Annotated in this window: 58 protein-coding genes and 2 tRNA genes (1 of these 60 only partly in view); 25 read left to right on the top strand and 35 right to left on the bottom strand. The window is 63.2% G+C overall.

Annotation, left to right across the window (positions count from 1 at the left end):
- On the bottom strand, positions 1-1,594 hold the 5' portion of the coding sequence (fadD1, locus tag APH25_RS05635) for a long-chain-fatty-acid--CoA ligase FadD1 (protein ID WP_060481360.1). 104 nt of this gene lie to the left of the window's left edge; the window shows 1,594 of its 1,698 coding nt (coding positions 1-1,594); it begins with the start codon at positions 1,592-1,594; its stop codon lies off the left edge, out of view.
- 285 nt (positions 1,595-1,879) lie between these two features.
- Positions 1,880-3,568, bottom strand: coding sequence for a long-chain-fatty-acid--CoA ligase FadD2 (gene fadD2, locus APH25_RS05630; RefSeq protein ID WP_060481359.1), 1,689 nt, complete (start codon positions 3,566-3,568; stop codon positions 1,880-1,882).
- Positions 3,569-3,860: 292 nt separating this feature from the next.
- Here fadD2 and APH25_RS05625 point away from each other — a divergent pair, with 292 nt between their 5' ends.
- Entirely contained in the window at positions 3,861-4,331 is a 471-nt protein-coding gene (locus APH25_RS05625) for a MaoC family dehydratase (protein WP_028635442.1), read from the top strand.
- A gap of 51 nt (positions 4,332-4,382) precedes the next feature.
- Here APH25_RS05625 and APH25_RS05620 read toward each other — a convergent pair whose 3' ends face one another.
- Positions 4,383-5,024, bottom strand: coding sequence for a LysE family translocator (locus APH25_RS05620; RefSeq protein WP_060481358.1), 642 nt, complete (start codon positions 5,022-5,024; stop codon positions 4,383-4,385).
- A gap of 129 nt (positions 5,025-5,153) precedes the next feature.
- Complete coding sequence (locus APH25_RS05615) at positions 5,154-5,411, bottom strand: DUF2790 domain-containing protein (RefSeq protein WP_028635440.1); 258 nt, start codon at positions 5,409-5,411, stop codon at positions 5,154-5,156.
- A gap of 247 nt (positions 5,412-5,658) precedes the next feature.
- Here APH25_RS05615 and APH25_RS05610 point away from each other — a divergent pair, with 247 nt between their 5' ends.
- Complete coding sequence (locus tag APH25_RS05610) at positions 5,659-6,108, top strand: GNAT family N-acetyltransferase (RefSeq protein WP_256217483.1); 450 nt, start codon at positions 5,659-5,661, stop codon at positions 6,106-6,108.
- Here APH25_RS05610 and APH25_RS05605 read toward each other — a convergent pair.
- Entirely contained in the window at positions 6,083-7,042 is a 960-nt protein-coding gene (locus APH25_RS05605; RefSeq protein ID WP_028635439.1) for a YihY/virulence factor BrkB family protein, read from the bottom strand. The two genes, APH25_RS05610 and APH25_RS05605, sit on opposite strands and share 26 nt — an antisense overlap.
- Before the next feature lie 157 nt (positions 7,043-7,199).
- Entirely contained in the window at positions 7,200-7,388 is a 189-nt protein-coding gene (locus tag APH25_RS05600; protein ID WP_060481356.1) for a CsbD family protein, read from the bottom strand.
- A gap of 204 nt (positions 7,389-7,592) precedes the next feature.
- Here APH25_RS05600 and APH25_RS05595 point away from each other — a divergent pair, with 204 nt between their 5' ends.
- On the top strand, positions 7,593-7,973 hold the full coding sequence (locus tag APH25_RS05595; protein WP_060481355.1) for a hypothetical protein: 381 nt from the start codon (positions 7,593-7,595) through the stop codon (positions 7,971-7,973).
- Here the strand turns inward: APH25_RS05595 and APH25_RS05590 are convergent, their stop codons facing one another.
- On the bottom strand, positions 7,974-8,810 hold the full coding sequence (locus APH25_RS05590) for a S1 RNA-binding domain-containing protein (RefSeq protein ID WP_028635436.1): 837 nt from the start codon (positions 8,808-8,810) through the stop codon (positions 7,974-7,976).
- Positions 8,811-8,974: 164 nt separating this feature from the next.
- Here APH25_RS05590 and APH25_RS05585 point away from each other — a divergent pair, with 164 nt between their 5' ends.
- Complete coding sequence (locus APH25_RS05585) at positions 8,975-9,835, top strand: DUF6279 family lipoprotein (RefSeq protein WP_060481354.1); 861 nt, start codon at positions 8,975-8,977, stop codon at positions 9,833-9,835.
- Between the two features lie 14 nt (positions 9,836-9,849).
- On the opposite strand, the gene aceK is transcribed toward APH25_RS05585, so the two are convergent.
- Positions 9,850-11,559 (bottom strand): bifunctional isocitrate dehydrogenase kinase/phosphatase, encoded by a 1,710-nt coding sequence (gene aceK, locus APH25_RS05580; protein WP_060481353.1) that lies wholly within the window; start codon positions 11,557-11,559, stop codon positions 9,850-9,852.
- 168 nt (positions 11,560-11,727) lie between these two features.
- Between aceK and APH25_RS05575 the strand changes: the two genes are divergently transcribed.
- Both APH25_RS05575 and APH25_RS05570 read left to right on the top strand, forming a co-directional pair.
- A complete protein-coding gene (locus tag APH25_RS05575; protein ID WP_060481352.1) occupies positions 11,728-12,603 on the top strand; it encodes a DMT family transporter in 876 nt (291 codons plus the stop codon).
- The gene (locus APH25_RS05570) at positions 12,600-13,058 is read left to right on the top strand and encodes a DUF4265 domain-containing protein (RefSeq protein ID WP_028635432.1); all 459 of its coding nucleotides are present in this window, start codon (positions 12,600-12,602) and stop codon (positions 13,056-13,058) included. Before APH25_RS05575 ends, APH25_RS05570 begins: the two co-directional genes overlap by 4 nt.
- Before the next feature lie 48 nt (positions 13,059-13,106).
- Here APH25_RS05570 and APH25_RS05565 read toward each other — a convergent pair whose 3' ends face one another.
- Together APH25_RS05565 and cysK are read right to left on the bottom strand one after the other, a co-directional pair.
- A complete protein-coding gene (locus APH25_RS05565; RefSeq protein ID WP_028635431.1) occupies positions 13,107-14,042 on the bottom strand; it encodes an aspartyl/asparaginyl beta-hydroxylase domain-containing protein in 936 nt (311 codons plus the stop codon).
- Positions 14,043-14,213: 171 nt separating this feature from the next.
- Positions 14,214-15,188: a cysteine synthase A gene (cysK, locus tag APH25_RS05560; RefSeq protein WP_060481351.1), complete on the bottom strand. Its 975-nt coding sequence runs from the start codon at positions 15,186-15,188 to the stop codon at positions 14,214-14,216.
- A 132-nt stretch (positions 15,189-15,320) separates the two neighbouring features.
- On the opposite strand from cysK, the gene APH25_RS05555 reads away from it, so the two are divergent.
- The 3 genes from APH25_RS05555 (at position 15,321) to APH25_RS05545 (ending at position 18,571) form a co-directional block, all read left to right on the top strand.
- Positions 15,321-16,394 carry a DUF748 domain-containing protein gene (locus tag APH25_RS05555; RefSeq protein ID WP_060481350.1) on the top strand — a complete coding sequence of 358 codons (1,074 nt, stop codon included), beginning with the start codon at positions 15,321-15,323 and terminating at the stop codon, positions 16,392-16,394.
- A 140-nt stretch (positions 16,395-16,534) separates the two neighbouring features.
- Entirely contained in the window at positions 16,535-17,380 is an 846-nt protein-coding gene (locus APH25_RS05550; RefSeq protein WP_028635428.1) for a MoxR family ATPase, read from the top strand.
- A 12-nt stretch (positions 17,381-17,392) separates the two neighbouring features.
- Positions 17,393-18,571 carry a VWA domain-containing protein gene (locus APH25_RS05545; RefSeq protein WP_060481349.1) on the top strand — a complete coding sequence of 393 codons (1,179 nt, stop codon included), beginning with the start codon at positions 17,393-17,395 and terminating at the stop codon, positions 18,569-18,571.
- Between the two features lie 164 nt (positions 18,572-18,735).
- Here APH25_RS05545 and APH25_RS05540 read toward each other — a convergent pair whose 3' ends face one another.
- From APH25_RS05540 to APH25_RS05515, 6 genes are read right to left on the bottom strand one after another with little or no spacing between them, the layout of a single operon-like run.
- Positions 18,736-19,653, bottom strand: coding sequence for a biotin-dependent carboxyltransferase family protein (locus tag APH25_RS05540; protein ID WP_060481348.1), 918 nt, complete (start codon positions 19,651-19,653; stop codon positions 18,736-18,738).
- Positions 19,650-20,336 carry a 5-oxoprolinase subunit PxpB gene (gene pxpB / locus APH25_RS05535; RefSeq protein WP_060481347.1) on the bottom strand — a complete coding sequence of 229 codons (687 nt, stop codon included), beginning with the start codon at positions 20,334-20,336 and terminating at the stop codon, positions 19,650-19,652. The genes APH25_RS05540 and pxpB overlap by 4 nt, the downstream gene beginning before the upstream one ends.
- Positions 20,333-21,076 (bottom strand): 5-oxoprolinase subunit PxpA, encoded by a 744-nt coding sequence (locus tag APH25_RS05530; RefSeq protein WP_042141831.1) that lies wholly within the window; start codon positions 21,074-21,076, stop codon positions 20,333-20,335. Before APH25_RS05530 ends, pxpB begins: the two co-directional genes overlap by 4 nt.
- Positions 21,077-21,100: 24 nt before the next feature.
- On the bottom strand, positions 21,101-21,622 hold the full coding sequence (locus APH25_RS05525) for a DUF2937 family protein (protein ID WP_060481346.1): 522 nt from the start codon (positions 21,620-21,622) through the stop codon (positions 21,101-21,103).
- A 9-nt stretch (positions 21,623-21,631) separates the two neighbouring features.
- Entirely contained in the window at positions 21,632-22,405 is a 774-nt protein-coding gene (locus tag APH25_RS05520; protein WP_028635422.1) for a class II glutamine amidotransferase, read from the bottom strand.
- Positions 22,406-22,419: 14 nt separating this feature from the next.
- On the bottom strand, positions 22,420-22,914 hold the full coding sequence (locus APH25_RS05515; RefSeq protein WP_060481345.1) for a hypothetical protein: 495 nt from the start codon (positions 22,912-22,914) through the stop codon (positions 22,420-22,422).
- 91 nt (positions 22,915-23,005) lie between these two features.
- Between APH25_RS05515 and APH25_RS05510 the strand changes: the two genes are divergently transcribed.
- Entirely contained in the window at positions 23,006-25,045 is a 2,040-nt protein-coding gene (locus tag APH25_RS05510; protein WP_060481344.1) for a S9 family peptidase, read from the top strand.
- 22 nt (positions 25,046-25,067) lie between these two features.
- On the opposite strand, the gene APH25_RS05505 is transcribed toward APH25_RS05510, so the two are convergent.
- A complete protein-coding gene (locus tag APH25_RS05505) occupies positions 25,068-25,346 on the bottom strand; it encodes a hypothetical protein (RefSeq protein ID WP_028635419.1) in 279 nt (92 codons plus the stop codon).
- Positions 25,347-25,478: 132 nt separating this feature from the next.
- Here APH25_RS05505 and APH25_RS05500 point away from each other — a divergent pair, with 132 nt between their 5' ends.
- From APH25_RS05500 to APH25_RS05490, 3 genes are all read left to right on the top strand, one after another.
- Positions 25,479-25,847: a YajD family HNH nuclease gene (locus APH25_RS05500; protein WP_028635418.1), complete on the top strand. Its 369-nt coding sequence runs from the start codon at positions 25,479-25,481 to the stop codon at positions 25,845-25,847.
- Positions 25,848-25,913: 66 nt separating this feature from the next.
- On the top strand, positions 25,914-26,384 hold the full coding sequence (locus APH25_RS05495; RefSeq protein ID WP_028635417.1) for an RNA methyltransferase: 471 nt from the start codon (positions 25,914-25,916) through the stop codon (positions 26,382-26,384).
- Positions 26,385-26,479: 95 nt separating this feature from the next.
- Complete coding sequence (locus APH25_RS05490; protein ID WP_028635416.1) at positions 26,480-26,821, top strand: DUF2892 domain-containing protein; 342 nt, start codon at positions 26,480-26,482, stop codon at positions 26,819-26,821.
- Positions 26,822-26,840: 19 nt separating this feature from the next.
- Here APH25_RS05490 and APH25_RS05485 read toward each other — a convergent pair whose 3' ends face one another.
- The 6 genes from APH25_RS05485 to APH25_RS05460 all read right to left on the bottom strand — a co-directional run bounded on the left by APH25_RS05485 (position 26,841) and on the right by APH25_RS05460 (position 32,742).
- Complete coding sequence (locus APH25_RS05485; protein ID WP_060481343.1) at positions 26,841-28,049, bottom strand: hypothetical protein; 1,209 nt, start codon at positions 28,047-28,049, stop codon at positions 26,841-26,843.
- A 39-nt stretch (positions 28,050-28,088) separates the two neighbouring features.
- A complete protein-coding gene (locus APH25_RS05480; RefSeq protein ID WP_060481342.1) occupies positions 28,089-28,538 on the bottom strand; it encodes a YcgN family cysteine cluster protein in 450 nt (149 codons plus the stop codon).
- A gap of 112 nt (positions 28,539-28,650) precedes the next feature.
- Positions 28,651-29,583 carry a D-2-hydroxyacid dehydrogenase gene (locus APH25_RS05475; protein WP_060481341.1) on the bottom strand — a complete coding sequence of 311 codons (933 nt, stop codon included), beginning with the start codon at positions 29,581-29,583 and terminating at the stop codon, positions 28,651-28,653.
- Positions 29,584-29,585: 2 nt separating this feature from the next.
- Complete coding sequence (locus APH25_RS05470) at positions 29,586-29,879, bottom strand: YcgL domain-containing protein (RefSeq protein WP_060481340.1); 294 nt, start codon at positions 29,877-29,879, stop codon at positions 29,586-29,588.
- Positions 29,876-31,009 (bottom strand): ribonuclease D, encoded by a 1,134-nt coding sequence (gene rnd, locus APH25_RS05465; protein WP_060481339.1) that lies wholly within the window; start codon positions 31,007-31,009, stop codon positions 29,876-29,878. Before rnd ends, APH25_RS05470 begins: the two co-directional genes overlap by 4 nt.
- A gap of 89 nt (positions 31,010-31,098) precedes the next feature.
- Positions 31,099-32,742: a phosphoethanolamine transferase gene (locus tag APH25_RS05460; RefSeq protein ID WP_060481338.1), complete on the bottom strand. Its 1,644-nt coding sequence runs from the start codon at positions 32,740-32,742 to the stop codon at positions 31,099-31,101.
- 248 nt (positions 32,743-32,990) lie between these two features.
- Between APH25_RS05460 and APH25_RS05455 the strand changes: the two genes are divergently transcribed.
- Positions 32,991-33,227 (top strand): YdcH family protein, encoded by a 237-nt coding sequence (locus tag APH25_RS05455; protein WP_028635409.1) that lies wholly within the window; start codon positions 32,991-32,993, stop codon positions 33,225-33,227.
- A 67-nt stretch (positions 33,228-33,294) separates the two neighbouring features.
- Here APH25_RS05455 and APH25_RS05450 read toward each other — a convergent pair whose 3' ends face one another.
- On the bottom strand, positions 33,295-33,729 hold the full coding sequence (locus tag APH25_RS05450) for an MAPEG family protein (RefSeq protein WP_060481337.1): 435 nt from the start codon (positions 33,727-33,729) through the stop codon (positions 33,295-33,297).
- A 42-nt stretch (positions 33,730-33,771) separates the two neighbouring features.
- Entirely contained in the window at positions 33,772-34,953 is a 1,182-nt protein-coding gene (locus APH25_RS05445; RefSeq protein WP_060481336.1) for a PLP-dependent aspartate aminotransferase family protein, read from the bottom strand.
- A 92-nt stretch (positions 34,954-35,045) separates the two neighbouring features.
- Between APH25_RS05445 and APH25_RS05440 the strand changes: the two genes are divergently transcribed.
- Positions 35,046-35,507, top strand: coding sequence for an Lrp/AsnC family transcriptional regulator (locus tag APH25_RS05440; protein WP_060481335.1), 462 nt, complete (start codon positions 35,046-35,048; stop codon positions 35,505-35,507).
- A gap of 31 nt (positions 35,508-35,538) precedes the next feature.
- Here the strand turns inward: APH25_RS05440 and APH25_RS05435 are convergent, their stop codons facing one another.
- On the bottom strand, positions 35,539-37,869 hold the full coding sequence (locus APH25_RS05435; protein ID WP_060481334.1) for an FdhF/YdeP family oxidoreductase: 2,331 nt from the start codon (positions 37,867-37,869) through the stop codon (positions 35,539-35,541).
- A gap of 213 nt (positions 37,870-38,082) precedes the next feature.
- Here APH25_RS05435 and moaA point away from each other — a divergent pair, with 213 nt between their 5' ends.
- Complete coding sequence (gene moaA / locus APH25_RS05430; protein WP_082428216.1) at positions 38,083-39,087, top strand: GTP 3',8-cyclase MoaA; 1,005 nt, start codon at positions 38,083-38,085, stop codon at positions 39,085-39,087.
- A gap of 20 nt (positions 39,088-39,107) precedes the next feature.
- Positions 39,108-40,007 (top strand): bestrophin family protein, encoded by a 900-nt coding sequence (locus APH25_RS05425; protein WP_060481333.1) that lies wholly within the window; start codon positions 39,108-39,110, stop codon positions 40,005-40,007.
- Positions 40,008-40,047: 40 nt separating this feature from the next.
- On the opposite strand, the gene moaB is transcribed toward APH25_RS05425, so the two are convergent.
- Entirely contained in the window at positions 40,048-40,587 is a 540-nt protein-coding gene (gene moaB / locus APH25_RS05420; protein ID WP_028635403.1) for a molybdenum cofactor biosynthesis protein B, read from the bottom strand.
- A gap of 140 nt (positions 40,588-40,727) precedes the next feature.
- Between moaB and APH25_RS05415 the strand changes: the two genes are divergently transcribed.
- Positions 40,728-41,615 carry a LysR family transcriptional regulator gene (locus APH25_RS05415; protein ID WP_060481332.1) on the top strand — a complete coding sequence of 296 codons (888 nt, stop codon included), beginning with the start codon at positions 40,728-40,730 and terminating at the stop codon, positions 41,613-41,615.
- Here the strand turns inward: APH25_RS05415 and APH25_RS05410 are convergent.
- Positions 41,603-42,385 carry an AraC family transcriptional regulator gene (locus APH25_RS05410; protein WP_028635401.1) on the bottom strand — a complete coding sequence of 261 codons (783 nt, stop codon included), beginning with the start codon at positions 42,383-42,385 and terminating at the stop codon, positions 41,603-41,605. The genes APH25_RS05415 and APH25_RS05410 overlap by 13 nt on opposite strands.
- Positions 42,386-42,627: 242 nt before the next feature.
- Between APH25_RS05410 and APH25_RS05405 the strand changes: the two genes are divergently transcribed.
- From APH25_RS05405 to APH25_RS05385, 5 genes are read left to right on the top strand one after another with little or no spacing between them, the layout of a single operon-like run.
- A complete protein-coding gene (locus APH25_RS05405) occupies positions 42,628-44,244 on the top strand; it encodes an APC family permease (protein WP_060481331.1) in 1,617 nt (538 codons plus the stop codon).
- Positions 44,245-44,295: 51 nt separating this feature from the next.
- Positions 44,296-45,222, top strand: a complete 927-nt coding sequence (locus tag APH25_RS05400; RefSeq protein ID WP_060481330.1) for a 4-hydroxyproline epimerase — start codon at positions 44,296-44,298, stop codon at positions 45,220-45,222.
- 44 nt (positions 45,223-45,266) lie between these two features.
- Positions 45,267-46,214, top strand: coding sequence for a dihydrodipicolinate synthase family protein (locus APH25_RS05395; RefSeq protein ID WP_060481329.1), 948 nt, complete (start codon positions 45,267-45,269; stop codon positions 46,212-46,214).
- 49 nt (positions 46,215-46,263) lie between these two features.
- Positions 46,264-47,841, top strand: a complete 1,578-nt coding sequence (locus tag APH25_RS05390) for an aldehyde dehydrogenase (NADP(+)) (RefSeq protein ID WP_060481328.1) — start codon at positions 46,264-46,266, stop codon at positions 47,839-47,841.
- Between the two features lie 2 nt (positions 47,842-47,843).
- Positions 47,844-49,091, top strand: coding sequence for an FAD-binding oxidoreductase (locus APH25_RS05385; protein WP_060481327.1), 1,248 nt, complete (start codon positions 47,844-47,846; stop codon positions 49,089-49,091).
- Positions 49,092-49,110: 19 nt separating this feature from the next.
- On the opposite strand, the gene APH25_RS05380 is transcribed toward APH25_RS05385, so the two are convergent.
- The 4 genes from APH25_RS05380 to APH25_RS05365 all read right to left on the bottom strand — a co-directional run bounded on the left by APH25_RS05380 (position 49,111) and on the right by APH25_RS05365 (position 51,444).
- A complete protein-coding gene (locus APH25_RS05380; RefSeq protein ID WP_028635395.1) occupies positions 49,111-49,479 on the bottom strand; it encodes a hypothetical protein in 369 nt (122 codons plus the stop codon).
- The gene (locus APH25_RS05375) at positions 49,476-49,820 is read right to left on the bottom strand and encodes a helix-turn-helix transcriptional regulator (RefSeq protein ID WP_060481326.1); all 345 of its coding nucleotides are present in this window, start codon (positions 49,818-49,820) and stop codon (positions 49,476-49,478) included. Before APH25_RS05375 ends, APH25_RS05380 begins: the two co-directional genes overlap by 4 nt.
- Before the next feature lie 121 nt (positions 49,821-49,941).
- On the bottom strand, positions 49,942-50,382 hold the full coding sequence (locus APH25_RS05370) for a YkvA family protein (protein ID WP_060481325.1): 441 nt from the start codon (positions 50,380-50,382) through the stop codon (positions 49,942-49,944).
- Between the two features lie 297 nt (positions 50,383-50,679).
- Positions 50,680-51,444 (bottom strand): FKBP-type peptidyl-prolyl cis-trans isomerase, encoded by a 765-nt coding sequence (locus APH25_RS05365; protein ID WP_028635392.1) that lies wholly within the window; start codon positions 51,442-51,444, stop codon positions 50,680-50,682.
- A gap of 340 nt (positions 51,445-51,784) precedes the next feature.
- On the opposite strand from APH25_RS05365, the gene APH25_RS05360 reads away from it, so the two are divergent.
- Entirely contained in the window at positions 51,785-53,104 is a 1,320-nt protein-coding gene (locus APH25_RS05360; RefSeq protein WP_245614727.1) for a hypothetical protein, read from the top strand.
- A gap of 60 nt (positions 53,105-53,164) precedes the next feature.
- On the opposite strand, the gene pcaQ is transcribed toward APH25_RS05360, so the two are convergent.
- Complete coding sequence (gene pcaQ, locus APH25_RS05355; protein WP_028635390.1) at positions 53,165-54,097, bottom strand: pca operon transcription factor PcaQ; 933 nt, start codon at positions 54,095-54,097, stop codon at positions 53,165-53,167.
- A gap of 120 nt (positions 54,098-54,217) precedes the next feature.
- Between pcaQ and map the strand changes: the two genes are divergently transcribed.
- Positions 54,218-54,997, top strand: a complete 780-nt coding sequence (map, locus tag APH25_RS05350) for a type I methionyl aminopeptidase (protein ID WP_060481324.1) — start codon at positions 54,218-54,220, stop codon at positions 54,995-54,997.
- Positions 54,998-55,088: 91 nt separating this feature from the next.
- Here the strand turns inward: map and APH25_RS05345 are convergent.
- Together APH25_RS05345 and APH25_RS05340 are read right to left on the bottom strand one after the other, a co-directional pair.
- A tRNA-Asp gene (locus tag APH25_RS05345) sits at positions 55,089-55,165 on the bottom strand.
- A 13-nt stretch (positions 55,166-55,178) separates the two neighbouring features.
- Positions 55,179-55,254 (bottom strand) — tRNA-Val (locus APH25_RS05340).

The following is a 55,254-nucleotide window of genomic DNA, read 5'->3' as shown; positions in this document are numbered from 1 at the left end:
TCTGGCGGGGCACTTTATAGCCGGTGACATTGGCGCGCATGTGCTCCATCACCTGCTCCTTGGTCAGGGTCATGCCCGGCTTGACCACGATGAACATCTTGATCACTTCGCCGGACTTCTCGTCCGGTATACCGATGGCCGCGCACTGGGACACGCCCGGCAACGCCACCAGCACGTCCTCCAGCTCGTTGGGGTAGACGTTGAAACCCGACACCAGAATCATGTCTTTCTTGCGGTCAACGATACGCATGTAGCCGTCTGGCTGGATCAAGGCGATGTCGCCGGTTTTCAGCCAGCCTTCGCTGTCCAGTATTTCGGCAGTGGCGTCTTCGCGCTGCCAGTAGCCCTTCATTACCTGCGGGCCCTTCACACACAACTCCCCCACCTCGCCCAGCGGCAACTCATTGCCCGCGTCGTCGATGATCTTGCACAGGGTGGACGGTACCGGAATGCCAATGGTGCCCACCTGGTTGGCCTGGGCCGGGTTCACCGCCGCCACGGGGCTGGTTTCGGTCATGCCGTACCCCTCGCAAATGGCGCACCCCGTAACGGCCTTCCAGCGCTCGGCCACGCTCAGTTGCAAAGCCATGCCGCCAGACAGGGTAATTTTCAGGGCGGAGAAGTCCAGGTTGCGGAAGGCATCACTGTTGCACAGGGCCACGAACAGGGTATTGAGGCCGACAAAACCGGTGAACTTCCATTTGCCCAGCTCCTTGACCATCGCCGGCAGGTCCCGCGGGTTGCTGATCAGCACGTTGTGGTTGCCGATGAGCATCATGGCCATGCAATGGAAGGTAAAGGCGTAGATGTGGTACAGCGGCAGCGGGGTAATGAGGATTTCGCAGCCTTCATGCAGGTTGGCCCCCATCAGGGCCCTGCACTGCAGCATGTTGGCCACCAGGTTGCGGTGGGTGAGCATCGCACCCTTGGCCACGCCCGTGGTACCGCCGGTGTACTGCAGCACCGCCACGTCATGGGCCTGCGGGTTGGCTTCAACCACCGGCTGGCCCTTGCCCAGGGCGATGGCGTCGTTGAAGCGTACGGCCTGAGGCAGGTGGTAGGCCGGCACCATCTTCTTCACATACTTGATGACGCTGTTGATCAGCAGCCGCTTGATCGGCGGCAGCAGGTCGGCCACCTCGGTGACGATCACGTGCCTGACCTGGGTCTTGGGCACCACCTTCTCGGCCAGGTGGGCCATGTTGGCCAGGCATACCAGCGCCTTGGCACCGGAATCGTTGAACTGGTGTTCCATTTCCCGCGCGGTGTACAGCGGGTTGGTGTTGACCACGATCAGCCCTGCACGCATGGCACCGAACACGGCCACAGGGTACTGGAGCACGTTGGGCAACTGCACGGCGATACGGTCACCGGGCTTGAGGTCGGTATGCTGTTGCAGCCAGGCCGCGAACGCACCTGACAGCGCATACATTTCGCCATAGGTGATCGTCTTGCCCAGGTTGCTGAAGGCCGGTTTGTCGGCGAAGCGCTGGCAGGATTGCTTGAGTACCGCCTGGATGTTGGGGAATTCGTCCGGATCGATATCCGCCGTTATCCCGGCTGGGTACTTATCCTGCCAAAAATGGTCGATCATTCAAGCCCACTCCTTCAGCAACAGCGAAGTTCGATTCGCGCATCGAGGCGCTTATTATTGATATGAGATGACGGCGCGTTGCAAACCGGATCATCTGAAAACGGGGCGAGATTAGCAGCTTTGCCTGGGGTCGACCAGAGGCTACGACAGGCCGAAAGGTCACAAAAATGACTATTTAGCTAATTATGGTCACATCGAGAGCGAGTGACTTAAGACAGCCTTCTGAAACCTGTATGCGGCAGCCTAGAGCATCCAAGCCGCCCTAACCTGCCGCATGCTGGCGGTTCAACCGGCGTCGCGCAGCTCCCGGCGCAAGATCTTGCCAACCGGCGTCATCGGCAGCGCGTCGCGCAGCACAATGTGCTTGGGCACCTTGTAACCGGTGAGGTTGGCCTTGCAGTAGGCCTTCAGCTCATCCACGCTCACGCCACCCTCACGGGGCACCACGAACAGCTTGACCGCCTCCCCGGAGCGCTCGTCGGGCACACCGATGGCCGCGCAGCTGGCAACCTGTGGGTGGGCCATGACCACATCCTCCACCTCGTTGGGGTACACGTTGAAGCCCGAGACGATGATCATGTCCTTCTTGCGGTCGACGATGCGGGTAAAGCCGTCCGGGTCGATCACGGCAATGTCGCCTGTCTTGAACCAGCCATCGGCATCCAGCGCTTGGGCCGTGGCTTCGGGCTGCTGCCAGTAGCCCTTCATTACCTGCGGCCCCTTGATGCACAACTCGCCCCGCTCACCCAGCGGCAGTTCTTTGCCCTCGTCGTCGATGACCTTGAATGCAGTACCTGCCACCGGGATACCCACCGTTCCCAGGCGCGCCAGTTGACCATAAGGGTTGGTACTGGCTACAGGGGAGGTTTCAGTAAGGCCGTAGCCTTCGACGATGCGACACGCGGTCAGTTGCTCCCAGCGCTCGGCCGTGGCCTTGACCAGGGCAGTGCCGCCAGAGTTGGTGACTTTCAGCGCCGAGAAGTCCAGTTGGCGGAACCCGGGGTGGTCCATCAGGGCAACGAACAGGGTGTTGAGGCCCAGCAATGCGGAAAACCGCCACTTGCCCAACTCCTTGATGAAACCGGAAATATCCCGTGGGTTGGTGATGAGTACGTTGTGGTTGCCAGTCACCATCATGCACATGCAGTTCGCGGTGAACGCATAGATGTGGTACAGCGGCAAAGGGGCGATCATCACCTCCTCGCCGTCCTTGAGCAGCTTCTGGCCATCTGACCCATGCTGTGAGAAACACGCCAGTACCTGCAGCATGTTGGCAACCAGGTTGCCGTGGGTGAGCATGGCGCCCTTGGCCAGGCCCGTGGTACCGCCTGTGTACTGCAGCACCGCGATGTCGTCCAGGCCAAGCGGCACAGCCTTCGGTGAACCACCGCGCCCTTGGCGCAGCGCCTGTTTGAATGACAGGGCCTGGGGCAGATGGTAGGCCGGCACCATCTTCTTCACCTTGTCCACCACGGTATTGACCAGCCACCCCTTGGCCGTAGGCAACAGGTCGCCCATCTTCGCCTCGATCAGGTATTCAATACCGGTATCGGGCAACACCGCCTGAACGCGCTGGCCAAACATGTTCAGGTACACCAGCGCGCGGGCACCGCTGTCCTTGAACTGGTGGCGCATCTCCCGTTCGGTGTACAGCGGGTTGGTGTTGACCACGATCAGCCCGGCGCGCAGGGCGCCGAACACGGCGATCGGGTACTGCAACACGTTGGGCATCTGCACAGCGATACGGTCGCCAGGTTTCAGGCGGGTGTGTTGCTGCAGCCAGGTGGCGAATGCCGCCGATAACCGCTCCAGGTCGCCGTAGGTCAACGTCACCCCCAGGTTACTGAAGGCGGGGCGATCGGCAAAGCGCTTGCAGGAGCGCTCGAATACTTCGACCACGGAGCTGTAGGCGTGAAGATCGATGGTGGAGGGCACGCCCGCCGGGCGTTTGTCGTTCCAGAAGTCGGCTTGCATTTATTATTGTTCCTCTGCCGGGACCTGCACTGCGTCCTTTTATCCAGGTGCCCGGGCGCGTAGCGGCCAGGCGTTGATTCGACGTTAGCAGGTAAGCGCAGCGCGGCCCACACGCCTGATGCCGCCATTAACATTGTGAATCTTATTTGTGCCCTTCCTGCAATCTGGCCCGCTGGGCATACACTGTGTTGGGCGCGAATGTGATCCGGTCGCCACCGGCAAGCGTCTCACCCGTCTTGGCCGACGCCCCGTGCGCGACCACCACCGACATGTACTGCTTAAGGAAGCCCCGATGTCCCAGGTCAGCAACACGCCTTACGAAGCCCTAGAAGTCGGCCAGAAGGCCGAATACAAGAAGTCTGTGGAAGAGCGCGATATCCAGCTGTTCGCCGCCATGTCCGGCGACCACAACCCGGTGCACCTGGACGCTGAATTCGCCGCCAAGAGCATGTTCCGCGAGCGCATCGCCCACGGCATGTTCAGCGGCGCACTGATCAGCGCGGCAGTGGCCTGCACCCTGCCCGGCCCTGGCACCATCTACCTGGGGCAGCAGATGAGCTTCCAGAAACCGGTGAAAATCGGCGACACCCTGACCGTGCGCCTGGAGATCCTCGAAAAACTGCCGAAGTTCAAGGTGCGTATCGCCACCAACGTGTTCAACCAGAACGACGAGCTGGTCGTTCAGGGCGAGGCCGAGATCCTGGCGCCGCGCAAGCAACAGACCGTAGAACTGGTATCGCCACCGAATTTCGTTGCCAGCTGAACCTGGCTTGCGGCATGGCCGGGGCTGCCTGCGCAGCCCCTGCAAGCGCGCTTAGGCGGCGCGCCCGAGGATGAATTCCTGGTAACCCGATACGATCACGTACACTGCGAAATAACAGAAGATCAGCGCAGACAGCACATACGACCACGTCAGCAGGCGATCACCCAGCAGGCGCCCGCCGTGGCTGGCAATGCCGCAGATGCCCATGCACCATACCAGCCCGGCCACGAAGAACCCTGACAGAAACAACCCCGCCTCCACCAGGCTGCCGCCGCCAGAGCGGGATATCAGCACGCCCCCTACTGCCGCGAACCACAATATGGCGCTGGGTGAGGACATCGCCAGGAAGATGCCGCGTAAAAACTCGCGCCAACCGGACTCCACGTCCACGTTGGTGCTCGCGTTCATATGCCCGCCGCGCCAGGCGGCCAGCACCATCTTGATGGCAAACCACACCAGCAGCGCCGAACCGCCCAGCCACAAGACCCAGCGCACGGCTTCGAATTGCAGCAACACGGTCATGCCTGCCAACGCGGCGATGGCATACAGCAAATCACCCACACACGTGCCAAGGCCAAGCCAGAACCCTTGCAGAAAGCCACGCTGCATGGCCAGCGTAATCATGGCGATGTTGGCAATACCGATGTCCAGGCACAGGGACAGGCTGAGGAGAAAACCATTGGAGAAAGGCATGTGGGGCTCTGCGAAGGTGTAGATGGGCGGCGTAGAGCCTGCCACGACTGCGCAGTAGCTGGAAAGCGCTAACAGGTGGAGTGGGCACTGCCTCCCCACCCGTTTACGCCGAGGCGGGTATCTGGGCCGTCAGCCCTGCTGGCAGCCCCCGCCCATGGCACGGTATTGAACGGTGTGCACCTGGCCCTGGTGGTCTTCGTAGGTCATGGTGGCAGGCACCACTTCGCACACGTTGGGGATGGTCGACAGGTTGATGACGCGCTTGATGTCGAGGTTCATGGAATAGTCGTACTGCTGCGCCACCGGCTCATTGGAAGCAGGCGCAGAAGGGTCTGCGAGGGCGAACGAGGACATACCGACCAACGCAAGTATCAGGAGTGGTTTCATGTTGAATGCCTTCATGTTTCAAGCTGATCGATTGACTTCTGATGCCGTCGCCGGCCCGGAGAAGTTGCCATCGGGCTACCGATGACACGAAGTACCGATCCCGCTTCTTACTGCAGGGGGGATGAGGAAATTCTACGCCTGCCAGGTAATAGTTGAACCCCGCAGTCGGATATTCACCCTTGCCGTATTTGCAACAATCTGCGACAACGTACGCGCCATCCGTCACCGCCATTTCCAGGAGCGCGCTATTTCACAGCCTCTCGCTTGCACACAGCTTTGCCACACGCAACGCCGGCTTCTCGACCATTTCTACCGCCAGCAGGGCTCACGCATGCGTGCCTCTGGCGAGGGTCAACTGTGGGTGGCGAGGGCGCCAGAGATCGTTGCGGGGCTAAGCCTGTCCTGTATCGAGGGTGGCTGGTGGCTGACTGGCCTGTTCGTGGCGCCACAACGGCGGGGTACGGGGATCGCACGTGCGCTGATGGAAGCAGCATTGTGCCAACCGTATGGTACGGCCTGGCTGTTCTGCCACCCGACACTGCGGCCGTTCTATGCAAATGTTGGCTTTGGGCCCGCCGAGCACCTGCCGGAGGCGCTGGCGAGCCGGCTGCAACGCTACCAGCGCAGCAAGGCGCTGGTAGCGTTGCAACGCCGCCAGTATGGCGACGCTGTCAGCGTGGTTGAGGCTGGGCAGTAGCAGGCTCTGTGGGCGCCGGGTGCTCATGCCCCAGCACTTTCACGTTCTCTTGCGACTTCTCACCGTCGAAGTCCTTCTCCCCAGGGTCCTTGCCCTCGGCAGACATGTGCTCGATTACCGCATTCATTTCAGCGCCAAGCAGCAGCACGGCGGCTGAAATGTAGAAGTAGAGCAGCAGCACGATGATCGCCCCGATGCTCCCGTACATGGCGTTGTAGTCGGCGAACGTTTTCACGTAGTAGGCAAAGCCCAACGAGGCCACGATCCACACCACCACCGCCAGTACCGAGCCTGGGGTAATGAAGCGAAACTTCTGTTTCACATCCGGCATCACGTAGTAGATAAGCGCCACTGCCACCATCAGCAGAATGACGATCACCGGCCAGCGCAGAATGGTCCACAGCGTAACGATGAACTCCTGCATACCGATTTGCGAGGCGATCCACTCCATCACCTGCGGCCCCAGTACCATCAGTGCTGCTGCGGCCAGCAGCATGCCGGCCAGGCCGACGGTATAGAAGATCGACAGCGGGATACGCTTCCATACCGGCCGCCCCTCGGGCACATCATAGGCGGCGTTCATGGCGCTCATCATCAGCCGCACACCGGCCGACGCGGTCCACAAAGCAATCACGATACCCACCGACAGCAAGCCACCCTTGGACTGCTGCAACTGGTCGATCACCGGGTTGACCTGTTCCAGTGCCTGCGGTGGCAGCACCAGCTCGGACTGCAAGCGCAGCCACGAGAAAAAGTCAGGCAGGTGCAGGAAGCCGATGAGGGCGATCAGGAATAGCAGAAAGGGGAATAACGAGAAAAGCGCCTGATAAGCCAGCGCGGAGGCGTAGGTGGACATTTCATCATCAAGGAACTCCTTGACGGTGCGCACCAACACGCGGTGCAGGGGCAGGCCCTGCAGGGCGGAAAAAATCATAGCGTCTCCTTTCGCCGCTCTATCGATGTGACTGTTAAGTCTAATAGACCATGCGCTGAGCGCGCTGCTCCCGGCAGTGTTACAAAAAATGCAAAAAACTCACCCAGCTTGTTGCCGCCCCCTGCGCACCGGCATGAAGGCGGCCAAGCATCGGGCATTACTTGTCGGTTGCTTTTTTAACAGCGTCCTTCACATCGCCTTTGACCTGCTGCGCTTCACCCTTGAGTTCCTGCGCCTTGCCTTCGGCCTTGAGCTTGTCGTTGTCGGTCATCTTGCCGATGCCCTGCTTGACGTTGCCCATCGCTTCGTTGGCCAAGCCTTTCGCTTTATCTCCAGTACCGCTCATGGCAAAACTCCTGTGATGTGACACGCGTATCGTGCCGACAAAAGGTGGACTCGGCCGCTTGCGCAAGAGTTTCAAGAAATTTTGCACACAATGCCAAGCGGTAGGCGTAGCGCACCTGCACTACACCACAGCGCCAAGCCTTGCCGCGCCCGGTGCCACCCCTCACAATGAAGGCTTTCAAGGCTTCAACCCGCAGGAACCTGCATGAAACTCGACAAACCCGCCGCCATCGCGCGGCGCAACGATGCACTGGCCCGGCCTGTGCTGACCAGCGCCAACACCCTGTTCGCCATCCTCGACCACAAGCGCAACCTGTGGGGGTTCGACGTGCCGGTGGCACTGCTGCGCAAGGGCCAGCCAGACTGGGTCAACCTGCTGCTGCACACCCCGGAAAGCGACGAGCTGCAACACCTGAAAGTGCCCGTCAACTTCCTGCGCGCGCATCAGGAGCAGATGGAGGTGCGCAACCCTGGCAAGCGCCGCTCCACCATCAGCCTGGCCCTGAGCGCCGACCGCGATTCACTGCTGCGCGACACCCGCCCAGGCGGCGAGCAGCTGGATTTCCGCAGCTTCGTGCAGGGCTGATCAGGCTTTCTCGATGCGGTCGTCATGGATGACGATACGGCCCTGCTTGAACAGGCCCCCAATGGCTTTCTTGAAGTTGCCCTTGCTGACATTGAACAGCTTGCTGATCAGCGCCGGGTCGCTCTTGTCAGACACGCCCAGCACCCCACCTTCGGCCTCCAGGCGGGCCATGATCTGCGCCTGCAGGTCGTCGGACAGCGCCGCACCCACTGGCTGCAGGCTCAAGGAGATCTTGCCGTCGGCACGTATTTCCTTGATGAAGCCTTTCTCGTGCATGCCAGAGCGCAGGAACTTGAACACCTCATTCTTGTGGATCAGGCCCCAATGGCGGTTGTTGATGATTGCCTTGAACCCCATGGGCGTTTCACCGGCAACCAGCAACTCCACCGGCTGGCCTGGCTTGTAGTCCGCAGGCGCGACGTCCAGGTAGCGGTCCAGGCGTGAGGTGGCGGTGATGCGCCGGGTGCGTTTGTCGAGGTAGACGTGCACCACGCAGTAGTCGCCGATCTTCAGCGGGCGGGCTTCTTCGGAGTACGGCATCAGCAGGTCCTTGGAAAGACCCCAGTCCAGGAAGATACCTGCACCGTTGATGTCCTTGACCTTGAGGCTGGCGAACTCGCCCACCTGCACCTTGGGCTTTTCGGTGGTCGCGATCAGCTGGTCTTCGCTGTCCAGGTAGATAAACACGTTGAGCCAGTCGTCCACCTCGGTTTCTGCGCCTTTCGGGATGTAGCGCCCTGGCAGCAGAATTTCCCCGTCGGCGCCGCCGTCCAGGTACAACCCGAAGTCCACGTGTTTCACAATTTGCAAACTGTTGTAACGCCCAAGCAGAGCCATTTCGGTACATCCTCAAGTCAAGGGGGCTATTTTCCGGATAGACAGCGGGTGGTGTCAAAGCTTCCGGACGGTTACCGGCCTCCCATGCTACAGGCAGATGACCCGGTTGAACCGTCGCCGCCCTGCTGCGTCTACCGATTGGCCGCCACTGCAAGGAACAGCTTATGCCGCTTCGCCTGCTCAAGACCGCGCTTGTCACGCTGGGGGTGGTTCTGGCCCTGGGCGCCTGCAGCCGGATCGACCTGGCCTACCGCAACCTCGACCGCCTGGTGCCGTGGTCGCTGGGCGACTACCTGGACATGAACCGTGACCAGAAGACCCTGCTCGACGATCGGCTCAGGGAGCATCTGGCGTGGCACTGCAAGACCCAGCTGCCTGGCTACCTCGACTGGCTCGACCGGCTGCGCGACATGGTGGCCAACAATCAGGTCACCGACCAGGCCTTGCAGCAGCGTACCCATGAGGCCCGCGAGGCGATTGGCCGGGTGGCAGCCGAAATTACCCCTTCCGCGACTGAACTGCTGCGCGGCATGAGCGATGCGCAAGTGGCGGAAATGCGCGAGGCTTTTCGTGATGACATCGCCGAGCGCCGCAAGGAATACGTAGACACTCCCCTGCCCCAGCAAATTGCCGAGCGGGCCGAACGTATGCAGAAACGCCTGAAGCCCTGGCTGGGTGAACTGAGCCCCGGCCAGAAGCAGCGCGTGGTCGCCTGGTCGCAAGCGCTGGGGGACCAGAACCGCGAATGGATTGCCAACCGCGCCCACTGGCAGCAGCAGCTGCTGTTGGCGGTCGACCAACGCAACGATGCCAGTTTCCCGACCCGTATGGCCACGCTGCTGCAGAGCAAGGAGAGCCTGTGGACGCCTGAATACCGCCAGGCCTTCCAGAACACCGAACAACAGGCCCGCAGCCTATTGGTAGACCTGCTACAGCAGAGCACGCCGCAGCAGCGCCAGGTGCTGCAGGCACGGCTGGCAAAAGTGCGCACCGATTTCAGCACGCTCAAGTGCCTGAAGGACTAAGGGCCAAGCTACGTTCAACGTGCCTTGCGCCGATAGGGGAACACGTCGATCACCTTGCCATCGCGTATCGCCGCCTGCAGGCCTTGCCAATAGCTGGCATCGAACAACTCGCCATGCAGGCGGGTGAACAGGCGCCGCTGGCCCAGGTCGGCAAACAGAAAGGGCGGGAATTCCTCGGGGAACACGTCATGGGGCCCAATGGAGTACCACGGCTCGCCTGACAGCTCGTCTTCCGGGTAACGCGGCGGTGGAATATGGCGGAAGTTGACCTCCGTCAGATAGCTGATCTCGTCGTAGTCGTAGAACACCACCCGGCCATGACGCGTCACACCAAAGTTCTTCAGCAGCATGTCACCGGGGAAGATGTTCGCCGCCGCCAGCTGCTTGATGGCCAGGCCGTAATCCTCCAGTACCTCCAGCACCTGGGCCTCGCTGGCCTGTTCCAGGTACAGGTTCAACGGCGTCATGCGCCGTTCGGTCCAGCAGTGGCGGATCAGCACCGTATCGCCCTCAAGCACCACGGTGGAGGGCGCCACCTCCAGCAACTCGGCCAGGCACTGCGGCGCGAACCTCGCCGCGGGGAAGCGGAAGTCGGCAAAGGCCTGGGTATCGGCCAGGCGCCCTACCCGGTCGATGCTCTTCACCAACCGGTACTTGTCGATCACCGTGGCGCGATCGACGGTTTTTGAGGGCGAGAAACGGTCCTTGATGACTTTGAACACGGTGTTGAAGCCCGGCAGGGTAAACACGCTCATCACCATGCCACGCACCCCAGGTGCCATGACGAAGCGGTCGTCACTGCTGGCCAAGTGGTTGATCAGGGCGCGGTAGAACTCGGACTTGCCCTGCTTGTAGAAACCAATGGAGGTATACAGCTCGGCCACATGCTTGCCCGGCAGAATGCGTTTGAGAAAGCCCACGAATTCACCCGGCACCGGCACATCGGCCATGAAATAGGAGCGGGTGAAGGAGAAGATGATCGAGACTTCAGCCTCGTCGGTGATCAAGGCATCGGCCTCGATGCCCTGCCCCTCCCGGTGCACCAGGGCAATCACCAGCGGCCATTGTTCATCGCCGTTGTATAACCGGCCGACCAGGTAAGCGCCCTTGTTGCGGTACAGCACCGGCACGAACAGCTCCACCGCCAGCGCTGGGTCGCGGCACACCCAATCGGGCAGGCATTCACGAAGCTGCGCTTCCAGCCGCAGCAGGTCGCCGTCGAGGTCGGCGTAAGGGATGTGGAACCAGTAGTCGGCGAAGATGGCCTGCAATAGCCCGGCAAGGGCGCCGTCGGGGCGATAGGTACGGGTTTGTGCGGCGCGCCGGCGCAAGGTTGGGCGTGTGCTGTGGATGAACATGCAACGGTCGCTGATCAGGTCATGGCTGAACAGGCTGCAGAACACCGAGTTGTACCAGGTTTCGGCCAGTTCATCGTCCAGCCGCGGGTCAATCAGCTGGACATAGGCGCTTTTAACCTGCGGCCACTGGGCCACGTCCAGCAGCACCTGCGTGGCAAAGCTCTCGCGCAGCCGCTGGTTGGCCACAGCGACCTGTTCCTCGTAGAGGTTGATGCGCGCAGCGGCCGTGTGCTGGATCTCCTGCCAGCGGGCTTGTTCGAAGCGCTCACGAGCACCTAGGGTGATGCGCTGGAAATGCTCGCGATAGCCGTCGAAGCCGGTGAGCATCAGGCGGGCGATGGCGGCTGCAGGCCAGGAATGGGGCATACCGGGCACCTCGGTGGCGGGTGGAGATACACAGCTTAGCCGCTCGCCCTGGCGTGTGAGGCCCCTGCCTGCAAATGTAGCTGGCCAGGTTACAGCGCAAGAAAGCACAAGAAACCCCCTGCTGCCTCGCGTACACTCGCGCCCCCAGCCACGCCCCCGGAGACTGCCGTGAGCCCCATCGCTCTAGCCCGCCTGCTAACCCTTGCCGCCGTCTGGGGCGCGAGCTTCCTGTTCATGCGTATCATCGCGCCCGAACTGGGCACGGTGCCCACGGCGTTTTTCCGCGTGTCCATCGCCTGCCTGGGGCTGATCGCCATTGTGGCCGCTGCAGGTGTGCGCTGGGATTTCCAAGGCAAACTGGGCGCTTGCCTGGTGCTGGGCATGATCAACTCGGGCATCCCGGCAACCTTCTACTCGGTCGCAGCTCAAGTGCTGCCAGCCGGCTATTCAGCCATTTTCAATGCCACGACACCGTTGATGGGTGTACTGATCGGCGTGCTGTTCTTCAAGGAGCCCATGACCCTCGCCAAGCTGTGCGGCATTTTCCTGGGCCTGTTTGGCGTCGCCATTTTAAGTGGCGCCGGGCCAGTGGCACTGGATGCGGCCCTGCTGCAAGGTGCGCTGGCCTGCCTGGCGGCGACCACCTGCTACGGGTTTGCCGGTTTTCTGGCCCGGCGCTGGGTCGGCGGCCTGGACAGCCGGCTGTCGGCGCTGGGCAGCATGCTCGGCGCCACCTTGCTGCTCAGCCCTGTATTCGCCTGGAGCGCGCTCAGCCAGCCACCTGCCAGTTGGGGCGGCTGGCAGGTGTGGCTGTCGCTGCTGGGCCTGGGGCTACTGTGCACCGCCTTCGCCTATATCCTGTACTTCCGGTTACTGGCGGAAATCGGCCCGGTCAAGGCCAGCACCGTGACCTTCCTGATCCCGGCGTTCGGGGTGCTGTGGGGGGCTTGGCTACTGGATGAGCCGCTGTCCATGGCGCACCTGTACGGCGGCCTGCTGATCGGCGCGGCGCTGTGGCTGGTGCTGCGCCCGGCCCGCCGATGAGCAGCGGCTACCGCAAGGTGCTGTTCCGCCTGGCACAGGACGAGAGCGGCTACCCACCGGCCTCGGTGGAAGGGCTGTGGGCACGGCCAGAACAGGGTGGCTACCGGGTCGACAGCATCCCTTTTCATGTCTATGGCGTCGCACCGGGCGACCTGGTCGCCGCCCGTGAGGAAGGGGCAGATGCCTGGTTCGAGGGCGTCCTGCACAGTGGCGGTAGCTCGGTGTTCCGGGTCATTGTAAGGCCGCCGGAAACCCTGCAGCAGGTGCAGGCCGCACTGGTGGAGTTCGGTTGCGTGTGCGAGGCAGAAAAGGCCGTGAGGATGCTGGCGGTGCACGTGTTGCCGGAGCAGGTGCCCGATACCCTGCTGTACTACCTGGTGACCCAGCGCGAAGCCGGCGTGCTCGATTTCGAAGAAGGCGTACTGCGCCATCGCATCCCTGACGATTTGCGCTAACCGCCGGCCCTGGCCATCAGGTATGGCCAGGGCCGGCTGCGCGAGGGCTTAGAACAACCAGCGGTACAGCAGGTAGGCCACCACCACCGCCAGTACCGGCCGCAGAATGCGGTAGGCCTTGGGGTTGGCGCGTTTGAACTGCTTCACACGGGTGCTGATGCGGTTGCTGAAGCGCTTGCTCCAGGCGTAGGCCTGGTTGATCCCGCCTACGCGCTCTTCATCGGTGTTTTGCGGCGCCGTGGCACGGCCCAGGAAAGCACTGACCTTGCGGTTGATACGCACCATCAGCGGGCTGCTGAGCGGGCGTTCGATGTCGCAGAACAGGATCACCCGGGTGACGTCGGTTTCGTTCTTGACCCAGTGCACGTAGGTTTCATCGAACATGACGTCCTGGCCATCACGCCAGGCATAAGGTTCGCCATCAACGTAGATGCGGCAGGCATCGGAATTGGGCGTGGACAGCCCCAGGTGATAGCGCAGCGAGCCGGCAAACGGGTCGCGGTGCGGGTTGAGGTGGCTGCCACCTGGCAACAGGGCGAACATGGCGCCCTTGACGTTGGGGATGCTGCTGACCAGCTCCACGGTGCGTGGGCACAGGGCCTCGGCCGAAGGCAACGGCTTGTCGTACCACTTCAGGTAGAAGCGCTTCCAGCCCTTCTTGAAGAACGAACCGAAGCCGGCGTCGTTGTCCTTTTCGGCTGCGCGGATGTAACCCTCGTCGAACAGACGCATCGCCTCCTCGCGGATTTCCTGCCAGTTGTCCTTGAGCACGTCCAGTTCCGGGAAGCGCTGGCGGTCCAGGTACGGCTTGGATGGCACACCGGAAAACAGATACATCAGGCTGTTGTAGGGTGCGAACAGCGCTGAATGGTTGACGAACTGGCGCAGCACCGGCAGGCGCGCCTTGCCTCGCAGGTGCACATACAGCACGCTGCCGAAGAACACCAGCAAGACACCCGCCTTGGCTGCAAAGGATAAGGTCATGCATCACTCCTAGGGGAAGGGACCGGCCCGGGCGGCCGCCCTCCTTAAAATCATCCCGCCATCATAAACCGATCCCGCCGAGGTAAAAACAACCTGGGCGGGATCTCACTCATCAAGATTGTGCAATGAAGCGCGCGAGAAAGTGTTGCGCCGGGTCAGCGCCAGGCGGCCTTACTGCTGGTTTTCCTGCTCGCTGAACATATCGCTGAACAGCATGCTGGACAGGTACCGCTCGCCGGAGTCAGGCAGGATCACCACCAGGGTCTTGCCCTGCATTTCGGGTTTTTCCGCCAGGCGCACCGCGGCAGCCATGGCGGCGCCGCAGGAGATACCACACAAAATACCCTCTTCCTGCATCAGACGAATGGCCATGGCCTTGGCTTCCTCGTCAGACACCGTCATCACCTGGTCGACGATGGACAGGTCGAGGTTCTTCGGCACGAAACCTGCGCCGATACCCTGGATCTTGTGCGGCGTTGGGGTCAGCACTTCACCCGCCAGCGTCTGGGTGATCAAGGGTGACGACACGGGCTCGACGGCTACAGAAGTGATGGCCTTGCCCTGGGTGTGCTTGATGTAGCGCGACACACCGGTGATGGTGCCGCCCGTGCCCACGCCGGCGACGATCACATCCACGGCGCCGTCGGTGTCGTTCCAGATTTCCGGGCCGGTGGTCTTTTCATGGATGGCCGGGTTGGCGGGGTTTTCGAACTGCCCTGGCAAGAAGTACTGCGCCGGGTCCGAAGCCACGATTTCGTTGGCTTTTTCGATGGCGCCCTTCATGCCTTTTGCAGGTTCTGTCAGCACCAGCTCCGCGCCCAGCGCCTTGAGCACCTTGCGCCGCTCCAGGCTCATGGACGCGGGCATGGTCAGCATCAGTTTGTAGCCACGGGCGGCGGCGACAAAGGCAAGGCCAATGCCGGTATTGCCGGAGGTGGGTTCGACGATGGTCATGCCGGGCTTGAGCTTGCCGCTGCTTTCAGCGTCCCAGACCATGTTGGCGCCGATGCGGCACTTGACCGAGTAACCCGGGTTGCGCCCTTCGATCTTGGCCAGGATGGTCACGCCACGCGGGGCGATGCGGTTGATCTGCACCAGCGGCGTGTTGCCGATGGAATGGGCGTTGTCTGCGTAGATACGGCTCATGGCAGGGGTCCTTGGCATGAAGAGGCACAGAAAGGCTTCAAGGGTAAGCCGGTGCCGGCAGCCCGTAAAGCCTGTTCGAACTCCCCTGCGCAGGCTGCGGTCAACCGCACATCCCGCCCTGGAGACACTGCCATGAGAGCCCGTTATCGCTGGCCGCTGATCGGCCTTGCCAGCTTCATCGTGCTGCTGGTGGCCCTGCACCTTGCCCTGCCCTATCTGGTGCGCGATTACCTCAACCAGAAACTTGCCGACATGGGCGACTACCGCGGCCAGGTGACCGACGTGGACCTGGCCTGGTGGCGCGGTGCTTACACCATCAACGGGCTGCAGATCGTCAAGACCACCGGCAAGGTGCCGGTGCCGCTGCTAAATGCCCCGGTCATCGACCTGTCGGTAAGCTGGCACGCCCTGTGGTACGACCATGCGGTGGTGGCGGAAGTGGCGTTCGTGCGCCCCGAACTGAACTTCGTCGACGGCGGCAACAAGCAGAACTCCCAGACCGGCCAGGGCACCGACTGGCGCCAGCAGCTGGAAAAGCTGCTGCCGATCACCCTCAACGAAGTACGCATCAACGACGGTGTGCTGACCTTCCGCAATTTCAACTCCAAACCCCCGGTCACCCTCAAGGCCACGAGTCTGCAGGCCAACGTGCGCAACCTCACCAATATTCGCGACGAAGCAGGCCGGCGAGATGCCAGCTTCCAGGCCACGGCGCTGATTGCGGGGGATGCCAAGGTGGAAAGCCGCGCCACGTTCGACCCCTTCAGCGACTTTGACGATTTCGAATTCCGCCTGCGGGCTACCGGCATCGAGCTGCGCAAGCTCAACGACTTCGCCAGTGCCTACGGCAAGTTCGACTTCAAGGCCGGGCGCGGTGACGTGGTGATCGAGGCCCAGGCCACCAACGGCCGGCTGAGCGGGTACATCAAGCCGCTGCTGCGCGATGTGGAGGTGTTCGACTGGCAACAAGACGTGCAGAACAAGGACAAAGGGGTGCTGCGCTCGGTATGGGAAGCGCTGGTCGGTGCCACGCAGACCGTGCTGAAAAACCAACCCAAGAACCAGTTCGCCACCCGCGTGGAGTTGAGCGGCAGCGTGCGTAAACAAGACATAAGCGCGTTCGAGGCGTTTCTGCAGATTCTGCGCAACGGCTTTGTCCAGGCATTCAACGCGCGCTACGAACGTGGCGCTCCGGATACCGACTGAGCGCCCGTGACTGGGCATTCAAGGGCTGAATACCGGGTGTGCATTTGCAGCCGGGTAGCCCCGCGTTATAGTCGAGGGCTAATCAAATATTGGTGTTGCCGGTACCAACACAGGGCCGGCCACCCGCAGAGGACAACCCCATGAAGTTCGAAGGCACCCGCGATTACGTCGCCACTGACGACCTGAAACTGGCCGTGAACGCGGCGATTACCCTCGAACGCCCGCTGCTGGTCAAGGGCGAGCCGGGCACCGGCAAGACCATGCTCGCCGAGCAACTGGCGGCTTCATTCGGTGCGCGCTTGATTACCTGGCACATCAAGTCCACCACCAAGGCCCAACAGGGCCTGTACGAGTATGACGCGGTCAGCCGCCTGCGCGACTCGCAACTGGGCGTGGACAAGGTCCACGATGTGCGCAATTACCTGAAGAAGGGCAAGCTGTGGGAGGCGTTCGAGGCCCAGGAGCGGGTCATTCTGCTGATCGATGAAATCGACAAGGCCGACATCGAGTTCCCCAACGACCTGCTGCAAGAACTCGACAAGATGGAGTTCTACGTCTACGAGACGGATGAGACGATCAAGGCCACGCAGCGGCCGATCATCATCATTACCTCGAACAACGAAAAAGAACTGCCTGACGCCTTTCTGCGTCGCTGCTTCTTCCATTACATCGCCTTCCCCGACCGCAGCACCCTGCAGCAGATCGTCGATGTGCACTACCCCAACATCAGCCAGTCGCTGGTCAGCGAAGCGCTGGATGTGTTCTTCGACGTGCGCAAGGTGCCAGGGCTGAAAAAGAAGCCGTCCACCTCCGAACTGGTAGACTGGCTCAAGCTGCTGATGGCAGACAACATCGGCGAAGCCGTGTTGCGCGAGCGTGACCCCACCAAGGCCATTCCGCCGCTGGCCGGTGCGCTGGTCAAGAACGAGCAGGACGTGCAACTGCTGGAGCGCCTGGCCTTCATGAGCCGGCGCGGCAACCGCTGATGGAGCCGGGCCATGCTGCTCAACCTGTTCAATGAAATGCGCGCGGCCAAGGTGCCCGTGTCGGTACGCGAACTGCTCGACCTGCACCAGGCCCTGCAGCGGCACGTGGTGTTCGCCGACATGGACGAATTCTACTACCTGGCCCGCGCCATTCTGGTGAAGGACGAGCGTCATTTCGACAAGTTCGACCGCGCCTTCGCCGCCTACTTCAACGGCCTTGAGAACCTCGACAGGCACATCGAGGCGCTGATCCCCGAAGATTGGCTGCGCAAGGAATTCGAGCGTTCGCTGAGCGACGAGGAACGCGCGCAAATCCAGTCGTTGGGTGGCCTGGACAAGCTGATCGAAGCGTTCAAGCAGCGCCTTGAAGAGCAAAAGGAGCGCCATGCCGGCGGTAACAAGTGGATCGGCACCGGTGGCACCAGCCCGTTCGGCTCGGGTGGCTACAACCCCGAAGGCATCCGCGTGGGCGATGCCGGCATGCGCCAGGGCAAGGCCGTGAAGGTGTGGGACCAGCGCGAGTACCGCAACCTGGACGACCAGGTGGAACTGGGTACCCGCAACATCAAGCTGGCCCTGCGGCGGCTGCGCAAGTTCGCCCGGGAAGGTGCTGCAGAAGAGCTGGATATCGACGGCACCATCGACCATACCGCCCGCGATGCCGGCCTGCTGAACATCCAGATGCGCCCGGAGCGGCGCAACACGGTGAAGCTGCTGTTGCTGTTCGACATCGGTGGGTCGATGGATGCCCACGTCAAAGTGTGCGAGGAGCTGTTCTCGGCGTGCAAGACCGAGTTCAAGCACCTGGAGTACTACTACTTCCACAATTTCGTCTACGAGTCGGTGTGGAAGAATAACCTGCGCCGCACCTCGGAGCGGTATTCAACCTTTGATCTGCTGCACAAGTACGGCGATGACTACAAGGTGGTGTTCGTGGGGGACGCCGCCATGGCGCCTTATGAAATCACTCAGCCCGGCGGTAGCGTGGAACACTGGAATGAAGAGGCCGGCTATGTGTGGATGCAGCGCTTCATGGAGAAATTCAGGAAGATCATCTGGATCAACCCGTACCCCAGGCAGGCCTGGGACTACACCGCGTCCACCCACCTGGTACGGGACTTGATCGAAGACAAGATGTACCCGCTGACCTTGCAGGGGCTGGAAGATGGGATGCGGTATTTGTCGAAGTGAGCATTGGGGCATGTGGCATGTGTTCGCTGCAACACGGTTTACGCCTATGAGATCGAGCGCAGCCGCGCGGCGCATCGCGAGCTGCGCTCGCTCCTACATTTTTTGGGCCAATTACGCTGCAATAACCGTAGGAGCGAGCAAAGCTCGCGATAGGGCCACAAGCCTTACAACCAACGGCCCAGGCAACGCTGCTGCTCACGCCAGGCCTCATCCTGCACCACCGGCCTGAACCGCACGCCCGCCCCTGGCATGCACTGCGCCAGCTGGGCCAGCGCAAGGGGTGTCAGCGCGCCCAGCCGCGGATACCCACCAATGGTCTGCCGGTCATTGAGCAACACGATCGGCTGGCCATCCGGCGGCACCTGCACCGCACCCAGTGGTATGCCTTCGGAAATCATCGGCGCGCCCTGATAGACCAGTTGCGGGCCTAACAGGCGAATACCCATGCGGTCGGCCCGGCTGTCCAGCGTCCACTCCCGGTTGAATGCCTCGAAGAGGCTGGTACCACTGAAATCGCCAATTTGCGCGCCTATCACCATATCAAGCACAGGGTTTTGTGCAACGGGTGGGCGCTGCGCCAGCGGCACCTCGCGCAGCGGGGCGACAGTACCGGCAAACGTCAGGCACTGGTCTTTCACCAGTGCAGCACCCTGCCCGTCCATCCCCCCAAGCCCCTCACGCACCACGGTGGCACAACTGCCCAGTACCGGCGTGCCGTGAAAGCCGCCTGGGGCTGCCAGATAGGCCCGCACCCCGTGTCCGGGGTGTTTGAAGCTGAGCCGCTGTCCCTTGGCCAGCGCGAAGCTGCGCCAAGGCTGCAGAGGCTCATCATCGATGCAGGCATGCAGGTGGGCGCCGGCCAAGGCCAGTACGCAATCCTGCCGGGCCTCGACGCAAAAGCCACCCAGCGCCACCTCGACCACCGGCGCGCCGAGCGCATTGCCCAGCAGCCAGTTGGCCCAGTACAGGGCCACCCAATCCAGCGCGCCGCCCTGGGTCACGCCCAGGTGGCGCACCCCGAAGCGCCCGGCGTCTTGCAACTGGCACAGTGGCGTGCTGGCGTGGATCTGCAAATGATTCATGGCTGCGCCTCGTCATCGCCGCCCAACGCCAGGAACTGGCTGCGCGAAACCGGCACGAAACGCACGCGGTCACCGGGTTGCAGCAGGCTGAAGCCTTCACGCTCACGGTCGAACAAACGCACCGGGGTACGCCCGATCAGGTTCCAGCCACCTGGCGATACCGCCGGGTACGCCGCCGTCTGGCGCTCAGCAATGCCCACGCTACCCGCCGCCACCTGCTTGCGCGGGGTGCTCAGGCGCGGGCTGGCCAGGCGTTCGTCCACTAGGCCCATGAAGCCGAAGCCGGGGGCAAAGCCCAGGGCGAACACAGGGTAATCACGCTCGCTGTGCACGCGAACCACCTCGGCCTCGCTCAACCCGCTGCGGGCTGCCAGCACGGGGAGTTCTGGGCCGACACTGGCGTGGTACCACACCGGAATTTCATGCCGGCGGCCACCACTCCCGGCGTCTGGCTGCAGGCCTTCCAGCGCCTGGGTGATCAACGCCCTCGCCTCGCTGGGTGGCAAGGCGAACTGCACCATCAAGGTGGTGTAGGAAGGCACGAGGTCTAACAGGTGCGTGCCAAATGCCGTGCTGATGCGCTGCCTGGCGGCGAGCATCCACGGCATGTTGGCCTCGTCGATACGCTGGAACAGCCGCACCATCAGGGTATCGATGGCGACGACCTCGATGCGCGGCGTCACCGAGCCCCCAGCGCATCGAGGGCCTGACGTATCTGCCGCACCGCTGCCACCGAACTGTCGTTGTCGCCGTGCACGCAGAGCGTGGTGGCCTCCAGGCACAGGGTGCTGCCATCGTTCGCTACCAGCGTGTCGCCCCGGGCCAGGCTAACCGCTTGCTCCACCACCCGCACCGGGTCGTGGTGCACAGCACCGGGCAAGCGGCGCGACACCAGATGGCCGCTGGCCGTATAGCCGCGGTCGGCGAATGCCTCGAACCACAATGGCACGCCGAGCTCATCACCCAAGGCCTGGGCGGGGCGATTGTCGGCGGTGGCCATCAGCACCAGCGGCAGGTCGCCGCTGTAGGCCGCCACAGCTTCCAGCACGGTACGCAGAACAAGCGGGTCGGCCATCATGTCGTTGTACAGCGCGCCGTGGGGCTTCACATAGGCCACACGCCCGCCCTGCACCTTGCAGATGCCGCCCAGCGCGCCGATCTGGTAGTGCAGCAGGTCGCGGATTTCTTCCGGGCTGCAGGCCATGGAGCGGCGGCCAAAGCCGACCAGGTCCGGGTAGGCCGGGTGGGCGCCGATGCTCACCCCATGCTCCAGCGCCAGTGCCACGGTGCGGCGCATGGTGCCCGGGTCGCCAGCGTGGTAGCCGCAGGCGATGTTGGCGCAATCGATGTAAGGCATCACCTCGGCATCCAGGCCCATGCGCCAGCTGCCGAAACTCTCACCCATGTCACAATTGAGCAGCATGTGAAGCCTCCCGATACCTGACCGTCAGCGCCAACTCTCCTTCACCACCCGGCGGCGCCCACCCACTATCAACCAGCCTATGCCCAGCAACACGCTTTCCACCAGGAGTGCGAGCACGAACCCGCCCCCCACGCCCCAGCCGATCGCCTCAGGGACCAACACGATCTGGTAGGTGTAGCCATTGAGGGTTTCTTCGCGCAGCTGCGGGTCGGCCTGCACCAGCACATGCCAGGTGCGCTGCGCCCATGACCCTTGCAGGGCCTGCCATTCGGTTTCCAGCAACTGGTTGCGGATCATCAGGCTTTCGATGCTGTTGGCATCGCTGTTGAACACCGGGTCGTCGCTGCTGCGGTAGTGCCGCAGCAGGGCTTGCAGGTCGCCATTGAAGAAGCGCTCGGCTGTCTGGCGGAAGCCGTCCAGCGCCTCGCGGGATTCGAACAGGTGCGCCTCGACACGCTGGCTATAGTCCTTGACCAGCCCCGGGACCTGGATACCGACCAGCAGGCCGAAGGTGAACAGCAGCAACCGCAGGTAACTTCTGAACATGCAGCGTCCTTAGCTTTGGCCGTGCGCGGTGCACTCTCCGTGCCGCCACAGGGCCCATTGACCTGGCTCGTAACGGTTCCAGGTCTCGTTCTCGGTCAAGGCCTCGGTGGCGATCACCGTGACCACGTCATTGGGGGTGGTTTGGGTATGGAAATCGACGATCAGGTCGACATCCTTCAACCGCGCCGCGCCAAAGGGGGCCCGGCGGGTGATGTGCACTAGCTTGGTGGAGCAGAAACAGAACAGCCAGTCCCCGTCACTGAGCATGCAGTTGAACACCCCCAGGCTGCGGTAACCGGCACAGGCTTCGACCAGCACCGGCAACAGCTGCTCAACCGGTACGGGGTCGGGGAAGGCGCTGCGCACGCGGTTGAGCAGGTCGCAGAAGGCCGCTTCGCTGTCGGTGTCGCCCACCGGCCGATAGAAGCCATTGCCGCCCTTGAAATCACCCAGCTGACCGTTGTGCGCAAAGCACCAGTTGCGGCCCCACATTTCCCGCACGAAGGGGTGGGTATTGGCCAGGCAGACCTTGCCCACGTTGGCCTGGCGAATGTGGCCGATCACCACCTCGCTCTTGATCGGGTAGCGCTGCACCAGGTTGGCCACCTCCGACTCGCTGCTGGCGGCCGGGTCCTGGAACAGGCGCAGGCCACGCCCTTCATAGAAGCCAATGCCCCAGCCGTCACGGTGCGGGCCGGTACGCCCACCGCGCTGCATCAGGCCGGTGAAGCTGAATACGATATCGGTGGGAACGTTGGCACTCATGCCCAGCAGTTCGCACATGGCTGTGTCTCCGCTTACAAACGGGGCTCGACCCGGCCACCGCCCTGGGGGGCGGCTGGCGCAGGGTCGCGGTAACGGTCGTGGCGCTCCGCAGCCAACGGTGCCTGCGCAGCAAGCTGCTCGCCTTCGGCCGCCTCGCGCTGGGCAGCCGCTTCTGCGCGCAGGCGGCGCTCACGGGCGCGTTTTTCCAGCGGCCAGCGCAGCAGCACGAAGACGCCATACAGGATAAAGGCGATGAGCCCGTACATGGCGAAGTCCGACACCGCCCGCCAGGCGTTGTTGCCGACCTTGAAGGCGACGTCCAGGGCGGTGATGGCGATGGCCGGGGCGAAGTTGTCCTTCACCGGGTCGACCACGGTCGGGGTGAACAGCAACACGGCCAGTACTACCAGCAGCGGCTCGCGCAGCCAGCGCCACATCCAGGCGGTGAGCTTGAAGCCCACCAGCAGGCAACCCAAGGCCGCCACTGCGTACAGGCCCCAGGCAAGGGTGTAGTCGTTCTCGATCATGGTGTGGGTGCAAGCCAGGCAAATAGATGCCTATGATAAACACTTTTCCGGGCGCAGACAGCGTCTCCCTGTTTCGGCCAAGAGATCCCCAATGCCCAGCAAGCCACAGCCGCCCATCGCCCGCGCCGACCATGCCGCCGACCCGTACGCCTGGCTGCAACAGCGCGACACCCCTGAAGTGCTCGCCTACCTGCACGCCGAAAACGACTACCAGCAAGCCTGCCTGGCAGACCAGGCGCCCCTGCGCGAGCAGCTGTTCGAAGAAATAAAGGGCCGCATCCAGGAAACCGACCTGTCGCTGCCCACTCCATGGGGGCCGTACCTGTACTACACCCGCACCACGGCGGGGGATGAATACCCACGCCACTACCGCTGCCCGCGCCCTGCCGACGACTCCAACACCGTCGACCAGGCCCAGGAGCAACTGCTGCTCGACCCCAACGCCCTGGCAGGCGGTGGCTTCCTGTCGCTGGGCGCCTTCAATGTCAGCCCGGACCACCGCCTGCTGGCCTACAGCCTGGATACCAGCGGCGACGAAATCTACACCCTCTACGTGAAGGACCTCGCCACCGGCGCGCTTACCACCCTGCCCTTCGTAGATTGCGACGGCAGCCTGACCTGGGCCAACGACAGCCAGACGCTGTTCTTCGCCGAGCTTGACGACACCCATCGCCCCTGGCGCCTGCGCCGCCACACGCTGGGTAGCGATGCTGCGCACACGGTGTTCGAAGAGCCAGACGGGCGGTTCTTCCTGCATTGCTACCGCACCAGTTCCGAACGCCAGCTGGTGCTGCTGCTGGGCAGCAAGACCACCAGCGAAGCCTGGGTGCTGGATGCCGATACCCCGCAGCAGCCGTTCACCTGCCTGGCATCACGCGAGGAAGGCCACGAATACTTCCCCGACCACGGCCAGCTGGACGGTGAGTGGCGCTGGTTCATCCGCACCAACCAGGACGGCATCAACTTCGCCCTGTACCACGCCCCGTCCATGCCGGTGCCAGGCCGTGACGCCTGGCAGCAACTGGTCGCGCACCGTGACGACATCATGCTGGAGGGGCTGAGCCTGAATGCCGAGGCGCTCACCCTGAGCCTGCGCGAGGGTGGCTTGCCCATCATCGAAGTACGCCCTCAGGGCCTGCCTGCCTACCGGGTGCAGTTGCCTGACGCTGCCTATAGCCTGTATGTGCAGGACAGCCTGGAATTCGCCAGCCCGCGCCTGCGCTTGCGCTACGAAGCACTCAACCGCCCGGCCCAGGTGCGCCAGCTGGAACTGGCCGACGGTGCCCAGGTGGTGCTCAAGCAAACCCCGGTACTGGGCCCCTTCGATGCTGACGACTATGTCAGCGAACGGCTGTGGGCCACCGCAGCGGACGGTACCCGGGTGCCGATCAGCCTGGTGCGTCGCCGTCAGGACCTGGGCCGCACGGTACCGTTGTACCTGTACGGTTATGGCGCCTACGGCGAGAGCCTGGACCCGTGGTTTTCCCACGCGCGGCTGAGCCTGCTCGAGCGCGGCGTGGCCTTTGCCATTGCCCACGTGCGCGGCGGCGGTGAACTGGGTGAGGCCTGGTACCGCGCCGGCAAGCAGGCGCACAAGCACAACACCTTCAGTGACTTCATTGCCTGCGCCGAACACCTGATTGGCGAAGGCGTGACGGCCAGCGACCGGCTGGCCATCAGTGGCGGCAGTGCGGGTGGCCTGTTGATCGGTGCTGTGCTGAACCTGCGCCCCGACCTGGTGCGTTGCGCCATTGCCGAGGTGCCGTTCGTCGACGTGCTCAACACCATGCTCGACCCCGAGCTGCCGCTGACGGTGACCGAGTACGATGAATGGGGCAACCCGCAGGAGCCGCAGGTGTACGAGCGGATCAAGGCCTATGCCCCCTACGAGAACGTGAAGGCACAAGCCTACCCCGCCATGCTGGTGGTGGCCGGCTACAACGACAGCCGCGTGCAATATTGGGAGGCCGCCAAATGGGTGGCGCGCCTGCGTACCTGCAAGACCGACAGCCACCTGCTGCTGCTCAAGACCGAGATGGGCGCTGGCCACGGCGGTATGAGCGGGCGCTACCAGGGGCTGAAGGACGTGGCGCTGGAATATGCGTTCGTGCTGGGTGAGCTGGGGATGTAGCCGGCACCTGCCGGCGCTGTGATCACTTGCCGGGCGTCACGGGTTTGTCTGCCTCCTGGCGCAAACCTGGCAGTGGTTGGTCCTTCGGCGGCCCGGGCACGGGCATCGGCGGCAGCAGCGGCGCCCCTGGTTCAGGGTCGTAGGCCTTGGGCGGGCTGCTTGGGGTGATCTGCGGGTAGGGCGTTGGGGTTGGCGTGCCGGGTGCGCCGGGCACCGGCGTGCTCAACCTGGGCGGTGTGCTGGCGGCTTCGGCCAACGGCACGCCTGCCAGCATCGTCATGGCGAGGATCGCAGCGAGCATCAGCAACCTCCTGTCTAGAAACTTCCTACAGGCTACGCTGATATTGCAGTTTGTGCCTGTCCGTCAGCCCTGCAAGCGCGCTAGACTCGATGGCATAACCGTCACCTGCCTGATAAGAACGAAGGAAACACCATGACCTCCTCCACTTCCGCCGCCACTGCGCGCCTGGACCGTATTCTGGCCGATGCCAAGCGCGACAAGGAAATGGGCTACCGCGACAAGGCCCTGAGGATGTACCCCCACGTGTGCGGCCGCTGCGCCCGGGAATTCGCCGGCAAGCGCCTGAGCGAGCTGACGGTGCACCACCGCGACCACAACCACGACAACAACCCGCAGGACGGCTCCAACTGGGAACTGCTGTGCCTGTACTGCCACGACAACGAACATTCGCGCTACACCGACCAGCAATACTTCAGCGAAGGCTCCACCAGCACCCCCAGCATCGCCAAGGCCACCCACAACCCGTTCGCCGGCCTGGCTGGCCTGCTGAAGAAGGACTGACCATCGAGCCCCCGCTACGGCCGGGCAGCCCGTATAATCGCGCTTTTTTGCGAAGGGCCCCGGTACGTGGCTAACAAACGATACAGTTGCATTGGCCTGTTCAACCCCAAGTCGGCCGAAAACGTTGGCTCGGTCATGCGCGCAGCCGGCTGCTACGGGGTCAACTCGGTGTTCTATACCGGCAAGCGCTACGAGCGCGCCCGTGACTTCGTCACCGACACCAAGCGTGTGCATTACGACATCCCGCTGATCGGCATCGACGACCTGCAACGCATCATCCCGCTAGGCTGCACGCCTGTGGCGGTCGAACTGGTGGAGGGCGCCCGCCCGCTGCCCGAATACACCCACCCAGACCGCGCCCTCTACATCTTCGGCCCCGAAGACGGCAGCCTCAGTGCCGAGGTACGTGCCTGGTGCGAAGAAACCATCTACATCCCTACCGAAGGCTGCATGAACCTGGCGGCGACCGTGAACGTGGTGCTGTATGACCGCCTGGCCAAAGGGCTCAATACCCGCTCGGGGCCCAAGTTCAAGTAGGTGCACGTGCCGCTGGCGAGGCTGCCCGGCAACCCGACTGAACGACGCCAAGGGCAGCCGGGTCAGCTGCATACACTTCACAAGGAGGGCTTGCCATGCTTGATAACCATGCTACTGCGCCATCAAAGGACCAGAACGTTCACGGCATCGAGCGCGTCAGCTCGCTGGCGGGTGGGGCGCTGATGGTCACCAGGGGGCTGCGTCAGGGCGGTGTGCTTGGGCTGCTGAAGGTAGCTGTGGGCGGCCTGGCGCTGGCCCGGGGCCTGAGCGGCCACTGCGCCACCAAGGCCTGGCTGCAGCGCAACCGCCAGGAATACAACCGGCTGCGTACAGACCTGCAACGCAGCGGTGCCGAGCTGGAGGCCTTGAAAGACAGCGCCAAAGCGGCTACCGAAGGCGTCACGGTGACCGGCAAGGACCCTGTGGCTGATACCTGATGCGTCGGGCGTGGAGCCTTTAACGCAAGGCTTTGCTCTGTAACACGTCGGAGCTGCGCCCCAGCACGTTCTCGCTGATCTTCACGAACTCCTCCGTGCTGACGCTTGGCAGGCGCATCAACCCGCGCGCCACGTCATCGAGAGAACGCTTGGCCTGGGTATGGATGCGGATTTCCTTGTCCAGGGCCTGCAGCAACATCACGCCCCGCGCTACCTGAGCGGGGCTGGCCTGGTCACCCTTGAGTGTGGTGACCTTGGCGCCCTGCTTGCTGAGCCGTGCCTGCCAGGCCTGATAACGGTCGTCGCTCATCCCACCAGACCTGCGCAGCAGTTCACTGGCGTAATAATCCGTCAGGCTCTCCACCAGCCAGTCACTGCCGTCGCGTGCGCGAATCTGGGTAAACAGCTGCACGACCTCGCGCAACAATGGGCTGCTGCCGTTCTCGCTCACCATTGGCCTGCCGCTGTGCAGGTACAGCGAGCCATGGGCCGCCATTGCCCCGCGCCACATGCCGTCCCGGGCACCGACCACCAACAGTTTGGGTGGGTTGCGCGGGAACGTCGCCTGCAGCTGTGGCCATACGTAGGTAAGCAAGGTCAGGCTGTCCATGCGCCGCATACCCTGCCCCACGGGCGCTGCCACGGTCACATCGGTGTCGCCCAGGCGGGCGCGGCGGCTGCCTAGGTCGCCGGCCAGTATCCAGCCTGTCGGGCGGTCGAACAGCCGCGAGCTGTCGTCGATACGGAACTTGTCCTTGCCGATACGCGCCCAGGCGGTTTCAACGCTTTTCCAGGCCTCGGGGAGGTCGAAGGTGAGCCGCGCGACCAGTTCGGTGCCGTCCTGCTGGTCGAGATGCGCAGGTGGAATCAGCTGATCGCCCTGAAACAGCGCCCAGTGCGGGGTGATCCTGGCACCATAGGCGCCGTTGCTGTGCTTCTGGTCCAGTTGCACGCGGTAGCTGAGGCTGGTCTTGCCGGAGGCCGGTTGCCACACACCGTGCTGGCCACGCAGCTGCCACTGGCCGTCGGCCTGGAAACCGCTGTACGCGCCGAGCTTGCCCAGGTCGAAATCCAGGCTGCGCACAGCACTGCCGTCAGCCAGGGTGACGCGAACTTCGGCCTGCCCGCTGGCGGGCATCAAGCGTACTTGGTAGTCCAGGTCGACCTTTTTCGCCCAGGCGGGTGAGGCGGCCAGCAGGCCCAACAGCAACAACGGGTGGCAACGCATAACACAACTCCTTGTCCCCCGCCGCAGCGAGGCGCGCCGTTAACTGGCGCGGAAAATCAGGTGGTCTTCCCAGTCATCTTCGTGCACGGCCTGCTCACTGAGCATACGCCCAGCCTGGGAGATGCGCTGTTCGTGCACCTGCTGGCGGTCACCGCAAACCAGGTGGTGCCAGGCCGGCAGGTCCTTGCCTTCGCTGACCAGCCGGTAACCGCAGGTGCTGGGCAGCCAGCGGAACTGGTCGGCCTTGCCCGGGGTAAGCTGAATGCAATCGGGTACGTGGGCGAAGCGGTTGGGGTAATCGCTGCACTGGCAGGTGTTCAGGTCCAGCAACTTACAGGCAATGCGCGTGTAATAGACGCTGTTGTCGTCTTCATCCTCGAGCTTTTGCAGGCAGCACAGCCCACAGCCATCGCACAGCGATTCCCACTCTTGCAGGCTGAGTTGTTCAAGGGTTTTACCACGCCAGAACGGCGCGTTTTCAGCGTTCATCCCACGGTTTTCCTGCATTAGGGCAGCTACAAGCTGCAAGCTAGAAGCTGCAAGCAAAGGCAGCGCGTACGGCTTTTTCTTGCCGCTTGCAGCTTGTAGCTTGCAGCTGCGGTCAATAGCCGCGAGCGAAGTCGACTTCACCGCGCAGCGCCTGGCCGGTGCCATAAGCTCGCACATTTTCGACGAACAACCGCACCATCGCGGCAGGCGAGGTCGGCGCCGAGCTGTGGCCGGTCAGCAACAAGCCCCAGGCGGTCCAGAATGGGTGCTGCCGGGGCAACGGCTCCTGGCGGCACACATCGATCACCGCACCGGCCAGGTGGCCCTGCTTCAAGGCCTCCACCAGGTCGCCATCGACCACCGACACACCGCGCCCGGCGTTGATGAACAACGCCGTGGGCCGGAAGCGCCTGAACATGGCTGCGTCATAGATATCATGGGTGGCCGGTGTATCGGGCAGCAAGTTCAATACATAGTCCACCTCGCCCACCAGGCGTGGCAGGTTCTCAAGCGCCGCAACCTCGACGAACGGCGCCTGCTCCCGGGCGCTAGTCGCTACGCCATAGAGCACCACACCAAACGGCTGCAGAAACGCCGCCACGCGCTGGCCGATATCACCGGTGCCCACCACCAGCACCTTGCGCCCTTCGAGGGAGCAGCCCTGACGGTCATCCCAGCGCCGCTCCACCTGGCTGACCAGGCGCGACAATACCTCCCGCTCATGCCCCAGCATGTAGGTCAGCATGTACTCCGCCATCACCTGGCCGAAAATGCCCACTGCCCGGGTGAGGCGGTAGCTGCGTGGCAGGCCCGGCGCCAGCAGCGGCGTGATCCCGGCCCAGGTGGTCTGCACCCATTGCGGCACATGGCCCTGGCGCAGCAGGCTGGCCAGCAGGTCCGGCTGGCCCAGCCACACCGGGCACTGCGCAGCAAAGCGCGACAGTTGCGCGGAGTCACCGCTGGTCAGCACTTCAAGGTCAGGTGCGGCCTGGGCCAGCAGTTCGGCATAACGCGCATGCTTATGCTCGGCAATCAGTACACGCATGATCAGGCCGGGTCGTTACGGCGCAGCAACTCTTCGGGCAGGTGCTCGATGTAGTCGTCGTCCGGTGGCGGCATTTGCAGGTGATAACCCTGGTTTTCCAGGTTCTCCAGCACCTTGGCGATGTCTTCACGGGCCAGCTTGCGCTCTGGGGTCAACACCAGGTCAAAGGCATGCTGGGGGGGGCCGAAAAACGGCAGCAGGGCTTCGGGCACGCGCTCCAGGCCATCGGCCTTGAGCAGGTACAGGTACATTTCGCGCTTGCGCGGGCTCTTGTAGATGGAGCAGATACGTTTCATCGGGTTTCTCCGCCGCCGGCCAGGCTGTTCAACAGGGCCTGGCCCATGCGCTCGCGACGCCAGCCGCGCAGCGAATCGGGCAATTGATAAGGGCCATTGGGGTAGCCGCTCTTGAGCAACGCCTCAAGGGTTTTCTTGCGCAGCATCAGCTCGGGCGCAATGCCCAGGCGCTCACCTTCGGCCTGCCCCACCGCGCGCAGCTGTTTCAAAATGCCAGAGGCTTCGATGGGCAACGGCTCGGGCAGTACCGGCGGCCACTGTTCCGGGGGCAGGCTGGCCGCACGCTTGATCAGTTGGACGAGAAACTCGCCGTCCTGGCGAATGGTGCGCGGGTGCATCTCGTCAATGCGAGCCAAGGCTGCCAGGTTGCTGGGCTGGCTCTTGGCCATGGGCCACAGCGAGTGCTCCTTGAGGATGCGGTTGCGGGGCACGTCACGCTGGCGCGCCTCGCGCTCGCGCCAGGCGCACAGCTCGCGCAGCACCGCCAACTGCTGAGGCGCCAACTTCCAGGCCAGCTTCACGTCACGGTACAGGCCCTCGGGTTCCACGTCACGGCGCAGCTGGGCCACCAGCTCGGCACCGTCCTCCAACACCCACGCGTACTTGTCGTCGGACAGGCGCGGGCGCACGGCAATGAACAGCTCCGCCAGGTGCACGGCATCTTCGGCGGCGTAGCTGACCTGGGTATCGGAAAGCGGGCGCTGTAGCCAGTCGGAGCGCGTCTCGCCTTTCGGCAAGTCGATGCCGAGCACCTCCTGCACCAGCCGCGAATAGCCCATGGAGAAACCCAGGTTCAGGTAACCCGCCGCCAACTGGGTGTCGAACAACGGCTGCGGCAAACGCCCGGTCAGGCGCAGCAGCACCTCGAGGTCTTCGCTGCAGGCATGCAGTACCTTGACCACACCGTTGTCTTCGAGCAGGTCGGCAAGGGGTTGCCAGTTGCCGATGAGCAACGGATCGATCAGGAAGGCGCGCTTGCCGTCGCCAATCTGGATCAACCCGGCCTTGGGGTAGAAGGTGTCGACGCGCATGAATTCGGTGTCGACGGCGACGAAAGGCAGTTGGCGCCAGTCGCTGCAATGTGCGGCCAGGCTCTGGTCGTCACGGATCCAGTGTATTTCGATGGCCACGAGGCTCTCCCACTAACATTGGCGCGCAGTATATACGGCGCGGGCACTGCGGGTGAAACCCAGGCCATCGTCATTACCGACCAAGGGTGCTATTGGCCGTTGGCAGCGGCAAGCCAGGGGCGGCAGCCGGCAAACAGGTCCAGGGACCGCTGATACACCCCGGTATGCACCTGCAACAGGCCGAGCATCGAGTGGAACAGGTTGTCCTGGGACAACGGCGCATCGCCCAGCTTGGCCAGGCAACCGGTGTCCACGCCGAAGTCCTGCTGGTAGCTCTCGGAGAACCAGGCCAGCAACGGTACGTGCTTTTGCTGCTCGGGGGCGATGGCGTAAGGGGTGCCATGCAGGAACAGGTTGTACTCGCCCAGCGACTCGCCATGGTCCGACAGGTAGATCATGGCCGTGTCCACCTTGTCCTGCTTGCTGCGCAGGGTATCGATGAGCGACGCCAGCACACGGTCGGTATAGGCCAGGGTGTTGTCGTAGCCGTTGATGATCTCCTGCTGGCTGCATTGGTCCAGGGCGTTGCTCTGGCACACCGGGGTGAAGCGCTGGTCGGCTTGCGGGTAGCGTTTGAAGTAGTCGGGGCCGTGGCTGCCCATCTGGTGCAGCACCAGCACGGTGTCTTTGTCGAGGTTGTCGATCAGTTCGCCCAGCCCTTGCAGCAGCACCTGGTCGTGGCATTCGCCGCCTGCGCACAATTGCGGGTCTTTCAGGTTGGTGAGGTTGACGTACTGCACACGGTCGCAGGTGCCCTTGCAGCCGGACTGGTTGTCGCGCCACTGCACGTCCAGGCCGGCACGTTTGAGGATGTCCAGCAGCCCTTCACGGTTTTTTGCCACGCGGGCGTCATAGTCCTTGCGCGCCATGCCAGAGAACATGCACGGCACCGACACTGCCGTTTCGGTACCACACGAGTGCACATCGGAAAACGCCAGCAGGCCCTGTTCCTTCGCCAGGTGCGGCGTAGTGTCGCGGTTGTAGCCCAACACCCCAAAGTGGTCTGCACGGGCGCTCTCCCCGACCACCAGCACGGTCAGCGACTTGCGCTGGTGGCTGTGCCAGGCAGCGTCGCGGCTGGCATCTTCACCATATGGCTGGAACGGCCGCGAGGCTGTGGACACGCGCTCGCTCACATAGGTCATGGATGCGCCGACGATATTGCTGGGCGTCAGCATCAGGCGCAATTCATGGTGGTTGCGCAGCAGCGACGACAGGCCCTGGTAGTTGGCCAGGCCCACCGAGCCCAAACCCACCACGCACGCCGCGCTGACCACCAGTTTGCCCAGCAGCTCGCGCTGCCAGGTGCGGTACACAACAGGGGCTTTCCACAGCAGCAGCGAAGGCACCACACCCAGCCCGAGTATGTACAAAGCGAACTTCAGCGACATCAGGTCGCGGACTTCGGCCACGTTGGTTTCGGCCATGTTGGCGAACATGCCGGCGTCGATCAGCACACCGTAACGGTTCATGAAGTACGCCACACCCGCGCCGCTCATGAACAACACGATCAGCAACGGCTTGAGCACGTAGCGGAAGGCGCACAGGGTCAATATCAGGTTGAAGGCGAACAGCATCAGCACGGCGAACGCAAGGCTCAGCCACAAACCCGGCAAGCCAGGCGGCACCACTTGTTCGAGGTGCTGCCAGAGAAAGAAATTGAAGCCGATCAGCAGGTACAGGCTGGCCAGCAGCGTGACCCATTCGGTCCGCAGGGGTTTGATGTTGGGCATGGGCGTTCACAACCAGGCATGAGACCTCCCGGGCCGGATGGCACCGGGAGCAAACTGCGCGAACTCTAGAAAGCGTGCCATCAATTTTATGTGAAAAATAACGTTACAATTCCGTGAGTCGCCTGTTTTCATGTGCGCAATGCAACTTGTTCAGCTGGCGTTCAGCCAACCCCGGCCGCCAGAGCCGGCCAAACGCAGCTATCCTCAGTGGTCAGGACCTTACCGACCAACCTGACCGAGGTGAAGAAATGCCAGTTCCGCATGACCTGCTCGCTGACTTGCACGTAACCGCCGATGCCTTCCAGGCGCTCATTGACAAGGACCAGACGCTGCACGCACTGCACAAGGAATACAACGCCAAGGACAAGGAGGTGCTCGCTGCAGAAAGCAATGGCACCAATGACGATGTTGTCAACCGGCTGCGCAAGGAGCGGCTGTTGATCAAGGACAAGATCGAGCGCGTCATTCACGCACCGGGAGCATGACCCCTCCCGGCGCTTGAACCTCTTCGCCCATACCCATAGCAGTGTCGCCCATGCCAGCAGCCGTGTCTCAACGGCTGCTGGTCACCAATTGGGTGGTGATCAGACCTGCCAGCCAAAGCAGACATATCGTCCCCACGGCATAAGACAACGTACGCCATGGTTGCCAGCGACCCAAGTAGGTAACTGTATGCATGATGCGCGCGACCGTGAATGCGCCAAATAACCAGGGTGCGGGACCGGCCGGCCCGTCCAGCGCTACATAGAGCCCCCCGAGAACGAAGAACAAGGGAATATTCTCCAAATCGTTCGACCAAGCCTGCGACGCCCGGGCCACCTGCGGAAGCTCTTCTGCGCTCGCTGCGCGACCAACCAGGCGTGCATCCTCAGCATTTTTGAAGGTCATGCGCCCGATACGGTAAAACCCTTGGTAGCACGATATCGCCAACATCTTGCCGAACAACACCAGTACGCACAGGGTATAGCTGTAGAGAACGACGCTCATATCTACTCCTTTAGATGGGCATCAAGGTTTACGCCAAGGTGGCTACCGGGTAATCAGGGCGCCGAGGGCGTTTTCAAGGTCCTCGATCAGATCAGCGCTGTCTTCGATCCCCACCGACAGCCGTAGCAGGTTTTCGCTGATCCCCATCACACCCTTCTGCTCGGGGCTGAGGGAGCAGTGGGACATGCTCCACGAATGGTTGATCATGCTTTCCACCCCGCCCAGCGAATCGGCCAGCACAAAAATCTGCAACGCCTCCACCAGGCGGTTCATGGCAGCTCGGTCGCCTTTTACCTTCATGGCCACCACTGCCCCGCCACTGCGCATCTGGCGCTTGCACAGTTCATGCTGCGGGTGGCTTTCAAGGCCCGGGTAGTACACCTGCTGCACCTGGGGGTGGCGTTCGAGCATGCGCGCCACGCGCAGCGCGTTGGCGCATTGGCGCTCCATACGCACGTCCAGGGTTTTCAGGCCACGCAGCGCCAGGTAGCAGTCGAACGGGCCCTGCACCGCACCGATCGCCATGCTGATACGGCGCAGGCGGTGCAGCAGTTCGTCGCTGGCGGCCACCACCACGCCGCCAGTCAGGTCGGAGTGGCCACCGATGTACTTGCTGGCCGAATGCATCACCAGGTCTACACCCAAGGTGATCGGGCGCTGGTTCCAGGGGGAGCAGAACGTGTTGTCGATGCAGGTGAGGATGCCCCGCGCGCGGGCAAGGTCGCACACCGCCTTGATATCGACCAGGTGCAGCAGGGGGTTGGTGGGCGACTCGATCCAGATCAGCCGGGTTTCCGGCTTGATGGCCGCAGCCACAGCCTGCAGGTCGTTGAGGTCGACATAGGTAGTGGTCAGGCCTGAGGTGTGGCTGCGGTAATCTTCCATGATGCGGAAGGTGCCGCCGTACACGCCGTTCATCACCACCACGTGGGCGTCCTTGGGCAGCAGTTCCAGCACGGTGGCCGTGGCGTTTACCCCGGACGCGCAGGCGACCGCGCCGGCGCCCTCTTCCAGGGCCGCCACGCAGGTTTCATAAGCGTGCCGGGTGGGGTTGCCCACGCGGCTGTAGGAATACTCGGGCTTGTCGTCCAGGCCGCGCTTGATGAACGAGCTGGCAGTGACGATAGCCGGGAAGATGGCATTGTCGGCAACGCTGAATTGCTCGCCGGCATGGATGGTTCGGGTGGCGAAATGGCGCGGCTTGTCGGACATGGTCAGGCCCATTGGCAGAGGTGAAGCTGCCACTATCGCACAACCCCAAAGTGCTGGCCTTGGGGTAACCTGTGAAAACTTCTTCGCCAAGGCCTGCGCCTGACATGGACAGCTTCGACCAACACATTCTCACCCTGCTGCAGCGCGATGCCTCGGTGTCCCTCAAGGACCTGGCCGAGGCGGTAAACCTGTCCACCACCCCCTGCTGGAAGCGCGTCAAGCGCCTGGAGGACGAGGGTTACATCGTAGGCCGCGTCGCCCTGCTGGACCCTGAACGGCTAGGGCTGGGGCTGACGGTGTTCGTGCAACTGAAAACCCAGCGGCACGACAGCGCCTGGCTTGAGCAGTTTGCGGCAACCGTAACCGCGTTCGAGGAGGTAATGGAGTTCTATCGCATGTCCGGTGACTGGGACTACATGCTGCGGGTAGTGGTGGGGGACATCGCCGCTTATGACCGGTTCTACAAGAAGCTGATCAACAGTACCGATGGGCTATCGAACATCACGTCCAGTTTTGCCATGGAGCAGATGAAGTACACCACGGCTTATCCGGTGCATCGTTCCTGATGCTGAGTGGCTGTACTGGGGCCTGCCGCCGTCAATCAGCCGCCAGCACCGCCTCGATCCGGTTGCCCGCCCTGGCCTTCTCGACCTTGATTGCCACAAACTTGGAGGTCGGCGTGTAGGTGCCGTCGCCGTAACTGTCCAGCGGCACCAGCGGGTTGGTTTCGGGGTAGTAGGCCGCGGCCTGCCCCTCAGGCACGTCATAGGCCACCAGGCGGAAGCCCGATACGCGACGCTCCACGCCATCCTCCCACAGCGACACCAGGTCTACCTGCTCACCGGGCTCGAAACCCAGGCGGCGGATGTCGGCTTCGTTGACGAAGACCACTTCACGTAGCCCGAATACGCCGCGATAGCGGTCGTCCAGGCCGTACAAGGTCGTGTTGTACTGATCGTGGGAGCGCAGCGTCTGCAGAATGAGGTCAGGCGTGTCACCCCGGGCCAGCACCTTGGCGTTGACCAGTTGCTCAGGCAATGCATGCGGGCTGAAGCGGGCCTTGCCGGTAGCCGTGCGCCAGGTGCGTTGAGCGGCGGCATTGCCCAGGTGGAAGCCGCCAGGTGCTTGCAGGCGCTCGTTGAACGCGGCAAAGCCTGGGATCACGTCGGCAATCATGCTGCGGATACGGCCGTAGTCTGCCACGGCGTATTCCCAGTCGATTGGCTGCTTGCCCAGGGTGGCCTGGGCCATGCCGGCGACAATCCACGGCTCCGAGCGCAGGTGCGGCGAGCGCGGCCGCAGTTGCCCATGGGAGATGTGCACCATGCTGAAGGTGTCCTCCACCGTTACCCCTTGCGGGCCGTTGGCCTGCACGTCGATTTCGGTCCGGCCCAGGCACGGCAGGATCAGCGCATCGCCCCCAGTGACCAGGTGCGAACGGTTGAGTTTGGTGGAAATCTGTACGGTCAACGCGCATTTGCGCAGCGCCGCGTGGGTGCGCGGGGTGTCTGGCGTGGCTTGGGAGAAGTTCCCGCCCAAGGCGATGAATACCTTCGAGCGCCCCTCTTCCATGGCCTTGATCGCCAGCACAGCGTTGTGGCCGTGGGCACGGGGCACGCGGAACTCGAAGCGCTTCTCGAGAGCATCGAGCAACGCCGGCTTGGGCTTTTCGTCGATACCCATGGTGCGGTCACCCTGCACGTTGCTGTGACCGCGCACCGGGGAAAGCCCAGCCCCCGGTTTACCAACGTTGCCCCGCAACAACTGCAGGTTGACGATTTCCTGCACGGTAGGCACCGAATGCCGGTGCTGGGTGACGCCCATGGCCCAGCACATGATCACCCGTTCGGCCTTGCGGTACATGCGCGCAGCCAGCTCGATCTCGGCCTGGGTAAGCCCGGACTGCTCCACGATATGCGCCCAGGGCGTGGTATCCACGGCTTGCAGGTAGGCGTCCACGCCGCTGGTGTGCTCGGCGATGAACGCGTGGTCGAACACCGCCGGCGCACCGCTGGCCTGGGCCTCGCGTTCCCATTGCAACAGGTATTTGGCGATGCCGCGCATTACTGCCATGTCGCCGCCCAGGTTCGGGCGGAAATACGCCGTGTTGGTAGGCTCGGAGCCGTTGCTGAGCATTTCGAACGGGTGCTGGGGGTGCTGAAAGCGCTCCAGCCCGCGCTCCTTGAGGGGGTTGAAACACACCACCTGCGCGCCGCGCTTCACGGCCTCGCGCAACGGTTCAAGCATGCGTGGGTGGTTGGTCCCGGGGTTCTGGCCGATCACGAAGATGGCGTCGGCCAGTTCCAGGTCGTGAAACACCACCGTGCCCTTGCCCACGCCGAGGGTTTCGGACATCCCCACGCCGCTGGCCTCGTGGCACATGTTGGAACAGTCGGGGAAGTTGTTGGTGCCATAGGCGCGCACGAACAGCTGGTAGAGGAAGGCGGCTTCATTGCTGGCGCGGCCTGAGGTGTAGAACTCGGCCTCATCGGCCGAACCGAGTGCGCGCAGGTGCCGGGCGATCAGGGCGAACGCCTCTTCCCAGCTGGTTTCCACGTAATGGTCAGTGGCGGCGTCGTAGCGCATGGGGTGGGTGAGCCGGCCCTGGTACTCCAGCCAGTAGTCGGTCTGTTCGGCCAGGGCGCTGACGCTGTACTTGGCAAAGAAAGCAGGGTCCACCGAACGGCCGGTGGCCTCCCAGTTGACGGCTTTGGCCCCGTTCTCGCAAAACTTGACCATATCGCTTTCCGGCGACTCGCCCCAGGCGCAGCCGGGGCAGTCGAAGCCACCGTTCTGGTTGGTCTTGAGCATGGCCCGCAGGTTCTTGAAGGCGTTTTCGCTGCCCAGCCAGCTTTTGGTGACGCTCTTGAGCGCCCCCCAGCCGGCGGCGGCGCCTTTGTAGTCCCTGATGTGGTCGTCTTGGCTCATGCGGTGAATCCTCACGCTACGGTGCTTTCATTCAGCCTACGGAGCGTGGTGCTGGGGCGTCCAATCGAAAGATCTTACGGAGTGATAAGCGGTTTCGATGATGCGCCCCAAGCCGCGATAGAGCCTGTTTATCATACGGTCGGGCAAAGCAATTTGACTGCCCTGCCCCCAGGTTATAGCTTGGAGGCGTACCCCACCCATTCGAGTGTGCACGTGGAACAGAACAGCCGGGCCCTGATCGACGGCTTCAACCGGAAAATCGACTACCTGCGGATGTCCGTGACAGACCGCTGCGATTTCCGCTGCGTGTATTGCATGGCCGAAGACATGCAGTTTCTGCCGCGCCAGCAGATCCTGAGCCTCGAGGAACTGTTCCAGGTGGCCGAGCGTTTCGTGGCACTGGGCACCCGCAAGATCCGCCTGACCGGCGGGGAGCCACTGGTGCGCCAAGGCATCGTCGGCTTGTGCGAGCGCATCGCCGCCCTGCACGGCCTGCGCGAGCTGTGCCTGACCAGCAACGGCTCGCAGTTGGGGCGCCTGGCGCAGCCGCTGTTCGACGCGGGCGTCACACGCCTGAACATCAGCCTCGACAGCCTGAATGCTGCGCGCTTCAAGCAACTGACACGTACCGGCGACCTGCATCAAGTGATTGCGGGCATAGACGCGGCGCGTCTGGCGGGTTTTCGCCGTACCAAGCTCAACTGCGTGGTGCTCAAGGGCCGCAACGACCATGAGCTGGTAGACCTGGTGCGTTTTGCCATAGACCGCGAGCTGGACATCACCTTCATCGAAGAAATGCCCCTGGGCGTGATTAACGAGCATGAGCGCGGTGAGTCGTTTTGCTCCAGCGACGAAGTGCGCGAGCGCCTGGCCGAGCACTTCAGCCTGGTCGAATCTACCGAATCGTCCCAAGGCCCTGCCCGCTACTGGCGGCTGGCCGAAGCGCCGGGCACCCGGGTGGGCTTCATCTCGCCCCATAGCCACAACTTCTGCGCCACCTGCAACCGGGTGCGGCTCACCGTGGAAGGCCGCCTTTTACTGTGCCTGGGCAACGAGCACTCCGTTGACCTCAAACACGTGCTGCGCGCTCACCCGGGCAACCCGCAGCGGCTGGAAACAGCCATTCGCGATTCGTTGCACCTGAAACCCTATCGCCACCATTTTGAAGTGGGTGGCGACGTACAGATCCTGCGTTTCATGAACATGACCGGCGGCTGAGCAGCCGTCTCTGGATTTCCATGATCGTTCATCCCACCCATGGTGTACTGCGGGTGCTGTTCACCCTCAAAGGGTCGATCCTCAAGCGCATCGCGCTGCGCTGCCTGATGGTCACGCTGTTGGCGGCGCTGATTGTATTGGCCGAGCGCCATTACCCGGCATTCTTCTACCCGGTCAGCGCCACGCCCTTCACCCTGCTGGGGCTGTCGCTGTCGATCTTCATGAGTTTTCGCAACAACGCCTGCTACGACCGGTGGTGGGAGGGGCGCAAGGCCTGGGGCAAGCTGATCATCGAAACCCGCTCGTTCGTGCGTGAAAGTGTGGTGATCACCGATGCCCGGTTGCGGGCCGAGCTGCTGCGCAACCTGTGCGGATTTGCCCATGCCCTGAATGCGCGGTTGCGCGGGGAAGATGATGCGGAGGCCGCGCACCCCTGGTTGGCGCAACCCGAACGGATCAGCGCGCACAACGTGTGCGACGGGATTCTGCGTGAGGTCGGTGCGCAGTGCTCGCACCTGGCCGAGCAACAACAGATCAGCGACTGGCGCTACAGCCTGCTGGAACAGCGACTGGTGGGCTTGAGCGAGGTGCAGGCCACCTGCGAGCGTATCAAGGGCACGCCGTTGCCGTTCCCCTACACACTGCTGCTGCACCGCACCATCTACATCTTCTGCCTGTTGCTGCCCTTTGCCCTGGCCGAACCGCTGGGGTGGCTGGCGCCGTTGTTCACCACCATCGTGGGGTACACCTTCTTCGGGCTGGATGCCATCGGCAACGAGCTGGAAGACCCGTTCGGGCGCGATGAGAACGACCTGCCCACCGACGCCATGGTGCGCACCGTGGAACGCGATGTGCTGGCTGGGCTGGGGGAAACGCCGTTGCCACCGGCGTTGTTGCCGGTGGGGTATGTGTTGAGTTGACGGTGCATTGGCGCACGGGTGGGTATCGGGTGATTAAAACTCAGCCGCGGGTCTCGCAGGGCGCGATCGGTTTCAGATGCTTGACGAAATTGCATGGCCGGTGGCGTGCGTCCAGCTGTTCGGCCAGGATGCCCTCCCAGGCCGTGCGGCAAGCCCCGGTGGAGCCAGGCACGCAGCACACCAGGGTACGGTTGGAAAGCCCTGCCAGGGCACGGCTCTGCACCGTGGAGGTACCGATATCCAGAATCGACAGCGCACGGAACAACTCGCCAAACCCGTCGATGCGCTTGTCCAGCAAACACTCCACCGCTTCCGGGGTACTGTCACGCCCGGTAAAACCGGTGCCGCCCGTGATCAGCACCACCTGCACCTGCTCGTCGGCAATCCAGCTGGCGACCTGCGCACGGATCTTGTACAGGTCATCCTTCAGCAGTGCCCTCGCCACCAGGCGATGGCCAAACTCCACTGAGCGGCAGGCCAGCAGCTCACCCGAGGTATCGGTGTCGAAAGTACGGGTATCGCTGACGGTCAGCACAGCGATGTTGAGCGGTACAAAGGCCGCATCAGGTTGAACACGCACGGTAAAGCCCCCTCGAAGTCAGTATCGCCACGCTAGAGGCCGGGGCTGCAGGCGTCCAATCGATATCACGTACTGGCCGATCAATAGCATCTATCGCAGACGTGGGTTAAGGTCTGTACACCCCGTTACCAGGCAAGCGCATGGACATCAAGCAGCTGAAGTTTCTCCTCGCCCTCGACCAGACCCGCCACTTCGGGCAGGCAGCGGCGTTGTGCCACATCACCCAGCCGACCCTGTCCATGCGCTTGCGCAACCTTGAAGATGAACTGGACCTGGTGCTGGTCAAACGGGGCCAGCGATTCGAAGGCTTTACCGAGGCCGGCGAACGCATCCTGGCCTGGGCCCGCACCCTGCTCGCCGCCCACGATGGCCTGCAGGCCGAGGCGGCCAATTGCCGGGGCCAGGTGGTAGGCAGCCTGCGCTTGGGGACGGTACCGTTGGCCAGCTTCAACCCCATGCAATTGTTGTTGCCGCTGCGGGCAAAATACCCTGGGCTGCACTTTCAACTCAGTTCGCTGAGTTCGGAGCAGGTGGTCGATGGCCTTAGCCGCAACCAGCTCGACCTGGGCATCTGCTACCTGGACCAGGTCAATACCCGGTTCTTCGAGGTCATCGAACTGGGCATCACCACCATGGGCCTGTTGCATGACACGCGGCACTTCCAGTTTACGGGCGATGCCTTGCGCTGGGACCAGCTGGGCGACACGCCCCTGGGCCTACTGAGCAAGGGCATGCACTACCGCCAATCACTGGACCTGAGCCTGCGCAGCCGGGGCCTGGAACCCAATGCCGTGCTGGAAAGCGATTCCAGTTTCCAGCTGATCCAGGCCATCAGCAGCGGCCTGTGCTGCGCAATCATGCCACTGGGCTGCGGCCTGGAAGCCCTCAGCGAGCACTTGCGCATCCTGCCGGTGGTGGATGCCGCCATCCACAGCCCCGTGGGCCTGCTGCTGCGCCGCAGCGAACCGCGTTCGGCCATTGCCGAGCAGTGCTTTACCGAGGCGAAAGCACTGTTTCAAGCGCCCTGAACACTGGTCGCCTGCCGGTACTGGCGCGGGGTGAACCCGGTCAGTTGCTTGAACTGGCGGCTGAAGGCGCTGTGGTCGGTGTAGCCGCAGCGTAGGGCGACCTCGGTAATTGGCAGCTCGGAATGCAGCAGCCGGTGGGCCTGTTCCAGGCGCGCCTTGTGAATCATCTGCCGGGGGGTGAGGTGAAACACCCGCTTGCAGTAACGCTCCAGCTGAGCGACGGATATGCCCGCTATGCGCGTCAGCTCCCGCATGCTGATCGGCTGCTGGAAGTGGCGACGAATGTGCTCGTCCACAGCGGCAAGGCGCTGATAGGCGGGGTGCGTGTCTGCCGCTGACTGCAGGTCCACCGAAATGCCGATCAGGCCAATGATGGCCCCTTCCACGTTGTGCAAAGGGCGCTTGTGGGTCAGGCACCAGCCGGCTTCGCGGCTGCCATACAGGTGCAGCTCCAGCTGGTCTTCGAGCACCAGGCCCTCTTTCAGCACGCGGCGGTCCTGCTCGGTGTAGCCCGGGCCCAGCTGCGCCGGAAACACCTCGGCGCTGGTCTTGCCCAGCAACGGCGCCAGCCCTTTGAGCCCACAACGCTGCACCAGGGTAGTGTTGGCCAGCACATAGCGGGCAGCTTCATCCTTGATGAAGATCGCCGCGTTGGGGATGGCGTCAAGGATGGGCAGCAGCAGCGATACGCCGCCCAGCAGCGCCTCAAGGTTGGCCGGCCGGTACCGCTCCAGCGCCGGGCACAGGGTAGCCAAGGGGGTAGGCATCATCTCTAAAGCCCATGTTCAGTGAGGCTTCGAGCCTATCTCCACGGCCTTGCGGCACGCCAACGGTTTTTCGTGACTGTGCCGATTTCGTCATGCCCCCTGCAGAAAACCATCAAGAACCGCCCCGCCGATCGGTTCACTCTATGCCCCATGCAAGCCGCCTATGTTCCACAAAAGCGCGGCCGAAACGCCGCACCTCGTGACATCAGACCTGCCTATCCAATAACCAACAAAAAGGCGAACCCATGTCAGGCAAATTCAAGAAACAGCTGTCATTGCTGGACCTCACCTTCATCGGCCTAGGGGCCATCTTCGGCTCCGGCTGGCTGTTCGCTGCCAGCCACGTATCAGCCATTGCCGGCCCTGCAGGCATTCTGTCGTGGTTTCTGGGCGGCTTTGCCGTGCTGCTGCTGGGCATCGTGTATTGCGAGCTGGGCGCGGCCTTGCCGCGTGCCGGCGGCGTGGTGCGCTACCCGGTGTATTCCCACGGGCCACTGCTGGGCTACCTGATGGGGTTCATCACCCTGATCGCCTTTTCCAGCCTGATCGCCATCGAAGTGGTCGCCTCGCGCCAGTACGCCGCCGCCTGGTTCCCCGGGCTGACCAAGGCCGGCTCCAGCGACCCGACCGTGCTCGGCTGGCTGGTGCAGTTCGCGCTGTTGGGGCTGTTCTTCATCCTGAACTACCGCAGCGTGAAAACCTTCGCCAAAGCCAACAACCTGGTCAGCGTGTTCAAGTTCATCGTGCCGCTGCTGGTGATCGGCGTGCTGTTCACCTTCTTCAAACCCGAGAATTTCCAGGTGCAGGGTTTTGCGCCGTTTGGCCTGTCCGGGGTGGAAATGGCGGTATCGGCCGGCGGCATCATTTTCGCCTACCTGGGCCTCACACCGATCATCTCGGTGGCCAGCGAGGTCAAGAACCCGCAACGCACCATTCCTATTGCGCTGATACTGTCGGTGCTGCTGTCCACCGCGATCTACGCCCTGCTGCAACTGGCATTTCTCGGCAGCGTGCCCACTGACATGCTGGCCAATGGCTGGTCGGCGGTAACCCAGGAACTGGCACTGCCCTACCGCGACATCGCCCTGGCCTTGGGTGTGGGCTGGCTGGCCTACCTGGTGGTGGCGGATGCGGTGATCTCCCCAAGCGGCTGCGGCAACATCTACATGAACGCCACCCCCCGCGTGGTGTATGGCTGGGCGAAGACCGGCACGTTCTTCCGGTACTTCACCCGCGTCGATGAACAGTCTGGCATTCCGCGCCCGGCCCTGTGGCTGACCTTCGGCCTGGCGGTGTTCTGGACCCTGCCGTTCCCCTCGTGGGAAGCGCTGATCAACGTGGTGTCCGCTGCACTGGTGCTGAGCTACGCCGTCGCCCCGGTGACCGTCGCCGCCCTGCGCCGAAACGCGCCCGACATGCCGCGCCCGTTCCGGGTCAAGGGCATGGGGGTACTGGGCCCGCTGTCGTTCATCATCGCCGCACTGATCGTGTATTGGTCGGGCTGGGGCACGGTGTCCTGGCTGCTGGCGCTGCAAATCCTGATGTTCGTGCTGTACCTGGTGTGCGCGCGCTTCGTGCCCACCGAGCACGTGTCGCTGGCCCAGCAGGTGCGCTCGTCGGCGTGGCTGATCGGCTTCTACGCCGTGACCATCCTGCTGTCCTGGCTGGGCAGTTTTGGCGGCACCGGGGTGATCGGCCACCCGCTCGACACCGTGATCGTCGCCGCATGTGCGCTTGGCATTTACTACTGGGGCGCGTGCACCGGGGTGCCGGCACATCTGGTGCGCCTGGAAGGCGAGGATGAAAGCGAAGCCAGCCAAGCGCCGGTGGTCGCCCAACGCACGGCGGTAACGGCGCCCTGAGGGCCCACTCCCACAGCGCAAGACTTGGCCAACCACACGACGGACACGACCATGAAACAGATCCACATCATCGACTCGCATACCGGCGGCGAACCCACGCGCCTGGTGATGAAAGGCTTCCCGCACCTGCACGGTCGCAGCATGGCCGAGCAGCGCGACGAACTGCGCGAGCGGCACGACGCGTGGCGCCGGGCCTGCCTGCTGGAGCCGCGGGGCAACGACGTGCTGGTGGGGGCGCTGTACTGCCCGCCGGTGTCGGCTGACGCCACCTGCGGGGTGATCTTCTTCAACAACGCCGGTTACCTGAACATGTGTGGCCACGGCACCATCGGCCTGGTCGCCTCGCTGCAACACCTGGGCCTGATCGCACCCGGGGTGCACAAGATCGACACCCCGGTCGGCCAGGTCAGCGCCACCCTGCATGAGGACGGCGCCATCACCGTCGGCAACGTGCCCGCCTACCGCTACCGCCAGCAGGTGGCGGTGGATGTGCCCGGCCATGGCGTAGTGCACGGCGATATCGCCTGGGGTGGCAACTGGTTCTTCCTGGTCAGCGAGCATGGCCAGCGCCTTGAACTGAGCAACCGCGAAGCCCTCACCGACTACACCTGGGCCATGCTCAAGGCCCTCGAAGCCCAAGGCATTACCGGTGAGCACGGTGCCCCCATCGACCATGTCGAGCTGTTTGCCGAAGACGCCGCAGCCGACAGCCGCAACTTCGTCATGTGCCCGGGCAAAGCCTACGACCGTTCGCCCTGCGGCACCGGCACCAGCGCCAAGCTGGCCTGCCTGGCGGCAGACGGCAAGCTGGCCGAGGGCCAGGCCTGGGTACAGGCCAGCATCACCGGCAGCCAGTTCACTGGCCGCTACGAGCGTGACGGTGAGCGGATTCGCCCGTTCATTACCGGCCGCGCCTACATGACCGCCGACAGCACGCTGCTGATCGACGAACAGGACCCCTTCGCCTGGGGCATCTGACCCCTGTTTTCCTTGACCACCCGACACCGCCAGGAGCACTAACAATGACTGACAACATCTTCACCGGCACCGTGCCCGCCCTGATGACCCCCTGCACCGCCGAGCGCAAACCGGACTACGACGCACTGGTGCGCAAGGGCCGTGAGCTGATCGAGGCTGGCATGAGCGCAGTGGTGTACTGCGGCTCGATGGGTGACTGGCCACTGCTCAGCGAAGCCGAGCGCCAGGAGGGTGTGGCGCGGCTGGTGGCAGCGGGCATCCCGACCATCGTCGGTACCGGCGCGGTGAACACCCGCGAGGCCGTCGCCCACGCTGCCCACGCGGCCAAGGTGGGCGCCGCGGGCCTGATGGTCATTCCACGGGTGCTCAGCCGGGGGGCATCGCTGATTGCCCAGAAGCACCACTTCGCGGCGATTCTGGCCGCCGCGCCTGCGCTGCCGGCAGTGATCTACAACAGCCCGTACTACGGCTTCGCCACCCGCGCCGACCTGTTCTTCGAACTGCGCCAGCAATTCCCCAACCTGATCGGCTTCAAGGAGTTCGGCGGCGGCGCGGACCTGCGCTATGCGGCCGAGCACATCACCTCCCAGGATGACGGTGTGACGCTGATGGTGGGCGTGGATACCCAGGTGGTGCATGGCTTCGTCAACTGCAACGCCACCGGCGCCATCACCGGCATTGGTAACGCCTTGCCACGGGAGGTGCTGCAACTGGTGAGCCTGAGCAAGCAGGCTGCCAAGGGCGACGCCCGAGCCCGCCGCCTGGCCCGTGAGCTGGAAGCGGCACTGGGGGTGCTGTCGTCGTTCGATGAAGGTTGCGACCTGGTGCTGTACTACAAGCACCTGATGGTGCTCAACGGCGACACGGAGTACACCCTGCACTTCAACGAAACCGATGCCCTGACCGATGCCCAGCGCAACTACGCCGAGCAGCAGTACGCGCTGTTCCGTAGCTGGTATGCGCAGTGGTCGACCGAGCAGAACGTGGCCTGACCGCAGCCGCCATCTCCCTGCACCTGCATTGCATTCACAAGGAGTCACCATGCCCCTCACAGGCAAACTGCTGATCGGCCAAACCCCGGTAGCCGGTACACGCCAAGCCCTGCGCGCCATCAACCCGGCCAGCGGCCAGGCACTGGAGCCGGCGTACCCGGGCGGCACGGGCGAACACGTGGCCCAGGCCTGCGCCCTGGCCTGGGCGGCGTTCGACGTCTATCGCGAAACCACACTGGAACAGCGTGCCGGCTTTCTGGAAGCAATCGCCGCACACATCGAAGCCCTCGGCGATACACTGATCGAGCGCGCCGTCGCCGAAACGGGCCTGCCCACGGCGCGTATCCAGGGCGAGCGCGGCCGCACCTGCACCCAGTTGCGCGCTTTCGCCCGCGTGGTGCGGGCCGGTGAGTGGCTGGACGTAAGGGTCGACCCGGCCATGCCGGAGCGCCAACCCCTGCCCCGCCCCGACCTGCGCCAACGGCACATCGCCTTGGGGCCGGTCGCGGTATTCGGCGCCAGCAACTTCCCGCTGGCGTTCTCGGTAGCCGGTGGCGACACCGCCTCGGCGCTGGCGGCCGGCTGCCCGGTAGTGGTCAAGGCGCACGGCGCTCACCCAGGCACCAGCGAACTGGTAGGCCAGGCCGTGGCAAACGCCGTCCAGCAGTGCGGGCTGCCTGAAGGGGTGTTCTCGCTGCTGTACGGTTCGGGCCGTGAAGTGGGCATCGCGCTGGTCAGCGACCCCCGCATCAAGGCCGTGGGCTTTACCGGTTCACGCAGCGGCGGCCTGGCCTTGTGCCAAGCCGCCCAGGCTCGACCCGAACCTGTTCCGGTGTATGCGGAGATGAGCTCGATCAACCCGGTGTTCCTGTTCGATGCGGCCTTGCAGGCTCGCGCTGAGGCCATGGCCCAGGGGTTCATTGGCTCACTCACTCAAGGTGCAGGGCAGTTCTGTACCAACCCAGGGTTGGTGATCGCCAAGCAGGGGCCTGATTTGCAACGCTTCATCCAGGCTGCCAGCCAACATGTGAGCCAGGCCGCAGCGCAGACCATGCTCACCCCCGGGATTTTTGCCGCCTACCAGGCAGGCATCGGTGCCCTGGCTGAAAATGGAGGTGCCTCGCAGGTGGCCAGCGGCCTTGCGGCCGAGGGCGTCAACCAGGGCCAAGCGCACCTGTTCGTGGCCGAGGCCGAGGCGTTTCTCGCCGACCCGACACTGCAGGCCGAAGTATTTGGTGCCACATCGCTGGTGGTGGCCTGTGCCAGCGACCAGCAGATGCGTGAAGTGGCCGATCACCTCGAGGGCCAGCTCACTGCTACCCTGCAATTGGACGACGCAGACATCGACAGCGCCCGCGCCCTGCTGCCCACCCTGGAACGCAAGGCTGGGCGGATTCTGGTCAATGGCTGGCCGACCGGTGTAGAGGTGTGTGACGCCATGGTGCATGGTGGGCCATTCCCGGCCACGTCCGATGCCCGCAGCACGTCGGTGGGCACCGCGGCCATCCAGCGTTTCCTGCGACCGGTGTGCTACCAGGACTTTCCTGACGCGCTGTTGCCTGAGGCGTTGCAGCACACCAACCCGTTGCAACTGCGGCGCCTGCTCGACGGCAAGCGGGAAGGCTGAGCATGGAGCACACCCCCGCAAACGATATCGTGGTAGTGGGTGCCGGCATCATCGGTGTGGCCTGCGCCCTGCAGCTGGCACGCCAGGGCCGGCAGGTACTGCTGGTTGACCGCCAGCTCCCCGGCCAGGGGGCATCCTGGGGCAATGCGGGGCACCTGGCTACCGAGCAGGTGTTCCCCATCGCCGACCTGTCGATTCTCAAGCGCCTGCCGCGCATGCTGCTGGACCCGATGGGGCCACTGCGCCTGGACTGGAAGTACCTGCCCAAGGCGATGCCCTGGTTCACCCGCCTGCTGCTCAACCTGCGCCCGGCACCGTTCCAGCGCAGCGTCGCGGGTATTCGCGCGCTCAACGAAGCCAGCCTGGCGGCCTGGCAGCAGCTGCTGGGGTCGATCGGGCGCAGCGACCTGTTTCATCAGGACGGCTCGCTGCTGGTGTTCGAGCGGCCAGAATCCAGTGAGGCGCTGGCGGCGTTGCGCAGCCGCATGCAGCAACAGGCCGTACCGGTGGAGCTGTGGTCTGCGCGGCAGGTACAGGCCGCTGCGCCGCAGCTGAACCCAAGCCTGCTGGGCGGTTTGTTCTTCCCGTCCACCGGCCACTTCATCGACCCCTATCAGGTGCTGTGCGAGCTGTTCGAGGCGGCCCAGGCCGAGGGCGTGCGCTTCATGCAGGCTCAGGTCGACGGTGGGCGGCTGCACAGCGCCGGGGTAACCCTTGCCAGCAACTGCGGTGCGCTGCATGCCCGCCAGGTATTGCTGAGCTGTGGCGCGCATTCGGCGCACCTCACTGCTGCGCTCACGGGCAAGCAGGTGCCACTGGACACCGAGCGGGGGTACCACCTGATGCTGCCGGCCGAGCACCAACGCCTGCCGTTCGCCGTCACATCCCTCGAGCGCAAGTTCATCATGACGCCCATGACCGGGGGGTTACGCCTGGCCGGCACGGTCGAGTTCGCCGGCCTGCAAGCCCCCCCGAGCATGCAGCGGGCGTGGCAACTGCATCGGTTGAGCAAGGGGTTGTTCAGGGAAGACTTGAGCACCGAGGGTGCGAGCCCCTGGATGGGGATGCGCCCGTCGTTGCCAGACTCATTGCCGGTGATCGACCGGGTGTGTGAAGGCCGGGTGCTGCTGGCTTTCGGGCATCAGCACCTGGGCTTGACCCAGGCAGCGGTCACAGCGCAATGGGTGGGTCGGCTGGCCGAGGCGCTTGGTGGCCCTGAAACCCGGGCATACCGCCTAGACCGCTTCTGATCACCCGATAACACTGCAGCTAAGGCGCTTCGGGGTAGCTGTACTCAAATACCCGAACCACTTCGGAAGCATGCCAGGACGCTGCCTCCATGCCATCGACCGGGCCCGAAAAGCGACCCAGCTTTTCGACACACTCGAAAAACCCGGTACGGGGCAGCCGGCTGGCACCCTGGCTGATCACCAGCGAACTTCGCAGTGGCTGCTCGGCCCGGGCATCCAGCACCGCCAGGTACTCCAGCGCTGCGGTCAGTGTCTGCATGGCCGGGCTGGGCAATTGCAAGCGCTCGATCAGCGCACGGTAGGTCAGCAGGTGGCGTTGACGCCTGGCCAGATCAAGCTCGCCCAGCAGGTTATCCCAATGCTGGCGGCTGATCCTGACGTGGCTCATGACACCTCGCTCCAGCCAGCCACGCCCAGGTGCCACGCCAATGCGCGGCGGATGGCAGCATCAGGCTGGCGCTCGCCGGCTTCAATCATGGCCAGGTAAGCGGGGCTTACCCCTACATTTCGGGCCAACTGCTCGGCAGCGATCCCTTTCGCTCTGCGGATATCCCCCACCTCACTGAAGGCGGGCGCCGGTGCAGGTGGCTGCTGCTCGCCGCTTTCGTCGCCGGTGACAGGTGGCGTTGCCGGGGCCTGCCCTGCAGCCTTCAGCAACGCCTGATAGTGCTCCCACGGAACGACGGCGTACTCTGGCTGACCGTCCCGGCTGATGACCTGAATACCCATTACGAACCCCTCAAGAGGATTACGGCATGTAATCCGTTGGCATAATCCTTATGCCAATTATATGTCCAAGTCCGCGATCTGTGCAGCCAGGCACCTTCGCGGCCAGGCAGAGGGGCGGGTATCAGGGCGCAGGACGCTCCAGGCGCAGGGCTTCGGGGGTAGCTGGCAACCGCTCCACCACGCGCAGGCGCTCGGGGGCCTGGCTGTCGCGCCACGCCTTGAACCGCGCCAGCTCATCGGCCACAGTCTTCATTACCCAGCCCAGCACGGCAATGTCATCCAGGAAGCCCACCCCCAGCAACCAATCGGGGATGGCATCGATGGGGCTTACGAAATACAGCAGACCTGCCACGATCGTGACCAGCGCTTTGGGGCTTATGGCACGGTACTCGCCGCGCCACCATGCCAGGCACAGTGACTGCATCAGCTTCACGTCTTCACGCAACTTGCCCAGCCGCGGGCCTTTGCGAGCCACAGCAAACAGCAGTGCAGGCAACCGACCGCGGCTGAGCAGGCGCTCGGCCAGCGGCAGAAAGCGAGCGAAATTCCAGGGTGCATTCATGGAGCCTCCAGGACGGAAAAGGTTATCCACATTTATTGTGGATAACCTTGTGAACAGGGCAGTGTTTCTGACGCCAGGTGCCTATCAGGCAAGGGCCAAGGTCAGATCGGGCGTTTTTTACACAGCCGTTACAGCCCCGCATACGCGTACGGGCCAAACGGCTCAGGTTAGACGCTTCCTGCTTCTACACGCTGCATGTCCTCGGACACTATCAGCACTTGCCGGTTCGACCAAGCACTCTGCACAAACACGAACGCCCCGTCGGGACGGGGCGTTCAGGGTTGCAGCAAGCGGCTTTTACTTGGCAGGTGCTTCAGCCGGGGCTTCGGCTGGGGCGTCTGCTTCAGGTTCGGCGCCTTGCAGCTGAGCCGGGTCCTTGATGGCGATCAGCTCAAGGTCGAACACCAATACCGAGTTTGCCGGGATCAGCGGGCTTGGGCTCTGTGCGCCGTAGGCCAGCTCAGCCGGGATGAACAGCTTGTACTTCTCGCCCACGTGCATCAGTTGCAGGCCTTCGACCCAACCTGGGATCACGCCGCTCACCGGCAGATCGATCGGGCTGCCGCGCTCGACCGAGCTGTCGAATACCTTGCCATCGATCAGCTTGCCTTCGTAGTGAACGGTCACCACATCGGTAGGCTTGGGCTGCGGGCCGTCGGCCTTCTTCACCACTTCATACTGCAGGCCCGATGCCGTGGTAACCACGCCCGGCTTCTTGGCGTTTTCTTCCAGGAACTTCTTGCCGGCAGAGGCCGCTTCCTCGCTGGCCTTGGCCAGGCGTTCTTCAGCGCGTTTCTGCAGTGCGGTGAAGGCCTCTACCAGCTCTTCGTCCTTCAGGCGCTGCTCTTTCTTGCCAACGGCGTCTTCGATACCCAGCGCGACTGCTTTCGAATCAAGGTCATCCATGCCTTCCTGAGCCAGGCTCTTGCCCATGTTCAGGCCGATACCGTAGGAGGCTTTCTGCGCGGGGGTCTTCAGTTCGGGGCTGCTGGCCTGCTGGTCGCAACCAGCCAGTACCAGGCCTACCAGGGCAACCGCAGCCGCCAAACGATGCTGTTTCATGCTATTTCCTTGTTCATGCGCCATAAGGGCAATCAGGGTGTAGGCCGCGAGCTTAGCAGGCGGTCGTCACCAATGGCTACCGGCATAGGAGCGGGTTTCACGCAATAAGTTCAGCAGGCCACGGACGGCGTCGCCTGTTGCCAAGCCGGACGCCAGTATTGGTCATTCTCTTCGTTGAAGCACCGAGCAAAAAGGTGTGGGCGCGCACGAAAAAGCCGGCCAAGCCCGCGACAAAACTGATAATTCTGACAGTAGCGCACCACAAGCGCCTGCCTTCCAATGGCTGACAAGGCATTCGCAAGAAAGCCTGACCTGAGTTTGCCACTACGAAGGATAGGTTATGAACATCTCACGCAAGCCCAACCGCTCGACCCGCGTGCCACCGTCCGTAAACAACGCTGACAGAGAAGTGGCCGCCGCACCCATCGATACACGCTATGGCGTGGAAGGGCTGGGCTATTTCTTACCCCAGGAAAGGGGCAGCCGCAGTACCAGCACAGGATTTATCAAAAGCCATACCCAGCCGGGGCGGACCTATGGCATTGGCCGCAGCACCAACCTGGAAACGTCGCACACCACGGTATTCGTAGCCTGCCTCACGGAGTACGGCCAGCTGGACAAAAGCTTCCATGCGGACGGGATTTTTGATTTCAACACAATCGGCGACACCCGTTACGCAGCACTCAACAGCATCATCGAAGACAGGCAGGGCAACCTGCTGGTCATCTTGAGCCTGGATGGCGAGTCAGCCAGCCACATATGGAGGCTGACAGCGAGCGGTGAGCCCGACCTGAGTTTCGGTCAGGGGAAAGGCTATGTGGATACCCGCGGCCTGATCGACGAGGCGCTGGTGCTTGAGCGCCTGGCACTGGTTGGGCAAGGCATCTTCGTCGCCGGCCTGCGCCGAGGGCCTGAAAAATTCGAGCCGGTGATTGTAGCCTTCGATAACGACGGCAGACTGCGCAGAGACTTCGGCACTGACGGGATACTGGATGGCACTCAACTCATTCCTGACACCAGCCAGCACATCATCGATGGCATTGTCGCTTTCGCTCCGCAAGCAGGCACCGAGCGCCTGCTCGTCACACTCTACCTTCTGCGCGATGACGTGATCTACAGCGTTGCAATGGCACTGACCACCGAAGGTAAATTCGACACCTCGTTTGGTGATGACGGCCTGTATTGGTCCGATGACAATGTGATCCTTTACGGCCTGTCCGTCGACGTCAAGGCCAAGCGCATTTCCTTCTACGGCAGCATAATGCCCGACGAGGATGGCCCGGAATTCCCGGCCATTTACCGCATAGACTACGCCGGTAAGCCGGCAAAAGAGTTCAACAACGGCAACATGCTTGTGTTCGAGCGCCCAGGTGCCTGGACCTCAGGCATGGAAGATGGAAACGGGCTTGTGGGCTATGGACAGTTCTATACCTACACACTCGCTTTTCGCCTGACTGCGGCTGGCACGTTTGATGACACCTTTGTTCCACCCCGAGGCTATGGGCAATACGGTGCCCGAGGCGACGACGGTTTTTACTCATCTGGTGCGCCGCCTGTATACGACGCCGCGCATAAGCGCCTGTTGATCAGCGGCAATATGGAGGTAACGCCTGGCTTCAACGTTCCAGGCGTAATCGCCATATCCATGCGGCCCACTTGATCAACCAACAATCGCTGATTGGGGCGCTGGCCAGCCTCAAGCGCTCCCTCGCAGCGAGGCTCAAGGGTATACCCGCTCCCGATACTGCGCGGCCACCTCACGCAACACGTCGCACACCCACTGCCCCGGCAGGCTCTGTGCCAGTGCAGCATTGCGGCAGATGCCCACCGAACCGCCAGGTTCGCGCACGCCCAGGTCGAGTTCGACCAGGTCGCCACGGCGCAGGTCCAGCAGCACAGCGTCGCGCGGGGCTACCCAAACCGCGTCGCTGCCCTGCACGTAACGCCGGCTCAGGACCAGCGACAAGGTTTCCAGGCGCTGTGCGGGCATCTGGATGCCGCATTGCACGAACAGGCTGTCGGCATGCTGACGGATCGTCGTACCGGCCGGCGGCACTACCAGTGGGTACTGCCCTACACGCGCCCGTTCGAGCGGTGCAACAGCCAGCAGCGGGTGACCGGCGCGCACCACCAGGGTCATGGACTCGCTGTACAGGTGCTCGAACGAAAGGCCCTGTATCTGCGGGCTGTCGGTCATCCGCCCCACCACCAGCTCCAGTTCACCCACGCGCAACTGGCCAAGCAATTGCGCACTCACGCCGGTCACCACGTTGATGACCAAGGCCTGGTGGCGCTGATGCAGGCGGCACAGTACCTCGGGCATCAACAGGCTTTCGACCGTGGACAACACACCGATGCGCACCTGGGACGGCACCTGCGCCTCGCCGCGCAGGCAGCTGACGCCATCGCGCAGGGCCTGCACACTGGGCCCTGCATAACGCATGAAGCGTGTGCCAGCGGGGGTCAGTTCAACGCCCTGGCGGCCCCTCACGAACAGCCTGGCCTGCAGAAGGTCTTCGAGTTCCCTGAGGGTCTTGGAGATCGCCGGCTGGCTGATGGCGAGCACGTCTGCCGCCCTGGCCAGGCTGCCCTGTCGGGCAATCTCCAGAAAGCACAGTAGGTGGCGGTACTTGATACGGGTGTCGAGGTTCATGACGCCAGCTTACCGCATTGTCGGCAAGGCCGTGCCCCCTGTGGCCCCGCCGCATTGGCAACCTGGGTGCGGCAAGCGCTATGCTTGAGCAAATTTCCGCATGAGCAACTGCCCTCCCCCATGTCCAAGGTCATCATCAAGACCCCCGCCCAACTCGACCTGATGCGCCGCGCCGGCCAGCTTCTGGCGCAAGTATTCGCCGATCTCGACAGCTTTATCCGCCCGGGTGTCACCACCCTGCAGATCAACGACCGGGCCGAGGCGTTCATCCTCGACACACTCAGGGCACGCCCCGCCAGCAAGGGGCAGTATGGCTTCCCCTATGCGCTCAACACCTCGGTGGATCACGTGGTGTGCCACGGTATGCCCAAGGCCGATGAGGTGCTTCAGGCGGGGTCCATCATCAATGTCGATATCACCCTGGAACAGGGTGGGTACATTGCGGACTCCTCGAAGATGTACAGCCTGGGGCCGGTAAGCGAAGAGGCCCGCCATCTGGTAGCGACCACCTACGATGCGCTGTGGAAAGGCATCGAACAGGTCCGCCCGGGGGCCACGCTGGGTGATATCGGCCACGCTATCCAGGCTCACGCCGAGAGCGCAGGCTACAGTGTGGTTCGGGAGTACTGCGGCCATGGCATCGGCCAGCAGATGCACGAGGCGCCCGAAGTGCTACACGTGGGCCAACGCGGCATGGGCATGAAGCTGAAACCTGGCATGGTGTTTACCATCGAACCGATGATCAACCAAGGTGGGCGCGGTACCCGAACGCTGAAAGATGGCTGGACGGTGATCACCCGTGACCACAGCCTCTCGGCCCAGTGGGAGCATACCGTGGCGGTAACCGAAGAAGGCTATGAAGTGCTGACCTTGCGCGATGAAGAGCGTGGCCGCCACTGAACGTGCGGTGAAAACGCCAGAACGAAAAAAGCGACCCTAAGGTCGCTTTTTTATTGCTTCAGGGTGTTCAGTGGGCCCTTGAAGCGGAATATGGCGCAGCGGACGGGACTCGAACCCGCGACCCCCGGCGTGACAGGCCGGTATTCTAACCGACTGAACTACCGCTGCGCTATACATCGAGTGGTGGGTGATGACGGGATCGAACCGCCGACCCTCTGCTTGTAAGGCAGATGCTCTCCCGGCTGAGCTAATCACCC

It is taken from the genome of Pseudomonas sp. NBRC 111119 (assembly GCF_001320125.1).
Taxonomy (GTDB): domain Bacteria; phylum Pseudomonadota; class Gammaproteobacteria; order Pseudomonadales; family Pseudomonadaceae; genus Aquipseudomonas; species Aquipseudomonas parafulva.
The sequence above is the reverse complement of the archived record's forward strand: the minus strand, read 5'-3'. Positions and strand labels throughout refer to the sequence as shown.

Excerpts from the sequence above, each read along its gene's own strand:
- pcaQ (WP_028635390.1), bottom strand. The coding sequence starts at position 54,097 with ATGAACCTCGACACCCGTATCAAGTACCGCCACCTACTGTGCTTTCTG.
- APH25_RS05375 (WP_060481326.1), bottom strand. The coding sequence starts at position 49,820 with ATGGGTATTCAGGTCATCAGCCGGGACGGTCAGCCAGAGTACGCCGTC.
- APH25_RS05505 (WP_028635419.1), bottom strand. The coding sequence starts at position 25,346 with ATGCTCGCTGCGATCCTCGCCATGACGATGCTGGCAGGCGTGCCGTTG.
- APH25_RS05600 (WP_060481356.1), bottom strand. The coding sequence starts at position 7,388 with ATGAGCGGTACTGGAGATAAAGCGAAAGGCTTGGCCAACGAAGCGATG.
- APH25_RS05585 (WP_060481354.1), top strand. The coding sequence starts at position 8,975 with ATGCCGCTTCGCCTGCTCAAGACCGCGCTTGTCACGCTGGGGGTGGTT.
- APH25_RS05485 (WP_060481343.1), bottom strand. The coding sequence starts at position 28,049 with ATGCGTTGCCACCCGTTGTTGCTGTTGGGCCTGCTGGCCGCCTCACCC.
- APH25_RS05555 (WP_060481350.1), top strand. The coding sequence starts at position 15,321 with ATGAGAGCCCGTTATCGCTGGCCGCTGATCGGCCTTGCCAGCTTCATC.
- APH25_RS05435 (WP_060481334.1), bottom strand. The coding sequence starts at position 37,869 with ATGAGCCAAGACGACCACATCAGGGACTACAAAGGCGCCGCCGCCGGC.
- APH25_RS05520 (WP_028635422.1), bottom strand. The coding sequence starts at position 22,405 with ATGTGCGAACTGCTGGGCATGAGTGCCAACGTTCCCACCGATATCGTA.
- APH25_RS05545 (WP_060481349.1), top strand. The coding sequence starts at position 17,393 with ATGCTGCTCAACCTGTTCAATGAAATGCGCGCGGCCAAGGTGCCCGTG.
- APH25_RS05540 (WP_060481348.1), bottom strand. The coding sequence starts at position 19,653 with ATGAATCATTTGCAGATCCACGCCAGCACGCCACTGTGCCAGTTGCAA.
- APH25_RS05510 (WP_060481344.1), top strand. The coding sequence starts at position 23,006 with ATGCCCAGCAAGCCACAGCCGCCCATCGCCCGCGCCGACCATGCCGCC.
- APH25_RS05425 (WP_060481333.1), top strand. The coding sequence starts at position 39,108 with ATGATCGTTCATCCCACCCATGGTGTACTGCGGGTGCTGTTCACCCTC.
- APH25_RS05385 (WP_060481327.1), top strand. The coding sequence starts at position 47,844 with ATGGAGCACACCCCCGCAAACGATATCGTGGTAGTGGGTGCCGGCATC.
- APH25_RS05615 (WP_028635440.1), bottom strand. The coding sequence starts at position 5,411 with ATGAAACCACTCCTGATACTTGCGTTGGTCGGTATGTCCTCGTTCGCC.
- APH25_RS05455 (WP_028635409.1), top strand. The coding sequence starts at position 32,991 with ATGCCAGTTCCGCATGACCTGCTCGCTGACTTGCACGTAACCGCCGAT.
- aceK (WP_060481353.1), bottom strand. The coding sequence starts at position 11,559 with ATGCCCCATTCCTGGCCTGCAGCCGCCATCGCCCGCCTGATGCTCACC.
- APH25_RS05400 (WP_060481330.1), top strand. The coding sequence starts at position 44,296 with ATGAAACAGATCCACATCATCGACTCGCATACCGGCGGCGAACCCACG.
- APH25_RS05530 (WP_042141831.1), bottom strand. The coding sequence starts at position 21,076 with ATGCTGCTCAATTGTGACATGGGTGAGAGTTTCGGCAGCTGGCGCATG.
- APH25_RS05460 (WP_060481338.1), bottom strand. The coding sequence starts at position 32,742 with ATGCCCAACATCAAACCCCTGCGGACCGAATGGGTCACGCTGCTGGCC.
- APH25_RS05605 (WP_028635439.1), bottom strand. The coding sequence starts at position 7,042 with ATGATTTTTTCCGCCCTGCAGGGCCTGCCCCTGCACCGCGTGTTGGTG.
- APH25_RS05500 (WP_028635418.1), top strand. The coding sequence starts at position 25,479 with ATGACCTCCTCCACTTCCGCCGCCACTGCGCGCCTGGACCGTATTCTG.
- APH25_RS05625 (WP_028635442.1), top strand. The coding sequence starts at position 3,861 with ATGTCCCAGGTCAGCAACACGCCTTACGAAGCCCTAGAAGTCGGCCAG.
- APH25_RS05475 (WP_060481341.1), bottom strand. The coding sequence starts at position 29,583 with ATGCGTGTACTGATTGCCGAGCATAAGCATGCGCGTTATGCCGAACTG.
- map (WP_060481324.1), top strand. The coding sequence starts at position 54,218 with ATGTCCAAGGTCATCATCAAGACCCCCGCCCAACTCGACCTGATGCGC.
- cysK (WP_060481351.1), bottom strand. The coding sequence starts at position 15,188 with ATGAGCCGTATCTACGCAGACAACGCCCATTCCATCGGCAACACGCCG.
- APH25_RS05570 (WP_028635432.1), top strand. The coding sequence starts at position 12,600 with ATGAGCAGCGGCTACCGCAAGGTGCTGTTCCGCCTGGCACAGGACGAG.
- APH25_RS05365 (WP_028635392.1), bottom strand. The coding sequence starts at position 51,444 with ATGAAACAGCATCGTTTGGCGGCTGCGGTTGCCCTGGTAGGCCTGGTA.
- APH25_RS05370 (WP_060481325.1), bottom strand. The coding sequence starts at position 50,382 with ATGAATGCACCCTGGAATTTCGCTCGCTTTCTGCCGCTGGCCGAGCGC.
- APH25_RS05490 (WP_028635416.1), top strand. The coding sequence starts at position 26,480 with ATGCTTGATAACCATGCTACTGCGCCATCAAAGGACCAGAACGTTCAC.
- APH25_RS05380 (WP_028635395.1), bottom strand. The coding sequence starts at position 49,479 with ATGAGCCACGTCAGGATCAGCCGCCAGCATTGGGATAACCTGCTGGGC.
- APH25_RS05445 (WP_060481336.1), bottom strand. The coding sequence starts at position 34,953 with ATGGGCCTGACCATGTCCGACAAGCCGCGCCATTTCGCCACCCGAACC.
- APH25_RS05525 (WP_060481346.1), bottom strand. The coding sequence starts at position 21,622 with ATGTTCAGAAGTTACCTGCGGTTGCTGCTGTTCACCTTCGGCCTGCTG.
- APH25_RS05620 (WP_060481358.1), bottom strand. The coding sequence starts at position 5,024 with ATGCCTTTCTCCAATGGTTTTCTCCTCAGCCTGTCCCTGTGCCTGGAC.
- APH25_RS05470 (WP_060481340.1), bottom strand. The coding sequence starts at position 29,879 with ATGAAACGTATCTGCTCCATCTACAAGAGCCCGCGCAAGCGCGAAATG.
- APH25_RS05595 (WP_060481355.1), top strand. The coding sequence starts at position 7,593 with ATGAAACTCGACAAACCCGCCGCCATCGCGCGGCGCAACGATGCACTG.
- APH25_RS05405 (WP_060481331.1), top strand. The coding sequence starts at position 42,628 with ATGTCAGGCAAATTCAAGAAACAGCTGTCATTGCTGGACCTCACCTTC.
- fadD2 (WP_060481359.1), bottom strand. The coding sequence starts at position 3,568 with ATGCAAGCCGACTTCTGGAACGACAAACGCCCGGCGGGCGTGCCCTCC.
- APH25_RS05410 (WP_028635401.1), bottom strand. The coding sequence starts at position 42,385 with ATGATGCCTACCCCCTTGGCTACCCTGTGCCCGGCGCTGGAGCGGTAC.
- APH25_RS05480 (WP_060481342.1), bottom strand. The coding sequence starts at position 28,538 with ATGAACGCTGAAAACGCGCCGTTCTGGCGTGGTAAAACCCTTGAACAA.
- APH25_RS05590 (WP_028635436.1), bottom strand. The coding sequence starts at position 8,810 with ATGGCTCTGCTTGGGCGTTACAACAGTTTGCAAATTGTGAAACACGTG.
- APH25_RS05550 (WP_028635428.1), top strand. The coding sequence starts at position 16,535 with ATGAAGTTCGAAGGCACCCGCGATTACGTCGCCACTGACGACCTGAAA.
- APH25_RS05440 (WP_060481335.1), top strand. The coding sequence starts at position 35,046 with ATGGACAGCTTCGACCAACACATTCTCACCCTGCTGCAGCGCGATGCC.
- APH25_RS05390 (WP_060481328.1), top strand. The coding sequence starts at position 46,264 with ATGCCCCTCACAGGCAAACTGCTGATCGGCCAAACCCCGGTAGCCGGT.
- APH25_RS05450 (WP_060481337.1), bottom strand. The coding sequence starts at position 33,729 with ATGAGCGTCGTTCTCTACAGCTATACCCTGTGCGTACTGGTGTTGTTC.
- APH25_RS05395 (WP_060481329.1), top strand. The coding sequence starts at position 45,267 with ATGACTGACAACATCTTCACCGGCACCGTGCCCGCCCTGATGACCCCC.
- APH25_RS05565 (WP_028635431.1), bottom strand. The coding sequence starts at position 14,042 with ATGACCTTATCCTTTGCAGCCAAGGCGGGTGTCTTGCTGGTGTTCTTC.
- APH25_RS05515 (WP_060481345.1), bottom strand. The coding sequence starts at position 22,914 with ATGATCGAGAACGACTACACCCTTGCCTGGGGCCTGTACGCAGTGGCG.
- APH25_RS05415 (WP_060481332.1), top strand. The coding sequence starts at position 40,728 with ATGGACATCAAGCAGCTGAAGTTTCTCCTCGCCCTCGACCAGACCCGC.
- APH25_RS05360 (WP_245614727.1), top strand. The coding sequence starts at position 51,785 with ATGAACATCTCACGCAAGCCCAACCGCTCGACCCGCGTGCCACCGTCC.